Raw genomic sequence first — 57,671 nt, 5'->3', positions numbered from 1 at the left:
TGCTGGTCGATGATGCCATGATCGTCGTGGAACTCATGGAGCGGAAGCTCGATGAGGGGCTCGAGAAACTTGACGCGGCGACCTTCGCATACTCGTCGACCGCGTTTCCTATGCTGACGGGCACCCTGATCACCGTCGCCGGCTTCATTCCGGTGGGCTTCGCGGCTTCGACCGCAGGCGAATATGTCCGATCTCTCTTCTACGTGGTCGGCATCGCGCTGGTGACGTCGTGGTTCGTCGCCGTCTATTTTACCCCGTGGCTCGGCCACATGATCCTCAAACAGCGGGCACACGCCGGCCAGGGGCACCACGATGTCTTCGACACAGCCTTCTACCGGCGGCTGCACGGCGCGGTCGGCTGGGCCGTCCGGCACCGCGTCATCGTCCTGATGCTCACGCTTGTAGTTTTTGTGGCGAGCCTCTTCTCATTCACCTTCATCACCCAGAGCTTCTTTCCGAGGTCCTCTCGTCCGGAAATTCTCGTCGACATGTGGCTGCCCGAGGGAACCAGCATTCTCGAAGTCGAACGGCAGGCGAAGGCACTCGAGAGGCGGGTTCTCGACGATCCGGACAAGACCTTCGTCGCAACCTACATCGGCGAGGGTATTCCACGCTTCTTCCTGCCGCTCGACCAGCAACTCACCAATCCCAATTTCGCGCAGTTGCTGGTGATGGCCAAGGACGAGGACGCCCGCGAGCGAATGATTGCCAAGCTGCGCGGCATACTTGCCGAGGATTTCCCGTCCGTCCGCTCGAAGGTCGATCGCCTCTTCCTCGGCCCGCCGGTCGGGTGGCCGGTACAGATCCGCGTCGTTGGACCGGAACGCGGCGAGGTTCGAGCAATCGCGGACAAGGTGAAGGACTACTTTTCGCAGGATCCGCTGATCGGGACCATTCACGACGACTGGCTGGAGCCGGTGACGACGATGAAACTCGTCATCGACCAGGACAGGGCGCGGGCGCTTGGCGTCACGTCGCAGCGCGTCAGGCAGATGGTCCAGGCTGTGGTTTCCGGCGTTCCGCTCGATACCTTCCGCGACGGCGAGGAGACGGTCTCGATCGTTGCCCGGGAGCCGGATGCTTCGCGCAACCTCCTCTCAGCGGTCCAGTCCGTCTACATCCCGACCGATTACGGCGGCTTCGTCCCGGTATCGCAGATTGCAAAGGTAGAGCCGGTGCTGGAGCAGGGAATAGAATGGCGCCGCAACCGTCTGCCGGCAATCACGGTGCGGGGCACGATCCCGGACGGCGCGGAAGGCAGCGAGGTCGGCCTCAAGCTCTTCGAACGCATGAAGGATCTGCGCGACAGCCTGCCGGCTGGCTATGCGATCGAGATTCAGGGCGGCGCGGAGGAATCGGCCGAGAGCCAGGCGTCCATCGCCGCCAAGGTGCCGATCATGCTGCTGGTCACTCTGGTTCTCCTGATGGTGCAATTGCAGCATTTCGGCAAGGCACTGCTGGTCCTCTCAACGGGACCGCTTGGCATCATCGGCGCGGCTGCCGCGCTGTTGATCACCGGGGCACCCTTCGGCTTCGTTGCCATTCTCGGGGTGATCGCGCTCCTCGGCATCATCATCCGCAACTCGATCATCCTGATCGACCAGATCGATCAGGATATTGCCGCCGGGGTCTCACGGCAGGATGCGATCATCGGTGCGGCCGTGCGGCGTTTCCGGCCGATCGCGCTCACGGCGATGACTGCGGTGCTTGCGCTCATTCCGATTTCGCGGGGCGTATTCTGGGGACCGCTCGCCTATGCGATGATGGGCGGCATCCTCGTTGCAACGCTGCTGACGGTCTTTGCTCTTCCCGCAGGCTACGCCCTGTTCTTCGGTCGCGAACCGAAGAGGACACATGCGCCGGAGGAGAAGCGGCAGCCCGAACCTCGACAGGAGGAACTTCCGCTCGCCGCAGAGTGAGCCCGGCATTGGCCGATGTGGAACATTTTCGCCCTTCTCCGGTTGCAGTCCTGACGGTTGTCACATGGTTGCGACCGAAAAAGGGAGGCACAGATGCCAGCGAAATCGAAAGCACAGCAGAAGGCGGCAGGCGCTGCCTTGGCGGCGAAGCGTGGCGAGGCCAAGAAGAGCGATCTGAAGGGGGCGTCCAAGGGGATGCTGAAGTCCATGACGGAGAAAGAACTGGAGGATCTGGCGTCGACGAAGCGGAAGGGAAAGCCGGAGCACGCCTCCAACTAAGACCGAGCGTGATCGATGCGGTCAGCCTTTGTCCCGGAGCTTCAATCGAATCTCCAGGATGTGCAGCAACCACAGAACGATCAGCGCCAGGGCGGTGGCGAGCAGTGCGAGCCGCAGAAGGCCGAGACCGCAGGCCAGTCCTGTCGCGCTGGAAAGCCATAAACCGGCTCCGGTCGTGAGCCCTTTCACCTCGCCCTTGGTGAAGACGATCAGCTCGGCGGCGAGAAAGGCGACGCCTGACGTGACCGCCTCGATCAGCCGGATCGGGTCGACGCGGATGGATTGCTCGGCAAAATCCTTGTGGTGGGTGCGCAATCCTGCTGCCCGGCTCCGGCGCTCACGTTCGTACCTCACTGCAGCGCCGCAAAGCAGGGCGGCGAAGAGACGGACCGCAACCAGTGAATCCGGAAGCCACGTCTTGGCGCCGAGATCGGTCAGCAGGTTTTCCATCCACGAATCCTAACGATCCCCGTCGCCCGGTGCCAGGAGGTTCCGTCATTCTCTCGGCGGCTTCGCCGCGCCCGGCGTCGACGAATAGGCCGCCGAGACGGGATCGCTTGCAGGAAAGGTATTCTCCAGCCCCTCCTGCAATTCCTCCTCGAGTTCGGCGGTGTCACCCTTCCTGCGAGCGCTTGGCGTCCACTTCTCGGCGCTTTCCCTCGTTGTCATCCCGCCCTCGTCTCCCTCCGGCATGCCTCCGACCTGCAGAAGAAGCACCTTCGCCTTTTCGATGGCATTCAGGCGATTCAACTGCCCGGTTTCGGATGGGCGCATCAGGACGGAAATGACTTCTCCGCCATCGCCGACGAACTCGACGGTATAGCCGCGCTTGCCGCCCATCTCTTCGTGGACCTGAATTCCGACAACCTGCATCGCCTTTTCTCCCCTGCTGTGCGTTCCTTGGGGAACGCGATCGGGTAGCGGAAGTTCCCCGTCGGGGGCGCCGTATTGTTTTGCGGCGTCGGCGCATCGACGGCGTTCCAATCCGATACAACACTTTGTTTACCATATATCCAATCCGTTAATCAGCAAATGCTGAACAAAGAGAGGTGCGCTGCGTTCTGCGTTCAAAAGGAGCTGACCGATGCCCAGGAAACAAGCCCTCGTACTGATTGTCGAAGACGATGCCTTCGTTGCCATGGACGCCGCCGATAGCGTGAGCTGCGCCGGCGCAGAGGCCGTCACCGCCGAAAGCGTCACCGACGCGATCGGCATCCTCGAGCGTGAGGACGTGTCCGCCGCCATCCTTGATTTTCATGTCCGCGACGGAACCGTGACGCCGGTGATCGAAAGGTTGCGTGAACGGCATATTCCCTACCGGGTTGTCAGTGGATCGCCCGTCGCGGAACTCGCGGCCAAGGGCGTCCCCTTGGACCTCTGTGCCCGAAAACCTGCGGATTACCTTGCCATTGTCGGGAGCTTGGTCGGGATCGGCTCGGGACGTTCTCTTCCGCCTCTCGGATAGCATGCGCGAAGGTCGTGACCGTTGTCTGCTATTTGCGTTTACCGGTTGGGCAGCGAAGCATGCTAAGAAGCGAGGTGTGTCCGGGCGGTCGCCAACGGTATGGAACCGCTCCGACGCTATCTCCCTCGTGGCGGCGGGAACTGTTTCCGTATCCGCCGCCGACACACAGGAACGCTGACAACCGGCATGGCAAAGATACTCTCGATCGCACTCAATCCTGCCATCGACATCGCGAGCGAAGCGGAGCAGATACGGCACACGCACAAGACGAGGACCCATAACCAGCAACAATTCCCCGGCGGGGGCGGGATCAATGTCGCCCGCGTGATCGCCGAACTCGGCGGCGAATGTGATCTCGTCTACCTATCAGGTGGGGCGACGGGTGAACTGCTGGAAAGCATGTTGAAGCGTGTCCGCGTGCGGCACGTCCCGATCCACATCAAGGATACGGTGCGCATCGCGTATATGGTGCATGAGGCGTCGACGGGACTCGAGTACCGCTTCGTGCCGGAGGGGCCGATTGTGAGCGAGGAAGAAGTAAAGCCGCTTTTCGACGTTCTGGAGAAGAGCGACGCCGACTATTTCATCGCGAGCGGCAGTCTGCCGCGCGGGGTAGAGACCGACATCTACTCACGCATGGCCGACATCGCGTCACGCAAGGGCGCACGGTTCGTCCTGGACACCTCCGGCGATGCGCTGAAGGTAACCTTGTCGAGGTCACGCGTCTTTCTGGTGAAACCGAGCGTCGGGGAACTCGAAGGGCTGGTCGGGCGCCGGCTGAACCACAGCACGGCCGGCGAGGCCGCACGTGAGATCGTCCAGAGCGGTGCGGCGCAATACGTCGCCCTCACGATGGGCAAGGACGGAGCGTTGCTGGCGACCGGCGACGATGTCATGCGTTTGCCGGCAATCAAGGTTCCGGTCCAGTCCGCGGTTGGGGCCGGAGACAGCTTTGTTGCCGCCATGACCTGGTCGTTGGCGGAGGGGCACAATATCAGGGAGGCGTTCCGCTTCGGGCTGGCCGCAGGTGCCGCCGCGGTGATGACACCCGGAACACAGCTCTGCCGCAGACAGGACGTGCTCGACCTCTACGAAGCCCATGCAGCACGTGCCAAGGCGATGCACTGATCTGCAGCGGGTGGAGCCGATCGACCTAAAGGCGGTTACCATTCTCGGCGTCAAACAGCTTCGCCTTCGCCATGTTGACTTCGAACGAGAAGAATTCGCCCGGCTTCACCTTTTCTTCCGGCCTCACCCTTGCAATCGCCTCCATGCCGCCGAGCGTGAAGACGAGCATGGTGTCCGGACCTGTCGGTTCCACGACGTCGACCTTCCGTTCGAAAACGAAGGTTTCTCCATCGTCAGTTCCATGGGCGCCCCGGTGGGTGATCGTTTCGGGACGCATGCCGAGATAGACCTCTTCGCCGATCCGGTTCGCGACCTTTTCCGTCTGGCTCGCCGAAAGCGGGAATCGCACGGTTCCTTCCTCGTCAGTCACCTCGATGACCGTGCCGCCGTTTCTCACCACTCGCCCACGCATGATGTTCATCGACGGCGAGCCCATGAAGCCGGCGACGAAAAGATCGACGGGGTTCTCGTAGATTTCTTCGGGCGTGCCGAACTGGCGGATGTGACCGTTGTCCATCACGGCGATGCGCGATGCGAGCGTCATCGCTTCGATCTGGTCATGGGTGACGTAAATGATCGTTTTGCCAAGCCTCAGGTGTAGCTTCTTGACCTCGGTGCGCATCTCGATGCGGAGCTTGGCATCGAGGTTCGAAAGCGGCTCGTCGAAGAGGAAGACATCCGGATTGCGCACCAGCGCCCGCCCCATCGCCACGCGCTGGCGCTGGCCGCCGGAAAGCTGGCCCGGCTTTCGGTCGAGGAGCTGGTCTATGTGCAGCAGTTGCGACACGTCTGCGAGGGCACGCTCTTGAAGATCGTGCGCGGTACCACGGGTCTGCATGCCGAAGGTGATATTGTCCCGCACGGACTTGGTCGGATAGAGCGCATAGGACTGGAATACCATCGCGATGTTGCGGTCCTTGGGAGGAACATCGTTGACGACATCGTCGCCGATGCGGATGTCGCCGCTGGTCAGTGTCTCGAGACCGGCCACGAGGTTGAGCAGGGTGGACTTGCCGCATCCGGACGGACCGACGAGGACGATGAATTCGCCGTCCTCGATGTCGATGTCCACGCCCTTGATAACCTCGACGGAGCCGAACTTCTTCCACACGTTGCGCAGTTCCACACGAGCCATTCCATCAACCTTTCACGGCGCCGGCAGAGAGCCCGCGGACGAAGTACTTGCCGGCGACAATGTAGACAAGGAGGGTCGGCAGCGCCGCGATGATCGCGGCCGCCATGTCGACGTTGTATTCCTTCACGCCAGTGCTGGTCGCCACGATGTTGTTGAGGGCGACTGTCACCGGATTGCTGTCGCCGACGGTGAACGCGATCCCGAACAGGAAATCGTTCCAGATCTGGGTGAACTGCCAGATGACCGTCACGACGATGGTCGGAAGCGACATCGGCAGGAGGACGCTGAAGAAGATCGTGAAGAAGCCAGCCCCATCGATCTTGGCAGCGTTCACGATGCCGTCGGAGACGCCGACGAAGAAGTTGCGGAAGAAAAGCGTGGTGAAGGCAAGTCCGTAGACGGTGTGGACGAGGATGAGGCCGTAGACGCTGCCCGCCAGTCCGAAGTAGCCGAGCATGCGGGCCATCGGCAATAGCACCACCTGGAAGGGAATGAACGAGCCGAAAAGCATGAGGGCGAAGATGATATCCGCTCCGCGGAAGCGCCATTTGGTCAGGGCATAGCCGTTGAGAGCGCCGAGCATGGTGGAGATGATGACGGACGGCACGACCATCAACACGGAGTTCATGAAATAGGGTTCGAGCCCTGTGCAGCGCACGCCGACGCAGGCCGATGACCAGGCCTTCGCCCAGGCGTCGAAGGTGACCGCCTGCGGCAGGCTGATGAGCGAGGACGTGCGGATCTCGTCCAGCGACTTGAGCGAGGTCGAAACCATCACGATGAGCGGCATGAGGTAGTAAAGACAGAAGAGAATGAGCACAGCGAAGAGCAGGCCGCGCAACACGGCCTGCCTCAGGCCCTTGGGACGGACGATACCGGACTCCTGACGGCTCATTTCGCAGGCCTCCTCAGTTCCGAATAGAGGTAGGGCACATAGATCGCCGTGATTGTGACCAGCATCATGACGGCGCTCGCCGCCGCCGTGCCGAGTTCACTTCTCTGGAAGGCGAAGGAGTACATGAAGGTCGCCGGTACGTCGGTCGCATAGCCCGGTCCGCCGCCCGTCAGCGCCATGACGAGGTCGAAACTCTTGATCGCCAGGTGCGACAGGATCACGAAGGCGGAAAAGAAGACCGGCCGCACGATGGGCAGGATGATGGAGGCATAGATGCGTACCGGCCCGGCGCCGTCGATCGCCGCGGCCTTGATGATCTCGTCGTCGACCGAACGCAGCCCGGCGAGGAAGAGCGCCATCACGTAGCCCGAGGACTGCCATATCCCGGCGATGACGACGGTGTAGATCGCCATCTTCGGGTCGACCAGCCAGTCGAAATTGAAGCTCTCGAAGCCGAGCCCCTGGATGATTTTCTCGATGCCGAGCGTCGGGTTCAGGATCCATTTCCACGCCGTGCCGGTCACGATGAAGGAGAGCGCCATCGGATAGAGATAGATGGTGCGGATCAGGCCTTCGGAACGAATGCGCTGGTCGAGCAGGATGGCGAGCAGCAGCCCGATCACCATACAGCCGACGATGAACAGGCTCGTGAAGATGAAGAGGTTCTCCAGCGCCACGAGCCAGCGGGGCGTGGTCCACAGCCGGATGTATTGCGAGAGCCCGGAGAAGGTGTAGTTCGGCATCACGCCGGACTTTGTGAAGGAAATGTAGACGGTCCAGGCGATGAAGCCGTAGACGAAGAGCAGGCTCGTCGCGAACAGTGGCGAAACGACGATTTGAGGGAGCCATCGCTCGAGGAAGCGGTCGAACACAACCCGCCCGGTCTTCGAACTTGCCATGGCCTACGCTCCTCCCTTCGCCTGTGATCCCACGCATGTGCCGCCTGTCGGAGCGGTCTTCTTACGAGCCGGGCTCCGTGCAGAGCCCGGCCCGGTCGCTGCGCGGGGTTACTGCGCCCGCTTGACCGCGTCCGCCAACGCCTTGGCGGCGTCGGCCGAGCTCATGTCGGAGTTGAAGAAGTTCGTCACGACGTCGAGGAACTCGCCGCGAACCGTCCGCGGGACCGCCATTTCATGCGCCATCGAGGGTACGAAGGCGTCGTTCTTGACGGACGCCGTCAGATCCTCGTGCGATTTCAGCGCGCAGGAGTCGAACTTGTCGAGGCTGACGTCGGTGCGTGCCGGGATCGAGCCCTTGGCAAGGTTGAACGTCTCCTGGAACTCGGGCGACATGATCAGGCTCGCCAGCACCTTCTGTCCTTCGATCCGGTCCTGGCCGGAGACCTTGAAGAAGGCGAAGCTGTCCGCGTTGAAGATGTAGCCGTTGCCCGGCGTCGGCGCGCAGAGGAAGTCCTTGCCCGGCACCTTGCCCGCGGCCAGGAACTCGCCCTTCGCCCAGTCGCCCATGATCTGGAATGCCGCCTCACCGTTCATGACCATGGCGGTGGCAAGGTTCCAGTCCCGTCCGGAGAAGCCCGGGTCGACGTAGCCGCGCAGTTTGCGAAGCTGGTCGAAGACCTTGACCATCGTTTCGCCGGAAAGCGCGTCCTGGTCCAGATCGATGAGCGCCTTGCGGTAGAAATCGGCTCCCTGGCTGAGGACGATCGTCTCGAACACCGTCGCATCCTGCCACGGCTGGCCGCCATGGGCGAGCGGCGTGATGCCGGCGGCCTTCAACTTGTCGGCGACGGCATTGAACTCTTCCCAGGTGGTCGGAACCTCGGCGCCGACCTTGGCCAGCACGGTCGGGTTGACCCACATCCAGTCGACGCGGTGGATGTTGACCGGCGCAGCGACGTATTTGTCCTTGTATTTCATGATCGAAGCGAGGCTCGGCGGCAGGACGGAATCCCAGTTCTCGGCCTTGGCGACATCCTCGACGTCGTTCAGACTTCCCTGGTCGGCCCACTCCTGAATGCCGGGACCTTTCAGCTGCACCGCAGCCGGCGGATTACCTGCCATGACCCTGGCGCGCAGCGCCGTCATCGCCGCATCACCACCGCCGCCGGCGATGGGAGAGTCGATCCAGGTGCCGCCCTTCTTTTCGAAGGCTTCCTTCAGGGTGCCGACGGCCTTCGCCTCGCCTCCCGACGTCCACCAGTGAAGCACTTCCACAGTTCCGCCGGCAAAAGAAGGTGCCGGCAACATAAATGCGGTAACGGCTGCTGCCGCCATAAGCGATCTTACCGAAAGCATGGTGACCTCCCGAAGCTTTCACCGATTGCCGGAGAGATTCCGCAATCGCCTGTTGATAATCTGCCTGAATTTCGACGTTGCTTCGTTCATCCGGTCCCGCTTGCGGAAAACGGGTGAGCGCTATCGAAATTATAGCTGATTTTCGAACTTGCTTTGATAAGGATCAAGTGAAATAAACTTTCCGAACGCGCCGGAAGGTTTTCATCTCGATGAACTCCCCTCGATTACTTTCGGCTTTTTCGCGCCTCCGCCTCGGCAACCTTCCGCTTTACGGCGATGAAGCTGTCGGGGCTTACCGACATCGAATTGATGCCGCACTCGACGAGGAATTCGGCGAACTCCGGATGGTCACTCGGGGCCTGTCCGCAGAGGCCGATCTTGGCACCCGCCTTGCGCGCTTCGGTGATCACCTTCTCGATCATCCATTTCACCGCCTCGTCCTGTTCGTCGAAGAGGTCGGCGAGTTCGCCGGAATCGCGATCGACACCGAGCGTCAGCTGCGTCAGGTCGTTCGAGCCGATCGAGAAGCCGTCGAAGCGGTCGGCGAACTTGGCGGCGAGGATCACGTTCGACGGGATCTCGCACATGACGTAGACCTGAAGCCCGTTCTCACCGCGTTTGAGGCCGTTCTCCGCCATGACGCCGAGGACCTTGTCGGCCTCTCCCACCGAGCGGCAAAAGGGGATCATCACGACGACGTTGGTGAAGCCCATCTCGTCGCGCAGGCGCCGTATCGCCCGGCATTCGAGCGCGAAGCCTTCGCGGTAGCGGGGCGAGTAGTAGCGGGAAGCGCCACGGAAGCCGATCATCGGATTCTCTTCGTCCGGCTCGAATTCGGCGCCACCGACGAGGCCGGCATATTCGTTGGTCTTGAAGTCACTCATGCGGACGATCACCGGTTTCGGGAAGACCGCTGCGGCCAGACGTGCCAGTCCGCGGGAGAGCTTGTCGACGAAGTAGTCCGGCTTGTGGTCGTAGCCGGTGGTCAACGCTGCGATCTCGGCTTTCGCAGCTTCGTCTTTCAGCTGGTCGAAGTGCACCAGCGCCATCGGATGAACGCGGATGGCGTTGCTGACGACGAATTCCATGCGGGCGAGACCGATGCCGTCGGACGGCATTCGCCACCAGCGGAAGGCGGAGCCGGGGTTGGCGAGGTTGAGCATCACGTCGGTTGCCGTTGCGGGCAGGTTGCTGACGTCGAGGTCGTTGACGGTCACGTCGGCGATCCCCTCGTAGATGAAGCCCTCGTCCCCTTCTGCACAGGAGATCGTCACCTCCTGCCCGGAGTGGAGGAATTCGGTCGCGTTGCCGGTGCCGACGACGGCGGGCAATCCAAGTTCGCGGCTGACGATCGCGGCGTGGGAGGTACGCCCACCATGATCGGTGACGATCGCTGCGGCCCGCTTCATGATTGGAACCCAGTCCGGGTCGGTCGTTTGGGTGACGAGAATGGAGCCGTCGACGAACTTGCCGATGTCCTTGGCCGTTTCGATCAGGCACACCTGTCCGGTTGCCACTGCGTCACCGATCGAGAGACCGCTTGCCAGAACCTTTCCCTTGTTCTTGATTTCGTAGGTCTTGAAGACGCCGGCGCCGCGCCGTGCCTGGACCGTTTCGGGCCGTGCCTGAACGATGTACATGGCGCCGGTCTTGCCGTCGCGCGCCCATTCCATGTCCATTGGGCAGCCGTAGTGCGCCTCGATGGTGGTCGCCCATTCGGCAAGCGTCAGGATCTCCCGGTCGCTCAGGACATAGGCGGCGCGCTCCGCCTTTGAGGTCGGGACGTTGCGCGTCGGCGTCTCGCCGGTCCCGTAGATCATCTTGATGTCCTTGGCGCCGCGCTTCTTTTCGATGATCGGCGTGAGCGAGGGCTTTCCGAGCAGAGGCTTGAAGACCTGGTACTCGTCGGGATCGACGGTCCCCTGGACCACGTTCTCCCCGAGCCCCCAGGCAGCGTTGATCAGAACCACCTTGTCGAAACCGGTCTCGGTATCGATCGAGAACATGACCCCCGATCCGCCGAGGTCGGAGCGTACCATCTGCTGTACGCCGATCGACAGCGCGACCTTCATGTGGTCGAAGCCCTTGGCCTTTCGGTAGCTGATCGCCCGATCGGTAAAGAGAGAGGCGTAGCAACGCCGGCAAGCATCGATCAGAGCCTTTTCGCCCTTGATGTTCAGGAAGGTTTCCTGCTGTCCGGCAAAACTGGCGTCCGGCAGGTCCTCCGCCGTGGCACTTGAGCGGACGGCAACCTCGACGTCCGACACTCCGGCACGCCGCGAGAGTTCGCGGTAGGCTTCCAGGATTGCCTTTTCCGTATCCACCGGCCAGTCCCCCCGCAGGAAGATCGCGCGGATCGCCTGACCCGTTTCGGCAAGCGTCGCCTTGCCCGCTTCCCAGTCGGCGAGCAGGCCCGTCATACGGTCTTCCAGCTTGTTGGCCGTGACATAGTTCCAGTAAGCGTCCGCCGTCGTGGCAAAACCCGGTGGCACGTCGATGCCTTTCGACGAGAGCGTCTGCACCATCTCACCGAGAGAGGCGTTCTTCCCGCCCACGCGCGGGACGTCGCGGCGGCCAAGGGTTTCGAACCATGCAATGGACTGAGCGACTGCGGACATGGATAGCCTCCCGAACAGATGAGGATGTGGCGGAATATGATCAGTGACGTCTCGACCATAGGCGTTACGTGTGCCGGTCTCTTTGACAAAAATCAACATGTGGAGCCGCCGGATGACGACCGGCAACCGTTGAGTGTCCACTCGTTGGAAAGAATCGTACTTTTATGAGCACTTTATCGATTTCAGCCCGGTCTGACCGAATAATACCCCTTGAATTGTATGGTGGTTCTGCGCTTATTCGATGCCTAGTCTGGCGCAAGGGGTGGGCCTTACGCGGATCGACATCGACGAAGCGGAATCCGCGGGGATCGGCGTACATTATGTCCGCTGCCAGGATGAAGGACCGCTTGTCGGTAACCGCGAGGATACTGATCTGGCCTTCGGCTGAAGGCATCGCGCCGACTGCATGGCTCTTCGTCGGTCGTGCGGACAAAAAAGAGGAATTGGACTTGCCTTCCTGGAAGCAGCGGGGCGCATGCCGGACGGACGACCTCACCATCGTCCTCTCCGGCCCGAGGGGAATATAATGAAGATCGCGTTGGTGGGCTTCGGGGACGTGGGGCAGGCGTTCGCCACCGAATTGTTGAAGTGGAACCATGTGTCGGTCGCCGCTTTCGATACCCAGTTTCTGGCCAAGGGCGGCTGGCTCTGGGATCACGCCTGTGCCATGGGCGTTCAGGCGGTCGATTGCCCCTCGCTCGGTGCATGCCATGCCGACGTCGTGATTTCGGCAGTCACTGCCGACGAGTGCGAGGAAGCCGCGATGGCGGCGGCGGACTGCATCAGCCCGGGGCAGTATTACTTCGATCTCAACTCCTCTTCGCCGAGGACGAAGCAGCGGGCGGCATCGCACATCGAGTGTGCCGGCGGTCTTTACGTCGAAGGCGCCATCATGGCCCCGGTCGCCGAGCGCGGCCTACATGTGCCCATTCTTTCGGGCGGTGCTCACGCGATGGTTCTCGCAACCCGTCTCAATCCTCTCGGCATGAGCATCACGCCGTTCTCGGCCGATCTCGGACGTGTTTCGGCGGCCGCTCTTTGCCGCAATCTCCTGGTTGAGGGCCTTGAAGCCCTGCTTGACGACTGCCTGGCCATCGTGCGTCATGCCGGCGTCGAGAAGGCCGTATACCAGAGCCTCGCGGATGACTTTCCGTCCGTCGATTGGGCTGGTCTCGTCCAAGTGATGTGCCCCGACAGTGCCGAGCATCAGCCGGCGAGCACGGCGGAAATGCTGGAAGCCGCCGACATGATGGACGAGTTCGGCTATGACGGCCGTCTGGAGCGGGCGCTCGCCTTCCACAGGAGATGCGGTACGGCAGGCAAGCTCGCGCAATAGAAGGCAGCGGCCGTATCAGCGCTGCTCGGACGTCCCTATAACGCTTACCGCGAACCGTTCCGCCTTCCCGACGAGTTCGTCCAACGCCGTGTTGCTGCTCAGCCGGTTCCAGCCGATCGTTCCTGGATCTCTTGCCATTTGTCGCTCGAGGACGTCGATGGTCGCGTCTGAGGTTCCCTCCGGACGTGTCTTGATCCGTTCTTTCAGAACCTCGGGGTTGGCATCGAGCCAGAGCCCGGCGAAGGGAACTCCCAGCCTCATCGCCACTGCTTCGATCGCATTGCGGTGCTCCTCCGTGTCATAGACGGCATCGACCACGACCTGTCCGCCACCGGTCAGAATGGCGCCCGCCTTTTCGCACAGTGCATCGTAGACCCTGGCCGAAACCTCGGGCCGATAGGCCTCGGGCGGCAGTCGTTCTTTCGGTCGACGTCCGAACATCGCCTTGCGCAGCCGGTCGCTTTCCAGAATCCGCGCACCCGGTGCGCTGCCGAGCCGAGGCGCGAGGGCGTCAGCGAGCGTCGACTTTCCCGATCCGCTCAGTCCGCCGATGACGACGAGCCGCGGTGAACGGGGGCGCAGAAGCTCGCGCGCGAAATCGAAATAGCCCCTGGCGGACCGGGTCAGCGCGCCGCCCGGATCGGCATCCTCTTCGATCAGCGTGCCGGTGACATGGGCGCGGACGGCCGCCCGTACCGCCATGAAGAACGGCAGGAGCCGGAAACCTGCATCCTCACCGGTCAAGTCGAAATAGCGGTTCATGACGACGTTGGCGAAGGTATGGAAGCCGCGATGCCACAGGTCCATCAGCAGGAAAGCGAGGTCGTAGAGTACGTCGACGGTCGCGATCCGGTCGTTGAAATCGATGCAGTCGAACATGCGCGGGCCGTCGTCGCCCATGAAGATGTTTCGCAGGTGAAGATCGCCGTGGCAGAGCTTCACCTTTCCCGCCGTTTCACGCTCGTCCATCTGCGGAGCAACGCCGAACCAGGCTTTCCGGAACGCCGCGGCAAGCGGCCGGACTTCAGTTTCCGCAAAGACGTGGCTGGTTGCGAAACCGGCTTCGTTGATGTCGAGTACAGCGGCCATGTTGGCCGAGCCGCTGGTTTCATGGGCCACCGACGCCTTCGCGTGGAAGGCTGCGACGATCTCCGCCGTCTCTTCCATCATGGCGGTCGTGAGCTTGCCCTCTGCGGCCATGCGCTCGAACAGCGAATGCTGGGCGAAGCGCTGCATCTCGACCACGGCGTCGATCATCTCGCCCTGTCCGTCAAACACGAGGCTTCCATCGGCCTCCCGGGTGATCCGCCGGACGCCGAGATAGAGTTCAGGCGTCGCGCGGCGATTGAGTTCCACCTCGCGATGGCAAAAGGCGAGCCGGAGCTCCGGTGCGGAGAAGTCGACATAGGGGAGTTTTACCGCGCGCTTGAGCTTGAAGGCGCGCCCGTCGATCAGGAAGACGATCGAGATATGCGTTTCGATGATTTTGACGGGACCGGCAAAGCCGTAGCTTTCACCCCGTGTGAGAAAATCGATCGTCGAGGACTGGTCTTGAATGTCCATTCGCTCTCCATGCGGCGCGACAGTCTGCTGTCACCTTGTCCGATTCCGGTAGTGATGGCCATACGCTATTGCGCGCCTGCGACGATCGGCGGACAAGCCCTGCAGCGGTACAAGAAAAGGCCGCACGACGGGGGCGTCGCGCGGCCTTGTAAATGGCCTGACAATCGGTCGGGATCAGCCGACGTCGAACTTCACGCCCTGTGCCAGCGGCAACGTCTTGCCGTAATTCACGGTGTTGGTGGCGCGGCGCATATAGGCTTTCCAGGCGTCCGAGCCGGATNATGGCCTGACAATCGGTCGGGATCAGCCGACGTCGAACTTCACGCCCTGTGCCAGCGGCAACGTCTTGCCGTAATTCACGGTGTTGGTGGCGCGGCGCATATAGGCTTTCCAGGCGTCCGAGCCGGATTCGCGACCGCCGCCGGTCTCCTTCTCGCCGCCGAACGCGCCGCCGATCTCGGCACCCGACGGGCCGATATTGACGTTGGCGATGCCGCAGTCGGAACCACGGGCGGAGACGAACGTCTCGGCTTCCTGCATGTTGTTGGTGAAGATGGACGAGGAGAGGCCCTGCGGCACGTCGTTGTTGAGTGCGAGCGCCTCATCGAAGTCGCTGTACTTCATGACATAGAGGATCGGCGCGAAGGTTTCTTCCTTCACCGGTCCCGTCTGGGACGGCATCTCGACGATCGCCGGCCGGACGTAGAAGGCGTCCGCGGCTTCGTTCTGCAGCACGCGGTCTCCGCCGGAAACCTTGCCACCGGCGGCCTTTGCCTCTGCTAGCGCCTTCTGCATGCGTTCGTAGGAGCCGCCGTCGATCAGCGGACCGACCAGCGTCGACGACTGGAGCGGATTGCCGATCGTGACCGAACTGTAGGCCTGGATCAGGCGCGGAACCAGCTTGTCGTAGACGCTCTCGTGCACGAACAGGCGGCGAAGCGTCGTGCAGCGCTGGCCGGCCGTGCCCATCGCTGCGAATGCGACGCCGCGCAACGTCAGGTCGAGATCGGCTGTCGGGCAGACGATTGCGGCGTTGTTGCCGCCGAGCTCGAGGATCGAACGGGCGAAGCGCCTGGCGAGCCGCGGTCCGACGGCGCGGCCCATGGCCGTCGAGCCGGTTGCCGATACGAGCGGCACGCGCGGGTGGTCGACCAGCACTTCGCCGACCTCGCGGCCACCGATCAGCAGGGTGGACAGGTTGGCGGGTGCCTTGCCGCCTTCGGCGACAAAGCGGGCAAGCGCCTTTTCGAAGATCGCCTGGGTGGCGAGAGCCGTGAGCGGAGTCTTCTCGGACGGCTTCCAGACGGTCGAGTTGCCGCACACGAGGGCAAGTGCCGCGTTCCACGACCAGACGGCGACGGGGAAGTTGAAAGCGGAGATGATGCCGGTGACGCCGAGGGGATGCCACGTTTCCATCATGCGGTGATCGGCACGCTCGGTGGCGATCGTCAGACCGTAGAGCTGGCGGGACAGCCCGACCGCAAAGTCGCAGATGTCGATCATCTCCTGAACCTCACCGAGGCCTTCGGAGAGGATCTTGCCGACTTCGATCGAAACCAGGCGGCCGAGGTCGGCCTTGGCCGTGCGCAATTCCTCGCCGAGCAGGCGAATGAGTTCGCCGCGCTTCGGCGCCGGAACCAGCCGCCATTCCAGGAACGCCTCGTGCGCGGCAGCGATCGCCTTGACCGCCTCGGCCGCGCTGATCTCGGCGAGCTTCGCCAGCTGTTCGCCGTTGACCGGGGAACGGACGGCAAGCGTGCCGCCGGAGAGCTCTGCCTGTGGGACGCCGAGGCGGGTGAGGATGGCGCTGACTTCGGCCGAAAGGCCAAGATTGGCGAGGGTCATTGGGGTCCTTCCAGTTCTTTCGTTTTGTTATGGCTCGGGGGCGGTGCCTTTGTTTAGAAGCGGGCACCCGCGAAATGGGCGATCTGCGCACCAGCTTCGTAGTAGGCGCCCTTCAAGGTGCGTAGCGATGCCTTCTCGACCGCCGTCACCGGCAGCGGCAGATCGGTCTCGGAGAGCTCGCCGAGAACGTGGCGTGCAATCGTCTTACCGAAAACCGTGCCCGGTGCAATGCCGCGGCCGTTGTAGCCAGAGAAGCCGACGACCTTGGGCGCGAAGACGTGGAAGCGCGGCAGTGCGTCGCTCGTCATGCCGATGCGGCCGTGCCATTCGGCCTCGAATTCGATACCGGCGAGCGTGGGGAAGAGCTTCTTGAGCGCCCGCTTCGCCCACGCCCGGTGGACGCTGAGCCCGGTGTTGCGCAGCGCACCGACACTCCCGAAAACCAGGCGGCCGGCCCGGTCCATGCGGAAAGAGGAGAGCACTTCATTGGTGTCCCAGCAGCCCTCGCGCCCGGGCAGGATCGTCTTCAGCACCTCTTTCGGCAGGGGAACCGTGGCGAAGTTGAAATAAGGCAGCAGTACCTGCTCGTTGCGGACGGCTTCCCAGGGGCCGGTCGAATAGAACTCCGAGGCGACGATAATCCAGTCGGCGGAAACCGAACCGCCTTTCGTGCGAACGATCCAGCGGTCGCCGGCGCGTTCCGTCGAGACGGCGGCGCTCCCCGTATGAATGGTGGCGCCCGCCGCAATCGCCGCTTTCGCGAGGCCACGGACATAGGCGAGCGGCTGCAGCGTCCCGGCCCGCATGTCGAGCAGCGAGCCCGCATAGGCGGTCGTGCCGATGCGCTTCGCCGTTTCTTCCGCCGAAAGGATGCGGACATCGGCACCCCGTTCCGCCCACTGGCGGCAGCGCTCCTTGATCTCGTCGAGCCCGGATTTCCCGACCGCGCAGTGCAGCGTTCCGTTCTTCTCGATTTCGCAGTCGATGCCGTGCTTCTCGACCAGTTCACGCACGAGCAGGGGCGCATTTCCGAGGAGGTCGAGCAGGCGCTCGCCGTAGACCGGTCCGAGCACCCCCGGGATTTCCGAAGGCATGACCCACATGCCGCCGTTGATCAGTCCGACGTTGCGTCCGGCGCCGCCGAAGCCGACTTCCGTCGCTTCGAGCAGAACGACCTTTACGCCCTTCTCGGCGAGATGCAGCGCCGCCGAGATGCCGGTATAGCCGCCGCCGACAATGGCGACGTCCGCCGTTAGGTCACCAGAGAGAGGAGATGTGCGAGGAGCCGCGGGAGCGGTCTTTTCCCACAGACCGTGGGAGCGTGGATCATTCAACATGAGTGTTGTCCGTGTGATGCCTGCCGGCAGCTTCGCTCCGGCGCAGCGGGTAAATCGTTCGGCCCGACATCGGGATGCGGCAAGGTCGATTTTGGTCCGGGTCCGCTGCCGGGCCAAAGCGGCCGTTCATTCCGTGCGTGCTGTCTTGCGGAAATTAGAAGAGGATTTTATCCAGCAGTACCGTTAAATTCTCAAGAGTTCATTCCCAAGGGGTATAACATGCTGCCCGCCCGGCGCTTCCTGCCTTCGCTCTCTCTGCTGGCCGCCTTCGAGGCGGCGGCGCGGACGGGAAGCATCACCGCGGCTGCCAGGGAACTCGATCTCACCCAGAGTGCCGTGAGCCGTCAGATCAAGGCACTGGAGAACCAGATCGGGGTCGATCTCTTTGTGCGCGAGCGGCAGACCATCCGTCTCACGGTCGCCGGAGAAAGCTACGCCCACGAGATCCGCGAAGCCTTGCGCCGCATTTCCAGCGCCTCGCTGAACCTCAGGGCCAACCCGCGTGGCGGCACGCTGAATCTCGCCATCCTCCCGACCTTCGGCGCGCGCTGGCTGGCGCCCCGGCTCGGCCGCTTTCTCGATGCCAATCCGGGGATCACCATCAATCTCGTCACCCGGCTGTCGCCCTTCGATTTCCGCCTCGACGCCATCGATGCCGCCATCCATTTCGGCCAACCTGTCTGGCCGGGGGCGGAACTGACGTTGCTGATGAAGGAGACGACGATCCCCGCCTGCAGCCCCGCCTTCAAGGCCGCCCACAAGATCGAAGAGCCGGCAGACCTCCTGAATGTGCCGCTGCTGCATCTCACTACCCGGCCGGACGCCTGGGAGAAGTGGTTCGCCCGCTCGGGCGTGCATGCGGAAGGCGTCCACGGCATGCTCTTCGACCAGTTCGCGACCGCCTCGCAGGCCGCCATGGGCGGGCTCGGCGTGGCTCTCCTGCCGGTTTTCCTCATCCGCGAGGAACTGCGGCGCGGAGAGCTGGTGCCGGCGATCGACAAGGAGGTCGAGAGCAGCGAACGCTATTATCTCGCCTACAGCCGCGAGCGCGCGAACTATCCGCCGCTCGTCGCCTTCCGCAACTGGATCGTCGAGGAAGCCGAGCGGGAACCGCAGGGGCAGGTGCGGGAACCGTCACCAGCCCTCTGACAGCACCTTTTCCAGCATGTCGGCGAAAAAATCGGCGCTCTCGCGGGAGAGGCAGAGCGGCGGCTTGATCTTCAGAACGTTGAGATGGTCCCCGGTCGGCTGCATGATGACGCCGAGATCGAGCAGGCGGTCGCAGATGCCTGCCGTTTCTTCCGTCGCCGGTTCCAGCGTCTCGCGGTCGCGGACGAATTCCAGCCCGAGGTAAAGCCCCATGCCGTGAACTGCGCCGACGAGCGGGAAGCGCTGGCCGAGCGCTTCGAGCCGTGCCTTCAGGTGGTCGCCGGTATCGCGGGCGTTTTCCTGCAGGCGCTCGTCACGCATGATGTCGAGCACGGTCATGCCGACGACGCAACTGACCGGACTGCCGCCGGCGGAGGAGAAGAAGTAGCCTTCCTGCTCCAGCGCATCGGCGATTTCCCGACGGGTGATCACGGCGCCGAGCGGCTGGCCGTTGCCCATGCCTTTGGCGACGGTGATGATGTCCGGCACGACACCCTGTTCCTCGAAGCCCCAGAAGTAGTGGCCGAGACGGCCGTAGCCGACCTGTACCTCGTCGGCGATGCAGACCCCGCCGCGCTCGCGGATCATGCCGTAGACCTGCTGCAGGTAGCCGGGTGGCAGCGGGATGCCGCCGGCATTGCCGTAGACCGTCTCGCAGATGAAGCCGGCGAGACCGCTTCCGCCGTCATCGATGCGCTGCAGAGCCTTTGCCACCGCGCCGACATAGTCTGCGGTCGAATCCTTGCCGTGGAAAGGACCTCGATAGGTGTTCGGCGCAGTGACCGGATGCACCCAGTCCGGCCGGGTTTCGAGCGCTCTCGGGTTGTCGGCGATCGAGGTGGAGACGGCGTCGCTCGCCACCGTCCACCCGTGATAGGCCTCGAGCAGGCTGACGATGTTGCGTGCGCCGGCATAGGCCCAGGCGAGGCGGAGGGCGAGATCGTTCGCCTCGGAACCGCTGTTGACGAGGAAGACCGTGTCCAGTCCCTCCGGTGCTAGTTCCGCCAGCCGGTTGGAAAATTCCGCGACGGCCGCGTAGTGGAAGCGGGAATTGGTATTGAGCAGCGACCACTGCCGGCCGACGGCGCGTGCGAGCCGCGGATGGCCGTGGCCAAGAATGGTGACGTTGTTGACCATGTCGAGGTAGGCGCGGCCGCAGACGTCGAACATATGCTCCTTCCAGCCGCGCTCGATCTGCGGCGGATTGGAATAGTAGTTCTTCTGTGGTCGGGCGAAGCTCCTCTGCCGCATGGCAAGGAGTTCGTCGCTGTGCAGTGCCGGGGCGTCGACACTCACGCCGAGCAGCGGCGATGGAGATGGGCAAAGCGTCGACCATGCGGCCGCTTGCGCCGCCGTCGCAAAGAGCGGCGGCACGATGTCCGCGTCGCGGCAGAGCTGCAGGCGCAGGCCGCCGACCGCGCCGGCGGCACCCGCGACATGGCCGATGGACTGGCCCGCGGTCACAGCCACGCCGGCTTCGTGCGGGCAGTCGAGACCGTCGACGTGAAGGCACAAGTCGTCCGAAACAAGCTCGAGGTGATGGCCGTTGCGCGTGATCGTGGCGTCAAAGGGCGCAATCGCCTCGGCACCCGCCGGCAGGCAGATATCGACGTGCAGTGCGCAGGTCGCCGGCACCTGGTCACTGCGCAGCCGCGTGTAGGAAAGCCGGTATTCGCCGTAGCGGGTCGAGGCGACTTCGGTTTCCGCCGCCGCCTTGGCGAGGAGCTTCCAGTCGATCTCGTGATCCGACCAGTTGTCGTTGACGAAGTCGAGGCTCAGAACCGAGAGATCGGTGAGGCGGACGTCCTCCGGAGCGATACCGGGCAGAAGCCGGCCGATCGCCGGCAGCGGCTTTTCGGCGGTGATCCCGACAGCTTGCAGGATTGCCGCCTCCATCAGCGAGAAGGGCACTGAATTCGCGACCTCGAAGATCTTCCGCTCGTGGTCGATATTGCCGAGCACGTAGGCGTTGTCGGGCTCGATCGTAAGCTGTTGTTCGCTGCTTGCGACGAGGATCACCGCCCGTGCGACAACCAGCGGCCAGAGCGCCCGCAATTCCTCTTCCTTCAGCGGATAAAGCTCGTGAAAGGCGCGGATCGCCGGCAGGATGAAGAAGGGATCGCCGTCGGCATGATGCAGCAGCGAGGCGCAGGTGACCGCGAGGTCGGCGACCAGCCAGCCGGTCATGACATCACCGAAGTCGATGACACCGTCGGGGAGGAAGCGACCATGCCGGTCCCGACGGCTGACGACGTTGTCGTCGGTCACGTCGTGATGGATCGGCTGAGTCCTGAACGCCGCCTGCAGCGGACGGATATGCTTGACGGCGGCGATCATCGCTTTTGCGATGGCGTCGCGTCTCGCGTGGTCGCTCACCGAGCCGAGCAGCTGAAGTGCCACCGGCCCGGCCCGGCGCAGGTCCCATTGCAGGTCACGGTCGAGCCCCGGATGGGAGAAGTCGCGCAGTCCAAGAGCGATCTGTGCCGACAGCGCGCCGAGCGCCGCGACCGCCCGCGTGGGCAGGAAGCGCTGCCGTGTCAGGGGTTCGCCTTCGAGATAGGTGAGCAGACGGACCTGGCAATCCTCTCCACCAACGGAAAGAGGAAGAATGCGCCGCCCGGCGCCGTCGGCGAGGGGGACTGGAACACGCGGCATGTTCTGGAGGCCGGCGAGATGATGCATCGCGGCGTTCTGCGCCTCGAGTTCCACCGTCGCATATTCGGCGCGGGCAATCTTCAAGACGAAGCGTGAGGCGCCGGTATCGATCAGGTAGTTGCGGTCCTGCTGGCTGCCCAGTTCGCGGATCGAGCCTTCCAGTCCGTAGTGCTCGCGCAGGATCGCTGCCGCCTGTTCGGCGCTGACGTTCGGCCGCGGCAGCCGGGCGCGCTGCACAGAAGCATTGTCGGACATGATTGGCCTCCCTCGAGAATCCTTGAACGGAGATTATCAGAGGAAAAGCAGGCGTCTATCCCGGTGGAGCCTTCCTGCCGGGATAGAGCTGTTCTGCGGTCAATGGTCGCTGGGGCTCAGCCCATGCGTTCCGACGCATAGCTGCCCGGGGAGGCCGGGAAAACGACGGTACGGTTGCCGTTGATGAAAGTGCGGTGATGGATATGGGCGTGGATGGCGCGGGCCAGCACCTGGCTCTCGACGTCGCGGCCGATCGAGACGTAGTCCTCGGCGCTCTGGGCGTGGGTGATGCGGGCAACGTCCTGTTCGATGATCGGGCCTTCGTCGAGATCGGCGGTGACATAGTGGGCGGTCGCCCCGATCAGCTTCACGCCGCGCTCGAAGGCCTGCTTATATGGGTTGGCACCCTTGAAGCTCGGCAGGAAGGAGTGATGGATGTTGATGATCCTGCCCGACATGTTCTTGCAGAGACTATCGGAAAGGACCTGCATGTAGCGGGCGAGCACGATGAGCTCGGTGCCGGTCTGCTCGACGAGGTCCAGCAACTGTTTCTCGGCTTGCGGCTTGTTCTCCTTCGTCACCTTGATGTGGTGGAAGGGGATGTCGTGGTTGACGACCACCTTCTGGTAGTCGAAGTGGTTGGAGACGACGCCGACGATGTCGATCGGCAGCGCCCCGATCTTCCAGCGATAGAGCAGGTCGTTGAGGCAGTGGCCGAAGCGCGAGACCATCAGCAGCACTTTCATGCGCTCGCTGGCGTCGTGCATGTCCCAGTCCATGCCGAAGGTTTCGGCGATCGGCCCGAAATCCTTGACGAGCGCTTCGCGCGTGGCACCTTCCTCGGAGATGAAGGAGACGCGCATGAAGAACTTGCCGGTGTCGAGATCGTCGAACTGCGACGAGTCGACGATGTTGCAGCCCTTCCCGGCAAGGTAGCCCGATATCGCCGCGACAATGCCGCGGGTCGACTTGCACGAAACCGTCAATACGTAGCTCTTCATGTTCTTTCACCCTTTTCCCGTCGCGAGCGGATTGTTGACTGCTCTAGCGCACTCGCCGTGCCGCGCAAAGCCGCTGGCCTTCGTTTCTGACCGAACGGGCATGGTTTCCGGCATCCGGTCACCTCCCGTTCCTTGCCGGTGAGCTTAGGGCGGACGGCGGAAAATTCCGTTCCGGTTGCGTCTTCCGCAAGCGATTTCCCGTCGTCAAGCTGCGAGGCCCTGTTCTGGTGGGCGCCGCGGAGCTTCCTTGACCTTTCGTGGCCGGCGGTCCTAACGTCCGCTTCGTCGTCGTCACGGGTGGGGTTTCATGTTCGTCGCTTCGCGTTTCGGGAACTCTTCCCTCTTTGGCTTCGCCGCGGTGGCGACCACGGCCGTATTTCTCGCCGCGTGGCCGGGGCAGGCGACGGAGGGATGCTTTCGCGGCATCAATCTCTCGGGTGCCGAATTCGGCGAGCCGCCGGGGACGGCGGGCAAGGATTACGTCTACCCCTCGAACGAGACCATCGACTATTTCGCGTCGAAGGGCTTCACCTCGGTGCGCCTTCCCTTCCTCTGGGAGCGCCTGCAGCCTCGGTTGGAAGCGGAGCTCGACGCGGCCGAGCTCGCGCGTCTTGTGGAGACTGTCGAGCGGCTTCGGGACCGGGGAATGCGGATCGTGCTGGATCCGCACAATTACGCCCGCTATCGGGGAGAGCCAATCGGTTCGGCAGCCGTTCCCGTTGCGGCGTTCGCGGACTTCTGGGGCCGGCTTGCGCGCGTCTTCGCGAGCCAGCCGGATGTCTCCTTTGGGCTGATGAACGAACCGCACGACATCTCCGCCGGCCAGTGGCTCGAGGGTGTCAATGCGGCCATCGCCAAAGTGCGGGAGGCTGGTGCCGGCAATCTGGTCCTGGTGCCCGGGACAGCGTGGACCGGCGCCCATAGCTGGCGGACATCCCCTTCGGACCGTGCCAACGGCGAGGTAATGCTCGGTGTGGTCGATCCGTCGAACAACTATGCCTACGAGGTCCACCAGTATTTCGACCTCAACTTCTCCGGCACCAGTTCGAGCTGCGATCGCGGTGCCGACGCCGTCGCGGCCGTCGAGGCCTTCACGCGATGGCTGCGCGATCACGACAAGCGCGGCTATCTCGGCGAGTTCGGCGTGCCGGCCGAGAAGGCCTGTGTCGGAGCTCTCGCCGACATGGTGCGGGTCGTCGAAGGCAATCGTGATCTCTGGGTCGGCTGGGCGTATTGGGTGGCCGGCGACTGGTGGCCGCCGTCCGAGGCGCTGAACATCCAACCGACGATGGAGGGCGACCGTCCGCAGCTCGCGGGGCTTGCCCCGGCGCTCAAGGATTTCTCGTCGTCGGCTGCGGAATGCCCGGCGCTCGATCGCCCCTGACCCGCCCCTGCGCGAGCGTTCTCCAGTCGATGCGGTCGGCGGTTCCTAGGATGAACCACAAAAGCGCGGCCGTCTTGATCGAGTATAGCGAGTTGCTGATGACCATCAGCAACAGGAGATAGATAATCACCATCGAGTGGAAGGACCAAGCCTTGGCATCGCGGATCGGCGCCATCACCATCAAGGCCCAGAGCGCCATGAAGCCGAAGAGGCCGAACTTGGTGAGGGTGTAGGCAAGGCCTGAGTCTGCGGTGAACTGGTCGGTCACGGCAATTCCGAGTACCACCGGAAGATCGAGATGCGTCAGGATGCCCGCGGTGACCTTGAGACGGCCGCCGACATCGTTTGCCCCGCCCTCGGTGCCCGTGGCGAGCCCGTAGACCGCGATCACTGCCAGCATGAGGAAGGGCAGCGCCAGCCATATGGTCTTCGGAATGATGCGGTAGAAGGGCGTCATGATCGTCATCAGGACGCAGGTGAAGAAGCCGAAACGGGCATCGGCCAGGATGACCGTGAGGAGTGCGCCCGCCATGACGATGAAGCGGTAGCGCATGCCGGAGCGAAAGAGCGCCCAGGCGAAGACGATGGCGCCGAAATTGCCCGCCGAAACCGGCTCCAGAAAGACCGACGAGACACGATGCTGGCCGAGGAACGAGAAGAGCGATCGCGGTTCCGGCCGCATGCCGCTGATGAAGAGACCTCTCGTCGCCCCGAAGGCTTCCTCGGGCGTGACCGTGCCGCGGGCGATGAAGTAGCCGAGCACGTTGAAAAAATCGAGATAAAGGTCCGTCAGCAGATATTCGAAGAGCCCAAAGACGACCACGATCGCGATTGATGCGGTGACGAGCCGGTCGGCCAGCCGCAGATCCTGCACGCGCGTTCCCAAGAAATAGAAGGCGATCGGGATCAGAATATCGCGGAGTGCCTTGAGATCCACGGCGCCGCGCAGGGCGAAGAGCAGCACCATGTAGCTGACGTAGAGCGCCAGCACGAGATAGATGTCGAGTTTGCGGGTGAAAGCTGCCAGGAAAGCGCAGCCGATCAGCAGCATCTCGAACAGCATGACGTGACTGTCACGTATGCCCATCACGCGCGTGTTCACGAAGCAGAGGAACAGGTTGAACGTGAGACCGCCCATCACCGTGAAGATGGCAACCTGGTGCCTCGCCCGGCTCACCCAGCCCGCGCCTGTGGTCTCGGGGGGCACAGGTGCCGCGAAAACGTCAGCGGCACGCATGTTGCTTCCGGTCGCCGTTGGTGGCGGGCAGGGGGAGTGTTGCAGCTGACGAGCGAGACGGCACGGCTTACGCCTCCACCACAACGGTGCCGAGGACGATTTCCGGTTTGCCGCCGAGCGCGTCGACAAGTTCTGCCAGATCCTCTTGCGGCGTCTCTCGCACGTCAATGATCGGTACGAGCGCGTCTGCATGGCTCATCAGCGAGGGCAGGAAATCGGCGGCCTGCGTGCCGCAGGCGTTGACGATCACGAAACGATCGCTGCCTTCTTCCGGTACTGCCCGGCCGGGTCCACGGCGGGCGCGGAAGAGATCATATCTCAGGAGATCGCCGAAGGGGCCCGTGTCCCCCCGGTCGCGCTCCAAGGCGCCGCGCAGGCTCGGACGACCGAACCGCGTCGGCCGCTGCGAGCGTTCGGCGAGATCGCCCGGCGCATAGAGTACGTCATAGCCGAGATCGAGAAGCGCCTGAACCGTGTCGGCGACGATTCCGGTCGCCTCCGGCATCGGTTTCGGGGCCGAAAAGAGTACCATCGCCGGCGCACCGAGCTTTTCGACGAACTGGCCAGCGAGCGCGCGGATTGCCGGGTGGTTCTCGCCGAGCGGCAGCGGTGGCTCTTCGGCCGCGCCGCCCACAAACGGCAGGCGGCGGAGCAGGGACGTTTTTGCGTGCGGACGCGGCATCCTGATCCGAGCCAGTACGGGAAATCCAGTCTGCCCGTTCAGGGGGGCGGTGGAAGAGGCCTGCTGTGCCAGCAGTTCGCGCAGGATGGCCAGGGCACTTCCCAGCACGACGCCGAAGAGGCCGGCTGCGGCAAGAATGACCAGTTTGAGTACTGTGGACGACTTCGGCATCGGCACGGCGGCAGTGATCACCCGCGAATTGTCGGTGTTGACCGATTGCTGCTGCCCGAGTTCCTCGGCGCGGCTGAGGAACGCCTTGTAGAGGGTACGGACCGCGTCCGCCTCGCTCTCGAGCTGGCGCATCTTGATCTGCGCCGCACTGCTGTCGAAGCTCGTGGCGCTCATTTTTTCGAGCTGCGCGGTGAGCGCCTTGGTGTCTGCGACGGCACGCTCGTAGCTGCTCTTCATCGACTGGCGGACGCGGCCGAGCTCCTGCTCGATCGCGCTCTGCATGTTGGCGATCTGGGAATTGATCGCCTTGATCTGTGGATGATTGCCGCCGAGGCTGGTCGCAAGCTGGGAGCGGCGGTCGAGGAGGTTGACGTAACGGTCGCGCAGGAGGCCGATCGAGGTCGACTGCAGGACCTCGGGAATGGCGCCGGACTCGATCGCGTCGATCGTGAGCTTTTTCGCCTGTTCGTAGATGGTCCGCTGCCGCTCCTCGGTCGCGCGGGCAGCGATGAGTTGCTGATTGAGCCCGGCAACCTGCTGGTCGATGACCAGGCCCTGCTGCCCGGTGCTTACCAGCCCGTTCTCCGCCTTGAACTTCTCGACCGCGAGTTCGGCCTTGAGGACGCGGTCACGCAGTTCGCTCGCCTGCAGCTGGAAGGAACTGCTGGCGCGTCGCGTCGCACTTGCCCGGGCCTCGTCGAGCTGGCGCAGGTAGACGGCGGCGATCGAGTTTGCGATGTCGGCCGCGGTCGCGGCATTCGGATGTTCGGCGCTGATCGAGAAAACGAGCGACTGGCCGGCGCGCTCGATCGTCACATGCGCCTTGAGAACCGTGACGACCGCCATCAGCCGATCACGATCGTTCTTCGCCTTCTTCACCGCCGCAGCGAAGAAGGGGTCCTTGACCAGGTCGAGCTTGCTCACGACCTCCTCGAGCGTCGCGCGCGACTGCATCACGTAGATCTGGCTGTCGACGGCGGACTGGTCCTGCGGAGCCGGCGCCGTCACGTTGACCGGGTCAGCACCGCCGGTGACCAGCCCCTTCGGGTCCAGGAGAAGCTCGGTGGAGGAGGTGTAGAGCGGGGTGAGACGCAGGACGTAGACGAAGGCAAGCACCAGGCAGACGACCACGGTGAGGATCACGTAGTGCAGGCGGCGTCTCAGGATTCCCGGTAATTGAAAAATGTCGATGTCCATTTTCCTGCCCAAGACCGTGTCCGGTCAGAGATTGTCGTTTTCGCAGTCTCCGGATGGCACCTCCGGTGCGGGTTTGCGATCCCGCAGGACACAACGAGCGGCCGGTATCGGGAATCGGGCCTATGGACGAGGGCTTCCGGCAACCGCAGTGGTCGAGACAATCTTCGCAGATCATGGTTAACGGTTTCTGAAGGGCGCGGGGCAGGGGTCGGGTGCTGGTGGCGGCGAGATGCCGGACATACGCGATCTTAAGATTTTCACGCTTTCTATTCGGCTCGAACGCAGAGGCGCGAGAGATCGGTTTTCGCAGTGCCGGAAGGATCGCCTATGGGCCCCAGAAACGAAACGACGTCCGCTTCTGTGCCGCGCAGCGGGCATGCGCCGCTGATCGTTCAGGTCGTCCGGCAATACGCGCCCGGCCGCGGTGGCCTCGAGGACGTCGTCGGTAATCTCAGCCGCCTTCTGCTTGCGCGTGGCTATCGCGTTCGCGTCGTCACTTGCAACAGCCTCTTTACCGACCGCGAGCGGCTGTTGCCCGCCTCGGAGGTGATTGACGGCGTCGAGGTTGTCCGCATCCCATGGTCCGGCAGTACCCGCTATCCCGTCGCCCCGCGGGTGCTGCGGCACATCCGTGACGCCGATCTGGTGCACGTCCATGCCGTCGACTTCTTCTTCGACTTTCTCGCCGTCACGCGTCCTTTCCACGGCAGACCCATGGTCACCACCACCCATGGCGGCTTCTTCCACACAAAGAAGTATGCGGCGATCAAGCGGCTCTGGTTCCGCTCGCTGACGCGGCTTTCCTGTCTCGCCTATCGCGCAGTCGTCTGCTGCAGCCGTTCGGACCTCGATCTTTTCGACACGATCGCGGCCGGTCGCACGGTGCTCGTCGAGAACGGCGTGGACACGGGGAAATTCGCCGGTCTCGCCGCCTCGCTTCCTGCACGACGGATGATCACCATTGGCCGGTTCTCCGTGAACAAGCGGCTGGAGCGGCTCCTCGACGTCACGGTGCGTCTGGTTGAGAAGAACCCGCGCTGGCACCTCGACATCGTAGGTTCTCCATCGGACCTGACGGAAGCCGATCTGCGCCGGGAGATCGCCGCCCGCGGACTGATGGAGCACGTTGGTGTCCACGTGGCGGTGCCGAACGAGACCGTCCGACGGCTGATTTCCGATGCGTCGATCTTCGTCTCCGCTTCCGACTATGAAGGTTTTGGCCTTGTCGCGGTCGAGGCGATGAGTGCCGGCCTGCTGCCGGTTCTCAATTCAAACGACGCCTATCGCAGCCTCGCCGGGCAGCACTCGATCGTCCGTCTCACGGATTTCGAGGACGCAACGAGGGCCGCCGAGGCAGTGGAGGCGGCGTTTGCCGGGCTGGCATCCGATCCTGAGATGATGCGACGCGCGCTTATGGAAGTGGCGAGCGGCTATTCCTGGGATACGGTGGTCGACCAGTATATCGCAGTCTATCGCGCCGCCCTTGCGGAGTGACCGGCACATCCGCTGACGGCGGTCACCGCACAGTCTGTCGGTAGATGCGGAGGTGTTCGCCGGCGATGGCGTGCCAGTCGCGTGCCACCATCTCCCTTTCGAGGAGTTGCGGCGAGCGCACACGGGGGGCCTCGCCATGCGTGATCCTTCCGATCATGGTGGCGGCGTCGTCCGGGGTGGTCACAGGATACGTGACCTCGGCAAGCCATTCGGGTGTCCGCTCGGTGTGAGTGGTGAGCACGCACACGCCGTGGTCCAGGCAGGCGAGCGCCGACCCGCGCTTGTTCGACACTCCGTCGGGAAAAGGCAGAAGGGCGATGGTCGCCTCGCTCAGCGCTTCGGAGACCGCTTCGGGCGGCAGGTTCAGCTTGAGTTCGATGCCGAGGCGCGTTGCTGAGTCCCTTACGTAGTCGACGAAGCCGGCGTCGGTTTCAACGAGCGCACCGATCATCTGGGTCTCGGCGACCGAACCTCTTTCACGCAGCCGCTCGATCGTCTCGATGAAGAACTCGATCCCCTTGTTGCGCGAGATCTGTCCGAAGTAGACGATGCGCTCGTTGCCGCCGGATGGCTTCCTCGTCGCAAGTCGCGGGATGTTGTTGCCGATCGGAACGACTGCGAGGCGCTCATGTGACCACGGGAAATAGTGCGCGAAGAGCGTTTTCTCCTCGTCGTTGGAGAAGATCACCGCCTTGGCGAAGAGACTTGGAAGCAGGAACACCATCTTGCGCAGGATATGGAAGATCCGGAATTCGTGCAGGGTGACGAATATGTTCGGCAGCGCGAGCGGCAAGAACCCGGGCGACACCGATTTGCCGATGCTGAGCGACGGGTATTGCAGGTGAAATACCACGTCCTTCCTTCCGGCGTAGCGACGCCGTATCTCCATTATGTGCCGGAGAGACCAGCAGTCGAGATATTCGACCTTTACCGAGGCACCGGCGTCCCGAAGTGCCGTGGCGAGCCTGCCCGTGTAGTCGGCAACGCCGCACATCTTGTCTTGCGCCGAGGCTACGAGAAAAACGATCTGCAAATGACACCGTTGCTGGTTGGCGGGAACACGCGGCAGGGATATCGAATCCCGCTTAAATCTCCGTAAAGCAACCGATCGGCGGTCGCTGCGGGTGGAGGGTTCCTTAAACTTTTTCTGCCTAGAAGCAGAGGAAGCCATTGCAGTCTCGTGGCGGTGTCCGGCGGATAGAAACTACCTCATGGCCAAAAGTATCGTTGCGAATTCGGCATTGAATGCAGCCGCCGGACTGTCCCTTCTTCTCATCGGCTTTGCCTGTTCCATCATCACCGCGCGTCTTCTCGGCCCGGAGGCGAACGGCATCATCGCCTTTTCGCTCTGGCTTGCCGTCACCGCGTCGCTCGTGGCCGAGCTCGGAACCGGGGTAATGCTGCTTCGCCTGCTTCCCCAGTTGAAGAGCCAGGGTTATTCGACCGCCGACCGGCGCGGCTTCGCCGCCTATCTGCTTCGCCCCGTCATCGGATCCACCCTCCTGCTGACCGCGCTTTACGCAGCGATATTCGCGCTGGCGGAGCGTGAGCACTGGGCAACGAGCGCCCCCGTCGTCGTGGTCATTACCGGAGCGCTCTTCTTCATTCAGTCGATCGGGTCGTCTGCCAAGAATTACCTGCTCGGCGAACAGCAAGTCGGAACCTTCTTCCGGCTTTCGGCGATCTCGGGCATCCTCCAACTGGTCGGTGTGGCGGTCGGGGCGGTGTTCTTCGGCATTCCGGGCGCGCTCATCGGCTACACGCTCGGTTTCACGGTTCAGTTCACCTACGCCGCGGGTATCCTCTCTGTGCGGGCGAATAACTGCGGTATTTCGCCCCGCTACCTTCTCGGCTCATCCATCCTGCTCTCGGTGCAGTTCATCGTCGACTCGATCTTCCTGAATCGGGTCGAATTCTTCTTCCTGGAGCGCTATTCGGGGGTCGCCACCGTCGGCTTCTATGCCGCAGCGATGTCGCTTGCAAACCTCGCGCTCCAGCTGCCGGTGCAGCTCACCGGCAGTCTCGTCCCCTATTATTCGCAGAAGCTGCAGGACCACGGCGGCACGACGCTTCCGGCTGCGGTCTTCGAAGCCGTCGTCCGCAATCTCTCCTACATTACCCTGCCGCTGAGCTTCGGACTGGCGGTGATCTCGCCGCGGCTGATCTCAACGATTTTTGGCGAGGCATTTGCGCCGGCCGGTCCGGCGCTTGCCGTCCTGGCGCTGGTCACGCCGGTCAACGTGCTCGGCCTCATCTGTACGCAGTATCTCTTTTCTCTGGATCGCGTGCGCGAGCGTCTGGTCGTCAGCATCATCGGCGCCGTCACCATGGTTGGCGGGGCCTTCCTCGTTGTTCCCGCTTACGGTGCGGAAGGTGCGGCTGCGGTGCGTTTCATCGTGTTTGCACTCATGAGCGCATTGATGATGCGCCGACTGACGTTCGAGCGTTCGCTGGCGGGGCTCTACTGGAACCTGCTGCGGATCGCTTTGGCGGCGACGGCGTGCGCCGCGGCGGCCTGGCTTGTGCTGGCGCTCGTTCCCGGGCTGGTAGGTCTCGTGCTCGCAATCGCTGCTGGGGCACTTTGCTATATCGTAGCACTTCGCGTTTTTTGCGCCGTCGCCGCCGAGGACCGGGCGATGGCCGAAGGCATCGCATCGCGGCTGCCGGGGGCGGTGGGAACCGCGGCGCGCCGCACCGTGAATCTGGCATTCGGCAGGCATGGCGCTTGTCGGGGCGAGTCTTGATGCAGGGAGAACCATTGGGGGTAACTCGATCATGAGACAGCAAGCGAGCCCGTCCGGCGAACTCGGCGTTGTGGCGTTGGCTGCGAGGCCGGTTGCCTTTTCCGAGACGATCGGGCTGTTCATGCCGGCGGAGGGGCAGGCCGTTGCGGATGTGGGTGTCCTGTTCGTCAGCCCATGGGGTCTCGAAGAGATGTGCCTGCGCAAGTTCTGGCGCATCATCGCCGACGATCTGTCCATCCGCGGGATCGCGAGCCTGCGTTTCGACTATCCGGGAACGGGCGACGCCCTCGACCGAAGCGATTTCTCGGGCGGTCTGGCCATATGGGACGATGCCGTGGTGGCCGCAGCGGAAAGGCTTGCCGCGCTGTCCGGCTGTTCGCGTGTCGTGGTCGTGGCACAGGGCCTCGGGACGGTCGTCGCGCTTCGGACAATCCGGCGCATCGATGGCGTGGCCGGCTTTGTCGCCCTTGCGCCGGTTGCGTCCGGCCGTGCCTACCTCCGCGAAATGCAGATATGGGCTAAAATGGTGGAGGAGGGGCTCGGGATCGCCAAGGAGCACCGCGCCGCCGAGGGTGTCGTCATCGCCGGTCTTCCGATGCCGGAGGAGATTGCCGCCGACATACGCAAGTTCGGTCTTGCATCCTTGGAGGAGAAGCCTGCGCCGCAGTGCCTCGTGATGAAGCGCCCTGACCGGCCGAGTGACACCGAGTTCGCCGCGAAGCTTGTTGCACTGGGCGCGGCGGTCGCCGAGGCCGACTATCAGGGCTATGACGATCTCGTCTCAAATCCGGCGACGGCCGTGATGCCGCAAGCGGTGCGGCTGGCTTTGGTCGACTGGATCACCAAGCTGGCTTCGGCCTTTCCGCAAAAGCGTGACAAGCCGGTGCCGGAGACTGCCGCAGCCGTTCTCCACGGGCCCGGCTTTCGCGAGGAGGCCCTCACTTTCGGAGAGGGCGGAAGACTCTACGGAGTGCTGTGTGAACCGCTCGGCGATCGGAAGGGGGCGACCGTCCTGCTCGTCGGCACGGCCTATGACCGAGCCGCCGGTTGGGCGCGTTCCGGCGTCCGGCTAGCGCGCGATCTCGCTGCGCAGGGCATTCCGTCACTGCGCTTCGACACGGCCAATGTCGCCGACAGTCCGCCGGTCCCTGGCCTGCCGGACCAGGTTCTCTACCACGAGGCGCAATCCAATGACGTCCGTGCGGCAGTCGACGTGATCGAAGAACGCCATCTGCTGCCCGTCGTCACGAGCGGACGCTGCAGCGGTGCCTATCTCGCCTTCCGCAGCGCCCTGCAGGATGCCCGTATCCGGGGTGTCGTCGCCGTAAACCCCTTCGTCTTCTATTGGGACTCGAAGCGGGACATCGACGAATCCCTACGCTTCGTTCCGCGCACGCTCGGAGACTACAAGGGACGCCTGCTACAGGCGGAGACCTTCCAGCGACTGCTGCAAGGCCGGATCGACGTCGCCCGCGCAGCGACCAATATCGGGCGGGCTCTCGGGCGCCGGCTGGCACGGCATGCGATGCCGCTCATCCATATGCTGCCCCAGAACCGGGTCATGCGGCGGGAGGTGGTCGGTGCGTTCCATAAGCTGTCCGACAGGGGCGTGCCCGTCGCGCTTCTCTACAGTGAGAACGACGTCGGCCTCGATCATTTCGCGGAGCAGTTCGGGAGTTCGGCGAAGGGATTGCGGCGCTACAAGAACGTGAACTTCACCATTCTGCAAGGCGCGGATCACAACCTGACGCCGGAGCCCGCCCGGCTCTCCTATTTTGACACGTTGAGCGCTGTCGCGACCGCCCTTGATCCGCAGCCGTGACGTTTCCCGGTCGCGTTTTGCTCAGAAATGGAGGGTGGCCGATGTCCCGACCTGACTGATACTGCCGGTCGGTTTCTGGTCGCGGGTCGTGCCCGCGCGCGGCACCAACCGTATACGTTTTGCATGGCCCGGCGCCAGATGGAACCAGTCGTCATCGACTCTGTACCCATCGACCGAGATGTGGACGGACTGGGCGAGGCGATCTGTCCGCAGTTCCAGCAGCCAGTCTCCATCTTCATCGCGAAGAGCGGCCGAGATTTGCGCCTCGTGCCATGCCGCCGCGCGACCGAGCGGAAAATGAAAGGCTTCCGCGAGCAGTCTCCCCGAGGCTTCGTCTACGAGGTGCGCCACGGTGACGTCGTGCGACGGAGGGCCGAAACGGAAGGCGTAGGTTGTGTCGAAGAAGGCGCCGAAGAGATCGGTACACGGTATCGAGACCGTTCCTCTCGCGGGCAGAGTCAGGTTTCGCTCGCCGGCGACAACCTTCTGGCGTCCGTCACGCAGGCATGAAACGGACAGGCGTGCGGTGAGCGGCTGCGGGGCCTCGTTCACAACATGAACGTCGAGACCGTTTGTCCCTTCGTCCGTAAACGCGACATTGACGGGACGGAAGGCGCGTTTCAGCGCATACCACACCGGTTTCGGCTCTCCGGTCGAATCGATCACACCCCATCCAGGACCGGGAAGAAGGTCCTGAAAGGTCCAGACAAGCGCGCCATTACAGGGCGAGCCCGGGCGGCGCCATTCGGCGAACGTCTCGGTGACGACCTCCGCCGTTACCGCCCGTGAGAGGGCGAGATAGGAGGCAGGGTTCTCGCGGCGAAGGCGAGCGGGATCCTGCCCGTAGAGTTCGTGCAAATAGTGGTCGCGAATGTCTTCGAAATCCCAGGATGCGCCGCGGTCGCGCGGCACGCGCGCCTTCCAGCGGGGATCGTGAACCGGCGCGACCGGCAGATGGCGGTCGAGGGTTTCTTGCTGCGGCACATGGGCAAAGGCAAGGCATTCGGCGGCGAAGCGTACATTGGCCCGCCGCGCGTCTTCGAGCGGCCGGCAATAGGCGCCGACGCCGTAGTAATGGGTCACTCCCACATTGGGAGAGAAGGGCATGGCGCCTCCGCTCGGAGAATTCGCGACATAGGGGACATCGGGGCGAAGGGTGGCGGACACCCGCGGCAGGATCTCCTCGGTCAGCGGACCTTGCCATGTGCCGGCAGGTTGTCCCATCATCGCGGCCTGCTGATGGATCTCGCTACCGCCGCAGAGTACCGCAAGCGACGGAGAGCCCTGGACGGAGGCGAGTAACTGTCGCGTCTCGCGCTCTACATGGGCGACGCAGGCGGGATCGCCCACCGGATAGTCGTAATTGGCGAACATGAAGTCCTGCCAGACCATCAGGCCGAGCCGGTCGCAGAGACGGAAGAAATCCGCCGTCTCGTAGGCCATGGTGCCGCCGATGCGGATCATGTTCATGTTCGCTTCTGCGGCCTTGGCAAGCCACGGCGCATAGCTTTCCGCCGAGCCCGGCAGGCTGACGATGTCGGCACTGGTCCAGACGGCACCGCGACAGAAGACGGATTCGCCGTTGACCCTGAGTGCAAAATCCTTGCCGTCGGAACCACGTTCCACGGTGATCCGCCGAAAGCCGACCGGGCCGATCGAGAGGCGATGTGAGCCGCTCAGGATTTCGGCCTCGTGCAGCGCCGGCTTGCCATGCGTGCGCGGCCACCAGGCGGCGATGCCGGGAATTTCCAGCCGACCGCGCCAGATTTCGTCGGCGTCCCGGCGAAGCGGAGCCTCGTGCCCGCCGCAGGCGATCCGGGCATCGGCACCGAGATCGTCGCTCGCGTAGGAGACATCCAGAATGCCGGTGCCGCCGTCTTCGAGATCGGCGGTGATCCGCAAATCGGAGAGGGTAATGTCGGCGGGATGGATCAGCTTAACGGGTCGCCACGGACCGACCGGGTGTATGTCGGGGCACCAGCCGGGCATATGGCCGAGCAGGGTGGTGCGGATGAGCCGCAGGCCCTGATGGTCCATCATCTGCGGGCGCCAGCGGGCACGGGGACCGCGCTTGTCGAGATGCGGCTGCAGGGTGCGGAAACAGATCGCCAGTTCGTCGTTGCCGGTGACGTCAATCGGCAGGTCGTTCGCCTCGAACATGCTCTCCGAGGTGAACACCAGTACGCCGTTGATGAAGACCTCGGCGATTGTTGCGAGACCCTCGAAGCGCAGGATCGCCGGGCCGGGCGCCTCGCCCGCGAGCGAACGGAAATACCAGGCATCCTTGCCGTGCAACGGTTGCGGGGCCGAAGGATCGAAGAGACCAGCGGCCATCAGCGTCTGTGCGACGGTTCCGGGAACGGGCGCCGAAATACGTGACGCTTTGCCGTCGATCTCAGAGGGATGCGAATAGCGTCCGCTCTCCGTCAGGAGCAGGGTCCAGCCGCCCTCCAGCGAACGTTCATCCGCGCCGGGATAGATGCGATCCGCCATCGTTCGGCTCCCTCAGGCAAGCTGCTTGCCCAGTCCTTCCATCAGGTCGTCCCAGGCTTCCACAGCCGGCGCAAGCGCGCCGGCGAGCGGCTCGAACTTGCGCCGGGCGATCGCCCGGGCAAGCTGGAACTGCACGGATTTCGCCGTCTCGGAGATCTTCAGCGCCTGCTGGCGTTCGTCTTCGGTCGCGTTCGGGAGCAGCCATTCGAGATGGCTTGCGAGAAGCTCGAAATTGGCGCCGACCTGCCGCAGCGTGTTGAAGGCGTACTTATGAAAGAAGCCAAAGGGGCGTTCCGCGATGGCTTCGACCTGCTTGGGGAATACCTCGGCGAAGGCCGCGATCGGGTTTGCCGTCGGCCGCCGCGCGAAATGACGCCGGATCAGCGCGGTCGCGACCTCGCGCGTGGTGCGCTCGTCCGTCGGCTTCTCCGGGAATTTGGCGAACTCCGTATAGGGCAGGAACGGCAGTTCCTCATGCGATGCTTGGCGGTGGAAGAGACCGTCGAAGTCGTCGCCCTCGACATGGAAGAAACCGCCGTTGTGGAAATAGTCCATGCTGCGGTTCGTCGGGTCGAGACGGTTGATGGCAACCGTCGTCTTCCCGTGTTCCTGACCATAGCCGACGCCACGGGTGTCGGGCATGAAGAAGCTGTCCATCTCGACCAGGCAGAGCCGCCCACGGGCGATCTGCTCGGCGACATGGGCCTCGACCGTGTCGAAGATCGCGAGTTCCGTGCAGCGGATACCGTAGAGGCCTTCGAGATCCTCCAGCGGCACCTTGAAGAAGGTGAACTGGTCGCCCTCGAAGTCCTGGGTCAAGGTGAAGCCCAGCATCGCTTCGGGCGCGAGCCCGAGCGAGGCCAGTACCTCGATCCAGAGATCGACGTAACAGTTGGTCTCCGGCCAGATCCGCTCGCTTGCGTGAAGGGCATGCGGCTTGTAGCCGGCGGGGTCCAGCTCGGGAAAGACGGCAGCCATCGGCAGGTCAGCCCCAGAGTGCCTGGCGTACCGACGCCGGCCACTTTTCGGTATCGAGGCCGTGGTGGTGGAAGAGCGCCAATGCTATGCGCTCCAGCCCGAAGCCGACGCAGGCCGTGTGGGCGACCGAGCCGTCTTCGAGGTTCAGGCCCCATTTGGTTCCGAACGCGTCCTGATGGTAGTTGAAGCTCATGCAAGCGGTCGGGCTGGTCGTCGAGGTGATCGGGATCAACAGCTCGAACTTGAGGTTCTGGTCGCGCTGGTTGTTGGCGAGCATCTTGCCCGCACGCCCGAAGAAGGGATCGTTGGCGACGTCGATCTCGACCGGCAGCCCGACCTGCTTCATCATTTCGACGCCGCGATCCATCCAGGTCTGGCGGAAGTCGGTGACGTCCGCCTGGGTCCCCATGCGGACGTATTCGCGCATGCGGAACAGTTGCTGGCGTGCCGGGTCGTTGGAGGGTTCATGACGGAAGCAGTAGGACTGCAGGTCATAGAGACCGCCGCCAGGCGGCAGGTTGCCGCGCTTGGCGACCGTCGGATAGAGCGGGTAGCAGGCGGCCGGCGTCAGTACGATGTCGGTCGCCTTTTGCTCGGCGGTCCAGTCCTCGTCGGCATCCATGCATTTCAGCAGGCTGACATGATCGAGCTCGCCGCCGCAGAAGCTGTGCACCGTGCCGGCGAGCTGCGGGAAGCTCCGCATGTAGCCGCTCTTCTCGAAATAGGCGCGGTTCATGCCGGGCGGGAAGCGGATCGCTTCAGCACCGTCGGCGCCGCCGAAGCGGTCGATCAGCCGCTCGAACGCAGCGATCACGTCTTCGAAGCGGCCGCCGCGGCCGTAAAGTCCGTCGACGCCGGTCTCGATGAGGAGGCCGGAATCGAACAGGCGGTCGAGGAAACTTCTCTGCATGTCCATCAGTCTCACCCCAGCAAGCTTGTTTCTTGTTTGTGCACCAGAAGCATGTTCGACGTATTTCCGAGGATGCGGTCGTTGGAAATCATCAGCTGTGCCGAATGGGCGTCGCGCAGGTGGCGTCCGAGGCTGTAGGGCGTGCCGTTCTTGTAGCCCATGATGCCGCAGATACGCATGGCCTGGTTGATGATCGGCAGGATCATCTCGGAGGAGGCGATCTTGACGTTGTTCATTGCAACGGCAAAGCCCATCGAGGACAGCCGGTCCTGGTCCCTGCAGGCGTCTTCATAGGACCGCAGCCCACCGACGATGTTGGACCTGACGGCCTGAAGCTGGCTCGAAAGCTCCGCAAGCTGGACGAGGCCGGGAGGCTGCGTTCCGGGCGCCTTGCGAGCGGCCGCACGAACGAAGTTCTGGGCGCGTGTGAAAGCGTCGAGCGCGATGCCGTACCAGACGGAGCTCCAGAGGAGATGTGCGGCCGCGAGCATCGACTGCGCCGCGATCTCCGCGAATGGATGGGGCAGGATCTGTTCGGCAGGCGCCTCGCCGCGGAACATGAACCCGTCGGAGCAGGTGCCGCGCATGCCGAGCGTGTCCCAGACATGGGTCCTGTCGATCTTGTACTGGTCTTTCAGGAAGACGGTCATGACTTGGTCGGAGGAGGCGGCGTCCTTGTGGCTGCGCGAGGTAATCAGGATCGCGTCGGCTTCGATGCCGTAGGAGATGACCGTCGCATCCTTTTCGAGGAAGCAGCGGCCATCCTTCACCTCGATGGCGCAGATGCTGTTTCTCAGGTTTCCGCCGATGCCGGCTTCGGTCGTGGCGGAGCCGAGCAGCAGCTGTTCGGCGGCGACGCGGCGCATGAAGTTCCGGTGCCAGTCGGCGTCGTTGCCGTGGGTGACGAGGCTCGAGGTCTTGATCTGGTGCATCGCGAAGATCATTGCGCTCGAGGCGCATGCCTGACCGAGCGTCGAGCAAAGTTCGGCGATTTCCGTGATGGAAAGACCTTCGCCCCCGAGTTCCTCGGGGATCATGATGCCAAGCAGACGCTCGGCCTTCATTGCATCGATCGCTTCTCTCGGGAAACGGCTGTCGCGGTCGACCTCGTCGGCATAGGCGGCGGCGACGGTGGCCACATGATTGACGCGGCTCTTCAGGTTCTTCTCGGAAGAGGGGGCTGAGAGGTCCATCACGCGACCTTTCTGTCGGCCAGGATCGTCTTCACCGTGTTCTCGATGGCGGCGATGCTGGCGAAAGATTTGCGATTCAGCAAATGGTCTGGAAACTCGATATCGAAAGCTTCTTCAAGTCCGAGCATAAGCTGGACGGAAGCGAAAGAAGAAAGTCCGGCGGCGTAGAGATCGCCGTTGTCGTCGATCGTATCGACCGAGACAGGCAATCCGCCAAGTCTTGCGAGCAGAGCCCGAATTTCTCCGTTCATGTTATCCCCTTTCCCGAGATATACTTCTGATCACAGTGGTTTTGCGTTCTACGGGTGAAAGCATAAGATTCCGCTAAACGCCGTAGTTAAACAAAAATGACCACAAGAATGGTCGTCGGCGGGCGATGGAAAACTGCAAACTGTCCCCGCGTGCCGGCGGCGAGAGCCTCAGGCCGGACCGAAGGAAAAGCCGGCTATTCCCTTACAGGATAGTGGTGGGTCCTGCCTTGTGGGTCAGTGACGCAGTAGCCCCCGTCCGGATCGCCGGTCAGCGCCCGCTCGCTGATCTCGACCTTGCCGTGGCCACCGGGAATGTCGAGGATGTAGGCGGGAATGCAGAGGCCGGAAATCCGTGCCCTGAGGGCGCGCACGAGCGCCTGGCCTTCCTTGATCGACAGCCGGAAATGGCCGGTGCCGGGCGCGAGGTCCGGATGGTGGAGGTAATAGGGCTTGATGCGGTTCTCGACGAAGGCGCGCATCAGCTCTTCGAGCACCCTCACGTCGTCGTTGACGCCCTTCAGGAGCACGGTCTGGCTCACCATTACGATGCCGGCGTCGACCAGACGGGCGCAGGCTTTCCGGGCGGCCTCCGAGAGTTCGCGCGGATGGTTCGCATGTAGGGCGACGTAAACCGTCTTGCCGCTCTGTCTCAGAGCGTCGATCATCGCGTCATCGATCTTTTCCGGGTCGATGACAGGCACGCGGCTATGGAGGCGGACGATCTTCACATGCGGGATCGTCGCCAGCTGCCGCATGATCTCGGCGAGGCGCCGTGGCGAGAGGACGAGCGGATCGCCGCCGGTCAGGATGACCTCCCAGATCTCGGCGTTTGCCCGGATGTAGTCGAGGGCGGCGGACAGTTGCTCGGGCGTCAGCGTGCCGTCCCCCTGCGGGCCGACCATCTCGCGACGGAAGCAGAAGCGACAGTAAACCGGGCAGACGTGAACGACCTTCAGCAGCACCCGGTCGGGGTAGCGATGGACGATGCCAGGCAGCGGTGTGAACGGCCGGTCGCCGATCGGGTCGTCCCGTTCTTCCTCGGTCCGGACGAGCTCGGCGGCGGTCGGGACGAACTGTGCTGCAATCGGGTCGCGCGGATCGGACGGGTCGATGAGGCTCGTCATCGCCGGGGTGAGGGCGATCGCGTAGTGCTCGGCGACCGCGATTGCTGCCGCTTCTTCATCGGCAGTGATCAGGCCCGTCGCGACGAGTTCGTCGACGGTCGTGATGCTGCGGGCCACCATCATCCGATCTCCGCGACCGGTGCCCACAGGACATGCTCGATCCGTGGTGCGCCGGTTGCCAGCATCGCCAGCCGGTCGAAGCCGAGCGCGATGCCGCTTGCTTCCGGCATGATGTCGAGGGCGGCAAGGAAATCCTCGTCCAGGGGATAGGTCTCGCCGTAAACACGCTGTTTTTCGGTCATCTCGGCCTCGAACCGCCGGCGCTGCTCGGCCGCATTCGTCAGTTCGCCAAAGGCATTGGCGAGTTCCACGCCACAGGCATAGACCTCGAAGCGCTCGGCGACCCGGCGATCCCGTCCGGACGGGCGGGCAAGTGCCGCCTCGCACACCGGATACTCGTCGAGGATCGTCGCCCGTCCGTTGCCGAGGTTCGGCTCGATCTTCTCGACCAGCACGCGGCTGAAGAGATCGGCCCAGGTATCGTCCTCGGCGAAGCGGATGCCGGCCTGGCGCAGGCCGGCGGCCAGACGATCGCGGTCTGTCGCACCGCTCTCTTCGACGGAGCCGAGCAGGTCGATCCCCGCGAAACGGTCGAAGGCTTCGGCGACGCTCAGCCGTTCCGGTTCCACGAACGGGTCGACAGTGCGCCCCCGCCAGGTGAACGCACGCGTCTTCGTCGTCTCGGCTGCGAGCGCCAGAACGTCGGCGCAGTCGGACATCAGGTGCTCGTAGGATTCGCCGGCACGGTACCATTCCAGCATCGTGAACTCGGGATGATGCAGCGGACCGCGCTCGCGGTTGCGATAGACATGGGCAAAGCAGGCGATGCGCTTCTCGCCGGCGGCGAGCAGCTTCTTGCAGGCGAACTCCGGCGAGGTGTGCAGGAAGAGCGGTGCTGTCCGTCCGTCGGGGCCGGTCGCGGCGGTCGCGAACGCATGAAGATGCGCTTCGTTGCCCGGCGAAACCTGCAGAGTCGCGGTGTCGACCTCGACGAAGTCGCGCTCGGCGAAAAAGGTCCGCAGCTTCGCCTGGATCGCATTGCGTCCGAGGAGAAACGGGCGGCGATCGGCGTGGGTCGACGGCGTCCACCAGGGCGGCGTGGCGGTGCTTCGGCCGATCATTGCGTCTTTCTCGAAGGTTGTTGCATCGTGGGCTGGCAATTTCGCGGATTTTGGGTTAGTTGCGCCCAGGAAAAGTTTCGAAGATGTCCCGGGGCGGATGGGCGTCCTTTACGACGGGTCTTTCGCAGATACAAGGAATTCCAATGGTCAAGATTATCGCTTCCTCCGTCCGCAAGGGCAATGTTCTCGAAGTCGACGGCAAGCTCTACGTCGTGCTCACAGCCGAAAACTTCCATCCGGGCAAGGGCACCCCGGTCACGCAGGTGAACATGCGCCGCATCGTCGACGGCGTGAAGGTGTCCGAGCGCTGGCGCACCACCGAGCAGGTCGAGCGCGCCTTCGTCGAGGACCTGAACTTCCAGTTCCTTTATGAGGACGGCGAAGGCTTCCACTTCATGAACCCGGAAACCTATGACCAGGTTGTCGTCGACGTGGAAACCATGGGCGACCAGAAGGCCTATCTGCAGGAAGGCATGACCTGCGTTCTGTCGATCCACGAAGGCGTACCGCTCGCCGTCGAGCTGCCGCGTCACGTCACGCTCGAAATCGTCGAGACCGAGCCGGTCGTGAAGGGTCAGACGGCCTCCTCGTCCTACAAGCCGGCGATGCTGTCGAACGGCATTCGTACCATGGTGCCGCCGCACATCGACGCCGGCACCCGCGTCGTCATTGCGACCGAAGACAATTCCTACGTCGAGCGCGCGAAGAACTAAGGCTCGCATCTGCCACAATACAGAAAGCCCCGGAATGGTGACGCCATTCCGGGGCTTTCCTGTCTGCGTATGCCTCAGATTTCTATGCCGAGGCACATATACTTGATCTCGGTGTAGTCATCGATCCCGTACTTCGAGCCTTCGCGGCCGAGACCGGACTGCTTGATCCCGCCGAAGGGAGCGACCTCCGTGGAGATCAGGCCGGTATTGACGCCGACCATGCCGTATTCGAGAGCCTCCGCGACACGGAAGATCTTCGAGACGTCCTTCGAGTAGAAGTAGGAGGCCAGCCCGAACTCGGTGGCGTTGGCGAGCTCGATCACTTCCTCTTCGGTCTCAAACTTGAAGAGCGGCGCCACCGGGCCGAAGGTTTCCTCGACCGCAACCTTCATCTCGGAGGTCACGCCCGTCAGGATGGTCGGCTGGAAGAACAGGCCGCCTTGTTCGGCCGCCTCGCCGCCGATCGCGACCTTGGCGCCCTTCGAAACGGCGTCGGAGACGTGCTCCCTGACCTTCTTCAGCGCGTTCTCATCGATCAGCGGGCCGGTGGTCACGCCTTCCGCGAAACCGTCACCGACCTTCATCTTCGATACCCGCTCGGCAAGCTTGGCCGCGAAGGCGTCATAGACGCCCGCCTGCACGTAGAGCCGGTTGGCGCAGACGCAGGTCTGGCCGGCATTGCGGTACTTCGAGACCATGGCACCTTCGACGGCGGCGTCGAGGTCCGCGTCGTCGAAGACGATGAAGGGCGCATTGCCGCCGAGCTCGAGGCCGAGCTTCTTGATCTGGTCGGCGCCCTGACGCATCAGGATCCGACCGACGTTTGTGGAGCCGGTGAAGGTGAGCTTGCGAACCTTGTCGTTGTCGCAGAGTTCCTTGCCGACCATGGCGGCGTCGGTTGCCGTCACGACGGAGAAGACGCCGGCCGGGAGGCCGGCCCGCTCGGCGAGGATGGCGAGCGCCAGCGCTGAAAGCGGCGTCTGCGCGGCCGGCTTCGACACCATGGCGCAGCCGACAGCGACGGCCGGCGCCATCTTGCGGGCCAGCATGGCGTTCGGGAAGTTCCACGGCGTGATTGCGCCGACGACACCGACCGGCTGTTTGATCACGAGGATCCGCTTGTCCGGCTGGTGGCCGGGGATCGTGTCGCCGTAGACGCGCTTGGCTTCCTCGCCGAACCACTCGACATAGGAGGCGCCGTAGAGGATCTCGCCGCGGGCCTCGGGCCAGGGCTTGCCCATCTCCGTTGTCAGAATGGTCGCAAGGTCGTCGGCATTCGCGACCATCAGGTCGTAGAGCTTGCGAAGCACCGCCGCACGCTCCTTGCCGGTCTTGCGGGCCCATGCCTTCTGCGCCTTGTGGGCCGCGTCGATTGCGCGGGCCACTTCAGCCTTGCCGAGGTCGGGCAGGGTGGCAATGACTTCGCCGTTCGCCGGGTTCATCACATCGAAGGTCTTGCCGCTTTCGCTCTGCGAAACCCAGTCGGCGCCGACCAGGGCCCGATCCGTCGCAAGCGACGGATCCTTGAGCCTGGATGCCAGGCTGTTCGAAATGGCCATTACTTCGCCTCCTGCGCGCATTCGCGGATCGAGCTCTCGATCACGTCGAGCGCTTCGTTGAAGACCTCGTCCTGGATAGTGATCGGGGCGAGGAAGCGGATGACGTTGGAGTAGACGCCGCAGGTCAGCAGGATGACACCCTTTTCCAGCGCCCTCAAGCGGACCGCATTGGTGAAGTCCGCATTCGGCTTGGTCGAACCCGGCACGGCAAACTCGACGGCGACCATGAAGCCGGGGCCGCGGATATCGGAGATCTGGGCGACGTCGGAGCGCAAGGCCTGAAGGCGCTGCTTCAGGCGGGCGCCGAGCTGGTTGGCACGATCGCAGAGCTTTTCTTCCTCGATCACGTCGAGCACGGCGTGGGCTGCGGCGATCGCAAGCGGGTTGCCGGCATAGGTGCCGCCGAGACCGCCGGGGCCGGGCGCATCCATGAGGTCCGCGCGACCTGTCACTGCCGACAGCGGGAAGCCGCCTGCCAGGCTCTTGGCCATCGTTACCAGGTCGGCCGCGACGTCGTGGTGCTGCATCGCGAAGAGCTTGCCGGTGCGGGCAAAGCCGGTCTGCACCTCGTCGGCGATCAGCAGGATGCCGTGTTCGTCGCAGATCTGGCGCAGCGCCTTCATCAGAGCGCGGGGCACTTCATAGAAGCCGCCTTCGCCTTGAACCGGTTCGACGATGATGGCTGCCACGCGCTTCGGATCGACATCGGCCTTGAAGAGCTTGTCGAGAACGTCGAGCGAGGTCTCGACACTGATGCCGTGCATCTCGATCGGGAAGGGGACGTGGAAGACGTCGCCCATCATCGGACCGAAGCCGACCTTGTACGGGACGACCTTGCCGGTCAGCGCCATGCCCATGAAAGTGCGGCCGTGGAAGCCGCCGGTGAAGGCGATCACCGCGGAGCGGCCGGTGGCGCAGCGGGCGATCTTGATGGCATTCTCGACGGCTTCGGCGCCGGTGGTCGCAAAGATCGTCTTCTTCGGGAAGTCGCCGGGAAGGAGATTGTTGAGCCGCTCGGCAAGCGCCACGTAGTTCTCGTAGGGCATGACCTGGTGGCAGGTGTGGGTGAAGCAGTCGAGCTGCTTCTTGACCGCGTCGATCACCTTCGGATGGCGGTGGCCGGTGTTGAGCACGGCGATGCCGGCGGCGAAGTCGATATAGCGGCGTCCTTCGACGTCCCAGACTTCGGCATTTTCGGCCTTTGCCGCATAGACCTGTGTCGTCATGCCGACGCCGCGGGAGATGGCCTCGTTCTTGCGGGCTGAGATTTCGGAGTTTTTCATCGTCAAAAATTCCTCTGGTGAGCGTGTTGGCCTTCGACGCGGCCTTTGGGTGATCGCAAGGCTGCAATATTTCCTACATTTTTTCTGTAGACTTGCAATATGCTCTATCGCAATTATCACACATGGAAGCGACACCGGGAACTGGAGCCCGACCCCCCATGGACGATATCCGCTTCAGGATTGCCGAGGCCGCCCGGATGGCGGGGGTCTCCCCATCCACCCTGCGGCTTTGGGAGACACAGGAGCTCATACGCCCGATCCGTACACCGTCGGGGCAGCGGCTCTATGACCATGACCTGATCGAACGGCTGAAGACCATCGCCTGGCTCCGCAGCGAGAAAGGCCTCAATCCGGCGGCGATCCGCGAGACGTTGCCGGAGGAGGGGATGGCCGAAGAGGAAGAAAGCGACAGAGGTCCTTCCGGCGAGCCTGCAGAGGACGGGGGGGAGGTGCCGATCGGCCTCAAGGTCCGGCATCTGCGCCGGCAGGCGGGCAAGACGCTCGAGGCGGTCGCTCAGGCGACCGAGGTCTCCATTTCCCAGCTTTCGACCTTCGAGCGGACCTCACAGGGGCTTTCCTTCACTGCCCTGCATGCGGTCGCCACCTGCCTCGGCACGACGATCGCTTCGCTCGGCGGTCGGGAGAAGCGGGACGCGCGCGAGTCGCTGATCCGCGAAGGCAAATGGCCGAGTTGGCCGACGACCGCCTCCGGCGTCACCATCCAGACGCTAGCCGAGGGCAACAATATGATGGAATGCCATCGCTTCCAGCTGGCACCCGGCGCGTCGAGCGAAGGCGCCTATCAGCATGAGGGAGAGGAATTCATCCACGTCCTAGCCGGCAGTCTCGCCATCGTCCTCGACGGCGACCAGTTCTTCGATCTCCATGCTGGCGACAGCTTCTATTTCGAAAGCCGCAGACCGCATTCCTGGCGAAACAGCTTCGACGGCGAAACGGTGCTCATCTGGATCAACACGCCGGCGACCTTCTGACCATCTCGGCGGAAGACAGAAACACCCGGCAACCGCTTGGGGCTGCCGGGTGTCGAAACGTGTTTCCGTGTGGTGCTGCGGCTTACTTCTTGGCCGCAACCTTCACCGGCTTGTCGAAGGCGTAGCCGCCACCGATCGCGACATTGAGCGCAACATAGTCGGCGGCCATCTGCTGCACCGCCTGGGCGAGGTTCGCCTGGGCGGTGGCGACCGAACGCTGTGCGTCGAGAACGTCGAGCAGCGAGGACGCACCGTCCTTGTAGCTCGCCGTCGAGAGCGATAGCGCTTCTTCGTAAGAGCGGACGGTTGCCGTCAGCGCGCTCACCGTCCGGCTGTCGCGGTTGACGGCAGCGAGCGCATTCTCGACCTCTTCGACCGCGTTCAGCACTGTCGCCTTCCAGGCGAGATACTGTTCGCGCGCGCTGGAATTGGCGATGTCGACATTGGCCCGCAGGCGTCCGCCGTCGAGGATCGGCAGCGTGAGGCTCGGGCCGAACGCCCAGGAGGTGAGGCTGCCGCTCAGCGACTTGGTCGACAGGAACGACGGGCTGATTGTGCCGCCGAGTGTAATCGTCGGGTAGAGCTGGGCCTCCGCAACGCCGATCTCGGCGACGGCGGCGGCGAGCTGGCGCTCCGCCTGGCGTATATCCGGACGATTGCGGATCAGGTCGGCGGGAACGCCGGCATTCACGCTGCGGCGGGCGACCGGCTGCGGCGCGCCCTTCTGAAGGTCGGAAACGAGCGCAGAGGCCGGCAGCCCGAGCAGCGTCGCCATGTGGTGTGCCGCCTTTCGGAAGTTGGTCTCGTAGCCCGGCAGTTCGGAAAGCGTGGAGTTGACCAGGCCTTCGGCCTGGACCACGTCGAGGCGCGAGGCGGCGCCGGCTTCGAGCTGCAGCTTGGTGAGCTCAAGGGTTTCCCGGCGCGAGGCGATGTTCTTGCGGGCGATCGCCAGCCGTTCCTGGTAGTAGCGGGCGTTGATGTAGGAGGTGACCAGATCCGAAAGGTAGGCGAGCCTTGCCACGTCGGCGCTGGCGTAGGCCGCGTCCACGGACGCCTCGGCGCTCTCCTTGGCGCGCTTGTACTGGCCGAACAGGTCGAGAAGCCAGGAGATGTTGAGCCCGCCGCTCGCCGCCGACGTCGTGTCGGTGGTGCGGTCGGCGTAATCGTCTGTGCCCTTCGTTCGGCTCACCGTTTCGTCGGCGGAGCCGGTAAGGTTCGGCAGGGCGCCGGAGCCGGCGACGACCACGTTCGCTTCGGCCGCCGTGATGCGTTCCATCGCCTGCAGGATGTCGAGGTTCTGGGAGAGCCCCTGCTGGACGAGGCCGTCGAGGCGGCGGTCGTTGAAGGCGGTCCACCAGGACGTCATTGTGACGTCACCGGCGCTCTTGGTGCTGCCTTCGCCAAACTTCTGCGGCAATGGCGTTTCAGGCGGCGTATGCTCGGGGCCGGAGACACATCCGGCTAGGAAAAGCATGGCAAGTGGCGCGGCTACGCGAATGGACTTCATTGTGTGATCCTGTGAATACACTCGTGTTGTCGGCGCGGGGGAAGTCGGGAACGACCGCCATCCCCCGCCGCCAATGCTTGTTCATTTCCGGTGGAATCGGCCCCGGTGATTTGGCGACATTAGCAAGTCCGCGCTTATCATGACAGGGCCTCTTGTCCTTTTGCACGGATGACGAGCCGGCGGACGATGACAAAGAAAGACGGCACGAAGAAGATGCCGAGTCCCGTCGCCGCGAGCATGCCGCCGAGAACGCCGATCCCGATCGAGTTCTGAGCGGCGGAACCGGCACCGGTCGCGACCGCCAGGGGGACGACGCCGAGGATGAAGGCGAGCGACGTCATGATGATCGGGCGAAGGCGCAGTCGGGCCGCTTCGAGCGTGGCGTCGATGAGCGACACGCCGTGCGCCTGCCGTTCTCTGGCAAACTCCACGATCAGGATCGCGTTCTTCGCGGCGAGGCCGATGGTCGTCAGCAATCCCACCTTGAAGTAGACGTCGTTCGCCTGGTTGAAGAAATAGGCCGCGGCGAGTGCGCCGAGCACGCCGACCGGCACCGCCATGATGACGGAGAACGGGATCGACCAGCTTTCGTAGAGGGCAGCCAGGCAGAGAAAGACGATCAGCACAGAGAGGCCGTAGAGCAAGGGAGCCTGGGAACCGGACAGGCGTTCCTGATAGGAGATGCCCTGCCAGGCGACGGAGTAACCACCGTCGAGGCTAGCCGTCAGCCGTTCCATTTCGTCCATTGCGTCGCCGGAGCTAACCCCCGGGCCCGCCGCGCCGTCCAGCGAGATGGCACTGGTGCCGTTGAAGCGCGCCAGAGTGGGCGGACCGCCAACCCAGGAAACCTGGCTGAACGCGGAGAAGGGCACCATTTCGCCGGCCGTGTTGCGAGCATACCAGTGACCGAGGTCGTCCGGCTGCATGCGATACGGAGCGTCGCCCTGCACGTAGACAGGTTTCAGTTCGTTGTTGAGCGTGAAGTCGTTGACGTCGCGGCCGGCGAAAATCGTCGACAGCATGGAATTGACCGATGCGAGGTCGAGCCCCATGGCGCCCATTTTTTCCTGATCGAGCAGGATCTTCAGCTGGCTTTCGGCATCCGGGCTATTGGACCGGAGCGAGCTGACCTTAGCGTTTGCGCTGCCCAGCCCGAGGAGCTTCTTCGATGCGGCGGTCAATGCCTCCGTACCTGTATTGCCGTTGTCGACGAGATACATGGAGAAGCCGCTGGACGTGCCGAGACCGGGAATCGCCGGCGGCTGGAGAGGAAAGGCCATGGCGTCGCGCAGGGTGAAGAAGTAGCCCATGGCGCGCTGGACCACGGCAGAGGCGGCCAGTTCCGGAGTCGTGCGCTCCTCGAACTCCTTGAGCTTGGCGAAGACCAGCGCATAATTCTGGCCCTGGCCGACGAAGCTGAAGCCGGACACGGCGAAGACGTCCTGAACCGCACCCTTTTCTTTTTCGAGATAATAATCCTCGATCTTCTTGATGACTTCTTCTGTGCGCGCCGTCGTCGCGCCATTCGGCAGCTGGACGATCGTCATCAGTACGCCCTGGTCTTCCTGTGGCAGGAAGGAGCTCGGCATGCGTATGAAGATCCAGGCGCAACCGCCGATGACGACGGCGAACATCAGCATGACGCGCAGCGGGCGCTTGAGAAGATAGCCAATGCTCGAGACATAGCCGCCCGTCGTCCGGTCGAAGTTGCGGTTGAACCAGGCGCCCGGTCCGCGACGCTCCTTGGTGTGGTCGATCGGCTTCAGCATCGTGGCGCAGAGCGCCGGCGTCAGCACGATGGCCACGACTGCGGAGAGCAGCATGGCCGAGACGATGGTCACCGAGAACTGGCGGTAGATGATACCGGTGGAGCCGCCGAAGAAGGCCATCGGAATGAACACGGCGGTAAGGACGAGAGCGATGCCGACGATCGCGCCGGTGATTTCGCCCATTGACTTTTCCGTCGCCTCGACCGGCGACAGGCGCTCTTCGGACATGATGCGTTCGACGTTCTCGACGACCACGATGGCGTCGTCGACGAGCAGGCCGATCGCCAGCACCATGGCAAACATGGTGAGCGTGTTGATCGAATAACCGGTCAACGCCAGAATCCCGAAGGTACCGAGCAGAACGACGGGCACGGCGATCATCGGAATGATCGTGGCGCGCAGGTTCTGCAGGAAGATCAAGAGAACGAAGAAGACGAGGACGATCGCCTCGATCAGCGTGTGAACCACCTTCTCGATCGAGAGCTGGACAAAGGGCGAAGTATCGTAGGGATAGGTGATGACGACATTTTCGGGCAGATTCGGAGCGATCGCGGCCAGCGCGGTCTTTACGCGAGCCGCCGTGTCGAGGGCGTTGGCGCCGGTTGCCAGGTTCACCGCGAAGCCGGTTGCTGGATTGCGGTTGGCCCGCGTATTCGTCGAATAGCTCTCTTGCCCGATCTCGATGCGGGCGACGTCGCTGAGGCGAACGGTGGCGCCGTCGGTCTCGACCTTCAGAATGATCGATTCGAAGTCCGAAACGTTCTGTAGCTGGCTCTGAGCAGTCACCGTCACATTTAGCTGCTGGCCGGCCGCGACAGGCTGGCCGCCGAGCGATCCTACAGAGACCTGCGTGTTCTGCGCCTGAATGGCGGTGGTGATATCGGTCGGGGTCAGCTGGAACTTGTTCAGCTTGAACGGGTCGAGCCAGACGCGCATGGCGTAGCCCGTACCGAACACCTGAATGCTGCCGACGCCTTCGAGACGCTTGATCTGGTCTTCGATCTGGGTGGAGAAGATATCCCCGAGTTCGACCGGCTTGCGCTTTGCGTCAGTGGAGACCAGTGCGCCGACCAGAAGAATACTCGATGTCGAACGGGTCACCTCGATGCCGGCAGTCTGCACGACGTCGGGGAGCTGCGACTGTACGAGCTGCAGCTTGTTCTGCACCTGGACCTGGGCGATATCGGGCTCGATGCTGTTGCCGAAGGTCAGCGTGACCGTCGCCCGGCCAGTGCTGGACGACGAGGTCATGTAGGTCAGGTCGTCAAGGCCGGTCATGCCGTCCTCGATGATCGACGTCACCGATTTTTCGACAGTCTCGGCGCTGGCGCCATTATAGGTCGCGGAAATGCGCACGGTGGTCGGTGCGATCTCCGGATACTGAGAAATCGACAGGGTCGAGATTGCCAGAGCGCCGCCCAGCATGATCACGATCGCGATCACCCAGGCAAAGATCGGGCGGTGGATAAAAAATTTGGCCATTGGTTACCCCTTAGCGCCTGTATACTGTCCGCTGAGCCGCAAAATCACGGCTTTGCGGCCGGGGTTGCTTCCGTTGCCTTGGGTGCTTCGACAACGAAGCCCTTTGCATCGACAGTCGCTTCCACCGGAGCTACCGGCGCGCCGTCGCCGATCCATTGGAAGCCGTCGACGATCAGCTTGTCGCCGTCGGTGATGCCTTCCGTGACCAGCCAGTTGTTGCCAGAAACATTGCTCTCGGAGAAGGTGCGTGTCTCCACCGTGTTCTGCGCATTTACGAACTTGGCGATCAACTGGCCCCGGGCATCGCGCATGGCGGCCCGCTGCGGGATCAGATAGCCGTTTTCCTTGCCGACCGTGACGCTGGCGCGGACATACATGCCCGGCAGGATCATGTTGTCCGGGTTGTCGAACACGGCGCGGATCGAATAGGTGCCGGTCGTCTGGCTGACGGCCATGTCCGACATGTCGAGCTTGCCGACATGCGGATACTCAATGCCGTCCTCGAGCGTCAGGTGGATGTCGGCCGTGTCGTTGCCGCTGCCCTCGTTCAACCGTCCGGCGGCGATCGATTGCTTCAGACGCAGCAGGTTTGCGCTCGATTCCGTCAGTTCGATGTAGATCGGGTCGAGGCGACGCAGTGTCGTCAGCGCATCCGTCTGGTTGGCGGTCACGACGTTGCCAATCGAGAAATTCGAGGCGCTCGTAACGCCCTCGAAGGGCGCACGGATTTCGGTGAGGTTGAGGTTGATCTGCGCGGAGTTCAATGCCGCCTTGGCCTCGGCCACATCTGCCTTTGCCTGCAGCAGGGTGACCTTGGCGTTTTCGAATTCGATTTGTGTCGCGCCGCTGCCGACCAGCCGCTCGTAACGGGCGAGATTGGCTTCCGCACTCGGAACGCTGGCCTCGGCCTTGGAAAGGCTGGCTTCCGCCTGAGCGACCTGGGCGCGATAAGTATCGTCCTCGATCTTGTAGAGGAGTTCGCCCTCCTTCACTTCGCCGCCTTCTTTGAAGGCGATTTCCTTGATGATGCCACTGACGCGCGGCCGAATTTCGGCGACCTGGAAGGCGGCGGCACGTCCCGGAAGCAAGGTGGTCAGCGGTTGTTCGGCCTTCTTCATGATGACGACGCTGACTGGCGACGGCGGCCGCTCCGCCCCCGCGCCAGCGCCGGCCTTTTGATCGCCGGAATCATTGCAGCCCGCCAGTGCGGCGGTCACGAGCAGGAACAGAGAAGGCAGCAGAAAACGTCTGGACATCAGTTCTTTCCGAAAAGAGGCGTGCACGAGAGGATCGGCAGGGCCGACGAAATAGCAGGCGTCAATTTTTATAGGCCATGTCCATCCCGGACAAGGGACGGCGACGGCATAATTCCGCGTCGTCCTAGCGTCGCTGGACGGGAGGCGATGCAAAGTGACGTAATAATGGTATCGTCACTTTGCAAGCGGATTTTGCAGTGCGGTATCGATCAGAGCGACAACTTCACGGCAACGTGTTGCCAATATGTCTGCCTTTTCCCGGGCGATCAATACCGGGTGGAGCACGCAGGCCAGTGCCAGAGTCGCAATTTCGGCGGCCTTGCGGCTGTCCTTGACGTGGTAGACGCCGCTTTCGACGCCCGCCTCGATGATTAGGGCAATGTCGTCGATAAGCATCTCGCGGTACTGCTCGGCGCAGGGCAGTTCCTGACCGGCCGAGAAAACGATCATCTCGAAGAGGTGCGGGCTCTTCTGCAGATCCCGCAGATGGCTTTCCATCAACTGTTCGACGAAGTGGAGGAGGCGCTCCGGAGGAGCCTTGTGGTCGTCCGGCCGGGCGAGCCGTTCGATCATCGATTCGAGATGGCGAACCGAAATGGCATCGACGAGATGCGTCTTCGAATGGAAGTGCTTGAACACATTGGCCGGCGACATGCCAAGTACTGCGGCGACGTCCGCCACCGCAACGTTCGTGAAGCCCTTGGTGCGGAACAGTTCCTCGGCCGTGTTGAGGATGTCCTCGCGCGTCTCCGCCGCCGGGCGACGCGGCTTGCGTGGGCTTCGCGCGGTGCGCGCGCCGGTCCGTCCTTTGCTCGACGGGAACGCTTCCTCTTTCGGCGCGATCGCCAACGTTTCACTCAGCTCCTTGGAAAGTAGCGATCGAGATTTGCGCGAACCCTTGCCAGCGGCGTTTCCCCGCTGTCGTCCGGCACGAACGTCTCGCCGGTGATTGCCTCATATGCTTTTATATAGACCTTCGAGGTGTCCTCGACCAGTTTCGCCGGAATTTCCGGAACTTCGTCCTTGTAAGGATCGCAGCGCTCGGCGACCCACGACCGGACGAAGTCCTTGTCGAAGCTCGCCGGGCGTTCGCCCTTCTCGAAGTGCTCGGGATAACTGTCGGCGATCCAGTAGCGGCTGCTGTCCGGCGTGTGGATCTCGTCGGCGAGGATGATGGTGCCGTCCTTGTCGGTGCCGAACTCGTATTTGGTGTCGACGAGGATGAGCCCGCGCTGGGCGGCGAGCTTCTGGCCGCGAGCGAAGAGCGCCAGCGCGTAATCCGAAAGCGTGTCCCACTGCTTCTGCGTCAGAAGCCCGGTCGAGACGATCTGTTCCGGCGTCAGCGGCTCGTCGTGGCCGCCATCGAAAGCCTTGCTGGTCGGGGTGATGATCGCCTGCGGCAGGACCTGGTTATCGCGCATGCCGTCCGGCAGCCGGATTCCGTACATTTCCCGCTGACCGGCCTTGTAGAGCGTGAGGATGGAGGTGCCCGTCGTTCCCGCGAGGTATCCCCGCACGACGATTTCGACCGGAAGGATGTCGAGCTTCTTGCCGACGACGACGTTCGGGTCAGGATAGTCCAGCACGTGGTTCGGACAGATGTCCTTCGTCTGTTCGAACCAGTACCGGGCCGTCTGGGTCAGCACCTGTCCCTTGTAGGGAATGCAGGTCAGAATGCGGTCGAAGGCACTCAGTCGGTCGGTGGAGATGATGATGCGCCGGCCGTCCGGAAGATCGTAGTTTTCACGAACCTTGCCACGATAGTAGTTCGGCAGTTCGGGGAAGTAGGCTTCGGAGAGAATGCGCAATGGCCTCGCCCTTCTGATGTCATGGAACGGACGCCGGTCGTCCTCGCCGGACCCTTAGTTTTCCGCCCGGTTTTGTCAAGCGAGGCCTTCGGCGGAAGGAAAGCCAAGGCGCTTTGGCCGGCGCTTATCAAAAGAAAAAAGCGCATGGCCCGACGTCCATGCGCTTTCCTGGTTTTGTGACAGGCGGCAACCGCCAGCCGGACTCAGGCGAAGGTCAGACGATCGACCTCGGTCATGCGGTAGACCAGCCCGTTCGCGCGGAAGCCCTTAATCACCGACACGGCGGTGAAGGTGATGAACGCTTCGACGACGAAGACCGGGAAATAGGCGGCGACCCAGGCGGCCCAGTCGGTGAGGGCGACCGCATCGTTGGAGATCATCAGCCAGAAGCCGACCATCGCCGAGACGCCCGCATAGTAGACGGCGTCGATGCGCAGGACCTTGCCGAGATTGAAGCGGTCGCGCAGCTTCGCATCGAAGAGCCGGCGGCCGAAGCTGTAGTGGACAGCGATCATCGGCACCATCAGGGAAAGCGCGTTGACGCCGAGATGCGGGATGTCGCCCGGCTCGAACAGGAAAGCCTGCAGGACGAGACCGAGCGCGAAGCCGAGCATGGCCGGCGCAAAACCGAAGAGCATGTAGATGGTCGTCGCGCCGATCAGGTGCAGTTCGGACGGGCCGACCGGCAGGTGCCAGGCCTGCATCAGGGCGGAAAACACCACCGCGGAGACGAGGGCCTTCGGCACGACCAGCGGATTGCGCACGACGGCCGGCAGCTGGGATGCGACGACGCCGAGGGCGGCCGCGTTCGCAAGGGCGATACGAACCGGATCGATAATTCCAACTTCAATATGCATTCTATTGCCTTTCCTCCGCGCCCACCGCGCGGAATTGCTTGAGACGCCACGGAAATCGTGGCCGAAGCGATGGCAGGTCTCCTGGCTCGCGGGTCTCGGCTCGGTCCGCCTTATCAACCGTTTCCGGCCAATGGCATGCTGGACGTCGCTCTCCGCTCACAGTTGCGGGGGCAGCTACGGTCTCGGCCCCTGATGGGTAATCCTCACCGTATTCCCTTTTCATCCACCACTTCGCTTTCGTCGGGTGGAACCATCGCTGGTTTTGAATAAGCCTGCAGTTCGATTGGCGACGCGGGATGGGCTGTTGCGGCCGGGACCACGAGCTTTCTTGATGCAGACCGTGTCGTGATAGTCGATCACGTGGACGCGGGCAATCCGCCATGAACGGATACGGGCCAAAATGCCGCATTGCAGCGCCTCTTCACGGCGTCTAGTGGGTTGACGAAAGTCAAGGCTGCCGGTGAAGAAAGGAAATCCGATATGCTCGCAAGAATGGTTTACAGTGTTCCGGTCTTCGGATGGATGCTCAGGGAAGCCTTTACCGGACCGACTACGGCCAAGCTTCTCTTTATCCTCAACCTGGTCCTGGTCTGGCTTCTCGCTATTGCGTACTTCGGCTACCCGGCAATCATCCTGCCGGCCCTGACCGCCGTGCCGGTGATCTTTACGACCCTGATCGTGATCACCAAGGGCTGACATCGCCTCAATTGTCCCATGCAGACGGCCGGGGGAGGTTCCCCCGGCCGTACCGTGTCAGGCGAGCGTATACTGTGTCTTCACGACCGTGAAGAATTCGGCCGCGTAACGGCCCTGCTCGCGGGAGCCGAAGGACGACGCCTTTCGACCGCCGAAGGGAACGTGAAAGTCGACGCCCGCCGTCGGCAGGTTCACCATCACCATGCCGGCTTCGGCGTTGCGGCGGAAATGGGTCGCCTGCTTCAGGCTCGTCGTCGCGATGCCAGAGGACAGGCCGAAGGGCGTGTCGTTGGCGACGCTCAGCGCCTCTTCATAGTCCTTTACGCGAATGACGGTGGCGACCGGCCCGAAGATTTCTTCCCGTGCGATCCGCATCTGGTTGTCGACCTCGGTGAACAAGGCCGGCTGAAGATAGAAGCCCGGTGTTTCCCGGTTGAGGCGCTCGCCGCCGAAAGCGAGGTTCGCGCCTTCCTTGCGTCCGATCTCTATATAGTCCATGTCCTGTGCCAGTTGCCGCTCGTCGACGACCGGGCCGATGTCCGTGCCGGTCTTCAGCGCGTTGTCGACTTTCAGCGCATGGAGCCGTTCGGTGACGGCACTGACGAAGCGATCGTGGATGCCCTCGGTGACGATCAGCCGCGAAGACGCGGTGCAGCGCTGGCCTGTCGAGAAGAAGGAGGAGTTTACCGCCGCATTCACCGCGACGTCGAGATCGGCGTCGTCAAGGACGACGAACGGATTCTTGCCGCCCATCTCGAGCTGGTACTTGCGGCCGTGTTCGACGGACGCGACGGCGATCCGCTTGCCGGTTCCGACCGACCCGGTGAAGCTGATGCCGGCGAGATCGGGGCTGTCGAGCATCGCCTGGCCGATGACCGAGCCCTTGCCCATCACGAGGTTGATGACGCCCTTGGGCAGACCGGCACGATCGAGAATGTCGACGATCGCCCAGGCACAGCCCGGCACGAGCTCGGCCGGCTTGAAGACGACCGTGTTGCCGTAGCAGAGCGCTGGGGCGATCTTCCAGGCTGGAATGGCGATCGGAAAGTTCCAGGGTGTAATGAGGCCGACCGGACCGATCGGCTCGCGGGTGATCTCCACGCCGATGTTCGGCCGCGCCGAGGGCAAGACCTCTCCCGCGAGCCGCAGGCATTCGCCAGCGAAGAAATCGAAGATCTGGCCGGCCCGGACCGTCTCTCCGAGCGCTTCGGGCAGAACCTTGCCCTCTTCGCGCGCGAGCAGCGCGGCGAGCTCGTCCTTGCGGGCCATGATCTCGTCGCTCGCCTTTCGCAGGATCGCGTGGCGCTCCAGGATGCCCGAGCGCGACCAGGCGGGAAAGGCCGCCTTGGCGGCGGCAATCGCCGCTTTCATGTCCTCGGGAGTGCCACGAGCATAGAGCCCGACGACATCATTGGTGTCGGAGGGGTTTCGGTTCTCGATCGCGTCAGCGCCGGTCCATTCGCCGGCAATGAAGTTCTTGTGCATGGTCATTGATCGTACTCCGCTTCTCTCGGCTCGGCGGCAACGGCTTGTGCAACCGGCTCCTATGGGGCGGCTGAAAACTGTCAGGCCCACGGAAGAATGGCAAGTCTGATATATCTGGTTGCGATCATGACTCTCTCATGCGCGAGCCGGTCACGGCCAGCCGGCTTAGCCCGCCGGCTCTCCTGTCCCGTCCTGCCGTTGCCTGCGACAATGCTCTGCCGGTGCGCGGCGGGGAGACAGGCCGGCTTTTCGCTTGAAAAGCTGACTGAAGTAGGTCGCATCGTGAAAGCCGAGGCTCTCGTGATCCCGGGAATGGTTCGTGGACGTGCCGCAGACATATTGACCCCGTGGGCAGACGATTTTGCGGCTGCGATGACGGCGGTCACCAAACGCACCATTGGACCGGGCGCTCCCCTTGTGAGCGAGGGTCCGGACAACCTTCTTCGGCCGATTCCCGGCGAATTCAAATAATATGTTTAATATCAATATATTACGCGAAAATGTCAGTTTTCTGACAAAAGGTTGTTGACTTGTTTGAGGGGGTAGGATTATACATCCGCTCACTGAC

Annotated in this window: 44 protein-coding genes and 1 riboswitch (1 of these 45 running past the window's edge); of the genes, 13 read left to right on the top strand and 31 right to left on the bottom strand. The window is 63.2% G+C overall.

Annotated elements, in window-relative coordinates:
• Together ACM6UT_RS16565 and ACM6UT_RS16560 are read left to right on the top strand one after the other, a co-directional pair.
• On the top strand, positions 1-1,919 hold the 3' portion of the coding sequence (locus ACM6UT_RS16565) for an efflux RND transporter permease subunit (RefSeq protein WP_416798450.1). Its footprint begins 1,219 nt before the window's first position; only the last 1,919 of its 3,138 coding nucleotides appear in the window; its start codon lies beyond the left edge, outside the window; the stop codon is at positions 1,917-1,919.
• Positions 1,920-2,012: 93 nt separating this feature from the next.
• Positions 2,013-2,198 carry a DUF3008 family protein gene (locus ACM6UT_RS16560; protein WP_416798449.1) on the top strand — a complete coding sequence of 62 codons (186 nt, stop codon included), beginning with the start codon at positions 2,013-2,015 and terminating at the stop codon, positions 2,196-2,198.
• A gap of 21 nt (positions 2,199-2,219) precedes the next feature.
• On the opposite strand, the gene ACM6UT_RS16555 is transcribed toward ACM6UT_RS16560, so the two are convergent.
• Both ACM6UT_RS16555 and ACM6UT_RS16550 read right to left on the bottom strand, forming a co-directional pair.
• Positions 2,220-2,648, bottom strand: a complete 429-nt coding sequence (locus tag ACM6UT_RS16555) for an MgtC/SapB family protein (RefSeq protein ID WP_416798448.1) — start codon at positions 2,646-2,648, stop codon at positions 2,220-2,222.
• A 45-nt stretch (positions 2,649-2,693) separates the two neighbouring features.
• Positions 2,694-3,071: a hypothetical protein gene (locus tag ACM6UT_RS16550; RefSeq protein ID WP_416798447.1), complete on the bottom strand. Its 378-nt coding sequence runs from the start codon at positions 3,069-3,071 to the stop codon at positions 2,694-2,696.
• A gap of 211 nt (positions 3,072-3,282) precedes the next feature.
• Here ACM6UT_RS16550 and ACM6UT_RS16545 point away from each other — a divergent pair, with 211 nt between their 5' ends.
• Together ACM6UT_RS16545 and ACM6UT_RS16540 are read left to right on the top strand one after the other, a co-directional pair.
• Positions 3,283-3,663 carry a response regulator gene (locus ACM6UT_RS16545; RefSeq protein ID WP_416798446.1) on the top strand — a complete coding sequence of 127 codons (381 nt, stop codon included), beginning with the start codon at positions 3,283-3,285 and terminating at the stop codon, positions 3,661-3,663.
• A gap of 186 nt (positions 3,664-3,849) precedes the next feature.
• Complete coding sequence (locus ACM6UT_RS16540) at positions 3,850-4,791, top strand: 1-phosphofructokinase family hexose kinase (protein ID WP_416798445.1); 942 nt, start codon at positions 3,850-3,852, stop codon at positions 4,789-4,791.
• A gap of 25 nt (positions 4,792-4,816) precedes the next feature.
• Here ACM6UT_RS16540 and ACM6UT_RS16535 read toward each other — a convergent pair whose 3' ends face one another.
• The 5 genes from ACM6UT_RS16535 to ppsA form a co-directional block, all read right to left on the bottom strand.
• Positions 4,817-5,926: an ABC transporter ATP-binding protein gene (locus tag ACM6UT_RS16535; protein WP_416798444.1), complete on the bottom strand. Its 1,110-nt coding sequence runs from the start codon at positions 5,924-5,926 to the stop codon at positions 4,817-4,819.
• 4 nt (positions 5,927-5,930) lie between these two features.
• Positions 5,931-6,821 (bottom strand): carbohydrate ABC transporter permease, encoded by an 891-nt coding sequence (locus ACM6UT_RS16530; RefSeq protein ID WP_416798443.1) that lies wholly within the window; start codon positions 6,819-6,821, stop codon positions 5,931-5,933.
• Positions 6,818-7,720: a carbohydrate ABC transporter permease gene (locus tag ACM6UT_RS16525; RefSeq protein ID WP_416798442.1), complete on the bottom strand. Its 903-nt coding sequence runs from the start codon at positions 7,718-7,720 to the stop codon at positions 6,818-6,820. Before ACM6UT_RS16525 ends, ACM6UT_RS16530 begins: the two co-directional genes overlap by 4 nt.
• A 108-nt stretch (positions 7,721-7,828) precedes the next feature.
• A complete protein-coding gene (locus tag ACM6UT_RS16520; protein ID WP_416798441.1) occupies positions 7,829-9,076 on the bottom strand; it encodes an ABC transporter substrate-binding protein in 1,248 nt (415 codons plus the stop codon).
• 224 nt (positions 9,077-9,300) lie between these two features.
• A complete protein-coding gene (gene ppsA, locus ACM6UT_RS16515) occupies positions 9,301-11,694 on the bottom strand; it encodes a phosphoenolpyruvate synthase (protein WP_416798440.1) in 2,394 nt (797 codons plus the stop codon).
• A 526-nt stretch (positions 11,695-12,220) separates the two neighbouring features.
• Between ppsA and ACM6UT_RS16510 the strand changes: the two genes are divergently transcribed.
• Entirely contained in the window at positions 12,221-13,030 is an 810-nt protein-coding gene (locus ACM6UT_RS16510; protein WP_416798439.1) for an NAD(P)-dependent oxidoreductase, read from the top strand.
• A gap of 15 nt (positions 13,031-13,045) precedes the next feature.
• Here the strand turns inward: ACM6UT_RS16510 and ACM6UT_RS16505 are convergent, their stop codons facing one another.
• The 3 genes from ACM6UT_RS16505 to ACM6UT_RS16495 all read right to left on the bottom strand — a co-directional run bounded on the left by ACM6UT_RS16505 (position 13,046) and on the right by ACM6UT_RS16495 (position 17,775).
• Positions 13,046-14,593 carry a bifunctional aminoglycoside phosphotransferase/ATP-binding protein gene (locus tag ACM6UT_RS16505; RefSeq protein WP_416798438.1) on the bottom strand — a complete coding sequence of 516 codons (1,548 nt, stop codon included), beginning with the start codon at positions 14,591-14,593 and terminating at the stop codon, positions 13,046-13,048.
• 303 nt (positions 14,594-14,896) lie between these two features.
• Positions 14,897-16,438 carry an L-piperidine-6-carboxylate dehydrogenase gene (gene amaB, locus ACM6UT_RS16500; protein WP_416798437.1) on the bottom strand — a complete coding sequence of 514 codons (1,542 nt, stop codon included), beginning with the start codon at positions 16,436-16,438 and terminating at the stop codon, positions 14,897-14,899.
• Positions 16,439-16,491: 53 nt separating this feature from the next.
• Positions 16,492-17,775 carry an NAD(P)/FAD-dependent oxidoreductase gene (locus ACM6UT_RS16495; RefSeq protein ID WP_416798436.1) on the bottom strand — a complete coding sequence of 428 codons (1,284 nt, stop codon included), beginning with the start codon at positions 17,773-17,775 and terminating at the stop codon, positions 16,492-16,494.
• Between the two features lie 219 nt (positions 17,776-17,994).
• Between ACM6UT_RS16495 and ACM6UT_RS16490 the strand changes: the two genes are divergently transcribed.
• Complete coding sequence (locus tag ACM6UT_RS16490; protein WP_416798435.1) at positions 17,995-18,924, top strand: LysR family transcriptional regulator; 930 nt, start codon at positions 17,995-17,997, stop codon at positions 18,922-18,924.
• Here the strand turns inward: ACM6UT_RS16490 and ACM6UT_RS16485 are convergent.
• Together ACM6UT_RS16485 and purU are read right to left on the bottom strand one after the other, a co-directional pair.
• On the bottom strand, positions 18,910-21,834 hold the full coding sequence (locus tag ACM6UT_RS16485) for an aminotransferase (protein ID WP_416798434.1): 2,925 nt from the start codon (positions 21,832-21,834) through the stop codon (positions 18,910-18,912). The genes ACM6UT_RS16490 and ACM6UT_RS16485 overlap by 15 nt on opposite strands.
• Positions 21,835-21,950: 116 nt before the next feature.
• Positions 21,951-22,835 (bottom strand): formyltetrahydrofolate deformylase, encoded by an 885-nt coding sequence (gene purU, locus ACM6UT_RS16480; RefSeq protein ID WP_416798433.1) that lies wholly within the window; start codon positions 22,833-22,835, stop codon positions 21,951-21,953.
• 307 nt (positions 22,836-23,142) lie between these two features.
• Here purU and ACM6UT_RS16475 point away from each other — a divergent pair, with 307 nt between their 5' ends.
• On the top strand, positions 23,143-24,219 hold the full coding sequence (locus ACM6UT_RS16475; RefSeq protein ID WP_416798432.1) for a glycoside hydrolase family 5 protein: 1,077 nt from the start codon (positions 23,143-23,145) through the stop codon (positions 24,217-24,219).
• On the opposite strand, the gene ACM6UT_RS16470 is transcribed toward ACM6UT_RS16475, so the two are convergent.
• On the bottom strand, positions 24,167-25,456 hold the full coding sequence (locus tag ACM6UT_RS16470) for a UDP-phosphate alpha N-acetylglucosaminyltransferase (protein WP_416798431.1): 1,290 nt from the start codon (positions 25,454-25,456) through the stop codon (positions 24,167-24,169). The two genes, ACM6UT_RS16475 and ACM6UT_RS16470, sit on opposite strands and share 53 nt — an antisense overlap.
• 67 nt (positions 25,457-25,523) lie before the next feature.
• The gene (locus ACM6UT_RS16465; RefSeq protein ID WP_416798430.1) at positions 25,524-27,506 is read right to left on the bottom strand and encodes a GumC family protein; all 1,983 of its coding nucleotides are present in this window, start codon (positions 27,504-27,506) and stop codon (positions 25,524-25,526) included.
• 327 nt (positions 27,507-27,833) lie between these two features.
• Here ACM6UT_RS16465 and ACM6UT_RS16460 point away from each other — a divergent pair, with 327 nt between their 5' ends.
• Positions 27,834-29,000, top strand: a complete 1,167-nt coding sequence (locus tag ACM6UT_RS16460) for a glycosyltransferase family 4 protein (RefSeq protein WP_416798429.1) — start codon at positions 27,834-27,836, stop codon at positions 28,998-29,000.
• Between the two features lie 22 nt (positions 29,001-29,022).
• Here the strand turns inward: ACM6UT_RS16460 and ACM6UT_RS16455 are convergent, their stop codons facing one another.
• Positions 29,023-29,994 (bottom strand): glycosyltransferase, encoded by a 972-nt coding sequence (locus ACM6UT_RS16455; protein ID WP_416798428.1) that lies wholly within the window; start codon positions 29,992-29,994, stop codon positions 29,023-29,025.
• A gap of 217 nt (positions 29,995-30,211) precedes the next feature.
• Here ACM6UT_RS16455 and ACM6UT_RS16450 point away from each other — a divergent pair, with 217 nt between their 5' ends.
• Together ACM6UT_RS16450 and ACM6UT_RS16445 are read left to right on the top strand one after the other, a co-directional pair.
• Positions 30,212-31,744 (top strand): oligosaccharide flippase family protein, encoded by a 1,533-nt coding sequence (locus ACM6UT_RS16450; protein WP_416798427.1) that lies wholly within the window; start codon positions 30,212-30,214, stop codon positions 31,742-31,744.
• Between the two features lie 31 nt (positions 31,745-31,775).
• Positions 31,776-33,566, top strand: coding sequence for an alpha/beta fold hydrolase (locus ACM6UT_RS16445; RefSeq protein WP_416798426.1), 1,791 nt, complete (start codon positions 31,776-31,778; stop codon positions 33,564-33,566).
• 21 nt (positions 33,567-33,587) lie between these two features.
• On the opposite strand, the gene ACM6UT_RS16440 is transcribed toward ACM6UT_RS16445, so the two are convergent.
• The 7 genes from ACM6UT_RS16440 to epmA all read right to left on the bottom strand — a co-directional run bounded on the left by ACM6UT_RS16440 (position 33,588) and on the right by epmA (position 41,696).
• A complete protein-coding gene (locus ACM6UT_RS16440) occupies positions 33,588-36,059 on the bottom strand; it encodes a glycosyl hydrolase 2 galactose-binding domain-containing protein (RefSeq protein ID WP_416798425.1) in 2,472 nt (823 codons plus the stop codon).
• Between the two features lie 12 nt (positions 36,060-36,071).
• Complete coding sequence (locus ACM6UT_RS16435) at positions 36,072-37,037, bottom strand: DUF1839 family protein (protein ID WP_416798424.1); 966 nt, start codon at positions 37,035-37,037, stop codon at positions 36,072-36,074.
• A 7-nt stretch (positions 37,038-37,044) separates the two neighbouring features.
• A complete protein-coding gene (locus tag ACM6UT_RS16430; protein WP_416798423.1) occupies positions 37,045-37,953 on the bottom strand; it encodes an amino acid--[acyl-carrier-protein] ligase in 909 nt (302 codons plus the stop codon).
• A gap of 5 nt (positions 37,954-37,958) precedes the next feature.
• The gene (locus ACM6UT_RS16425) at positions 37,959-39,140 is read right to left on the bottom strand and encodes an acyl-CoA dehydrogenase family protein (protein WP_416798422.1); all 1,182 of its coding nucleotides are present in this window, start codon (positions 39,138-39,140) and stop codon (positions 37,959-37,961) included.
• Positions 39,140-39,391: an acyl carrier protein gene (locus tag ACM6UT_RS16420; protein WP_416798421.1), complete on the bottom strand. Its 252-nt coding sequence runs from the start codon at positions 39,389-39,391 to the stop codon at positions 39,140-39,142. Before ACM6UT_RS16420 ends, ACM6UT_RS16425 begins: the two co-directional genes overlap by 1 nt.
• A gap of 194 nt (positions 39,392-39,585) precedes the next feature.
• Positions 39,586-40,638 carry a lysine-2,3-aminomutase-like protein gene (locus ACM6UT_RS16415; protein WP_416798420.1) on the bottom strand — a complete coding sequence of 351 codons (1,053 nt, stop codon included), beginning with the start codon at positions 40,636-40,638 and terminating at the stop codon, positions 39,586-39,588.
• Positions 40,635-41,696 carry an EF-P lysine aminoacylase EpmA gene (epmA, locus tag ACM6UT_RS16410; protein ID WP_416798419.1) on the bottom strand — a complete coding sequence of 354 codons (1,062 nt, stop codon included), beginning with the start codon at positions 41,694-41,696 and terminating at the stop codon, positions 40,635-40,637. Before epmA ends, ACM6UT_RS16415 begins: the two co-directional genes overlap by 4 nt.
• A 143-nt stretch (positions 41,697-41,839) precedes the next feature.
• On the opposite strand from epmA, the gene efp reads away from it, so the two are divergent.
• Complete coding sequence (efp, locus tag ACM6UT_RS16405; RefSeq protein WP_416798418.1) at positions 41,840-42,409, top strand: elongation factor P; 570 nt, start codon at positions 41,840-41,842, stop codon at positions 42,407-42,409.
• A 74-nt stretch (positions 42,410-42,483) separates the two neighbouring features.
• On the opposite strand, the gene ACM6UT_RS16400 is transcribed toward efp, so the two are convergent.
• Complete coding sequence (locus tag ACM6UT_RS16400) at positions 42,484-43,968, bottom strand: NAD-dependent succinate-semialdehyde dehydrogenase (RefSeq protein WP_416798417.1); 1,485 nt, start codon at positions 43,966-43,968, stop codon at positions 42,484-42,486.
• A complete protein-coding gene (locus tag ACM6UT_RS16395; RefSeq protein ID WP_416798416.1) occupies positions 43,968-45,251 on the bottom strand; it encodes a 4-aminobutyrate--2-oxoglutarate transaminase in 1,284 nt (427 codons plus the stop codon). Before ACM6UT_RS16395 ends, ACM6UT_RS16400 begins: the two co-directional genes overlap by 1 nt.
• Positions 45,252-45,409: 158 nt before the next feature.
• Between ACM6UT_RS16395 and ACM6UT_RS16390 the strand changes: the two genes are divergently transcribed.
• Positions 45,410-46,243, top strand: coding sequence for a MerR family transcriptional regulator (locus tag ACM6UT_RS16390; protein WP_416798415.1), 834 nt, complete (start codon positions 45,410-45,412; stop codon positions 46,241-46,243).
• A gap of 82 nt (positions 46,244-46,325) precedes the next feature.
• On the opposite strand, the gene ACM6UT_RS16385 is transcribed toward ACM6UT_RS16390, so the two are convergent.
• The 6 genes from ACM6UT_RS16385 to ACM6UT_RS16360 all read right to left on the bottom strand — a co-directional run bounded on the left by ACM6UT_RS16385 (position 46,326) and on the right by ACM6UT_RS16360 (position 54,922).
• A complete protein-coding gene (locus tag ACM6UT_RS16385) occupies positions 46,326-47,750 on the bottom strand; it encodes an efflux transporter outer membrane subunit (RefSeq protein ID WP_416798414.1) in 1,425 nt (474 codons plus the stop codon).
• A 137-nt stretch (positions 47,751-47,887) separates the two neighbouring features.
• Positions 47,888-51,001, bottom strand: a complete 3,114-nt coding sequence (locus tag ACM6UT_RS16380; protein WP_416798413.1) for an efflux RND transporter permease subunit — start codon at positions 50,999-51,001, stop codon at positions 47,888-47,890.
• Between the two features lie 44 nt (positions 51,002-51,045).
• Positions 51,046-52,257, bottom strand: coding sequence for an efflux RND transporter periplasmic adaptor subunit (locus ACM6UT_RS16375; protein WP_416798412.1), 1,212 nt, complete (start codon positions 52,255-52,257; stop codon positions 51,046-51,048).
• 174 nt (positions 52,258-52,431) lie between these two features.
• Positions 52,432-53,106 carry a TetR family transcriptional regulator gene (locus tag ACM6UT_RS16370; RefSeq protein ID WP_416798411.1) on the bottom strand — a complete coding sequence of 225 codons (675 nt, stop codon included), beginning with the start codon at positions 53,104-53,106 and terminating at the stop codon, positions 52,432-52,434.
• Positions 53,107-53,114: 8 nt separating this feature from the next.
• A complete protein-coding gene (locus ACM6UT_RS16365) occupies positions 53,115-54,065 on the bottom strand; it encodes a phosphoribosylaminoimidazolesuccinocarboxamide synthase (protein ID WP_416798410.1) in 951 nt (316 codons plus the stop codon).
• A 203-nt stretch (positions 54,066-54,268) separates the two neighbouring features.
• The gene (locus tag ACM6UT_RS16360; RefSeq protein WP_416798409.1) at positions 54,269-54,922 is read right to left on the bottom strand and encodes an energy-coupling factor ABC transporter permease; all 654 of its coding nucleotides are present in this window, start codon (positions 54,920-54,922) and stop codon (positions 54,269-54,271) included.
• A 54-nt stretch (positions 54,923-54,976) separates the two neighbouring features.
• Positions 54,977-55,192: riboswitch (cobalamin riboswitch) on the bottom strand.
• 210 nt (positions 55,193-55,402) lie between these two features.
• Between ACM6UT_RS16360 and ACM6UT_RS16355 the strand changes: the two genes are divergently transcribed.
• Entirely contained in the window at positions 55,403-55,618 is a 216-nt protein-coding gene (locus ACM6UT_RS16355) for a hypothetical protein (RefSeq protein ID WP_182306243.1), read from the top strand.
• A gap of 57 nt (positions 55,619-55,675) precedes the next feature.
• Here ACM6UT_RS16355 and ACM6UT_RS16350 read toward each other — a convergent pair whose 3' ends face one another.
• On the bottom strand, positions 55,676-57,109 hold the full coding sequence (locus tag ACM6UT_RS16350) for an aldehyde dehydrogenase family protein (protein ID WP_416798408.1): 1,434 nt from the start codon (positions 57,107-57,109) through the stop codon (positions 55,676-55,678).
• Positions 57,110-57,671 lie beyond the last annotated feature (562 nt).

Origin of the sequence: Ciceribacter azotifigens (genome assembly GCF_048159625.1) — a bacterium.
Lineage (GTDB): Bacteria > Pseudomonadota > Alphaproteobacteria > Rhizobiales > Rhizobiaceae > Allorhizobium > Allorhizobium azotifigens.
This window is presented reverse-complemented; position numbering and strand designations above follow the sequence as displayed.

Bases quoted from the DNA above. Each gene is read 5' to 3' on its own strand.
- ACM6UT_RS16425 (WP_416798422.1), bottom strand. From the start codon at position 39,140: ATGGACCTCTCAGCCCCCTCTTCCGAGAAGAACCTGAAGAGCCGCGTC.
- ACM6UT_RS16530 (WP_416798443.1), bottom strand. From the start codon at position 6,821: ATGAGCCGTCAGGAGTCCGGTATCGTCCGTCCCAAGGGCCTGAGGCAG.
- ACM6UT_RS16355 (WP_182306243.1), top strand. From the start codon at position 55,403: ATGCTCGCAAGAATGGTTTACAGTGTTCCGGTCTTCGGATGGATGCTC.
- ACM6UT_RS16560 (WP_416798449.1), top strand. From the start codon at position 2,013: ATGCCAGCGAAATCGAAAGCACAGCAGAAGGCGGCAGGCGCTGCCTTG.
- ppsA (WP_416798440.1), bottom strand. From the start codon at position 11,694: ATGTCCGCAGTCGCTCAGTCCATTGCATGGTTCGAAACCCTTGGCCGC.
- amaB (WP_416798437.1), bottom strand. From the start codon at position 16,438: ATGACCCTCGCCAATCTTGGCCTTTCGGCCGAAGTCAGCGCCATCCTC.
- ACM6UT_RS16430 (WP_416798423.1), bottom strand. From the start codon at position 37,953: ATGGACATGCAGAGAAGTTTCCTCGACCGCCTGTTCGATTCCGGCCTC.
- ACM6UT_RS16420 (WP_416798421.1), bottom strand. From the start codon at position 39,391: ATGAACGGAGAAATTCGGGCTCTGCTCGCAAGACTTGGCGGATTGCCT.
- ACM6UT_RS16505 (WP_416798438.1), bottom strand. From the start codon at position 14,593: ATGGACATTCAAGACCAGTCCTCGACGATCGATTTTCTCACACGGGGT.
- ACM6UT_RS16470 (WP_416798431.1), bottom strand. From the start codon at position 25,456: ATGCGTGCCGCTGACGTTTTCGCGGCACCTGTGCCCCCCGAGACCACA.
- ACM6UT_RS16440 (WP_416798425.1), bottom strand. From the start codon at position 36,059: ATGGCGGATCGCATCTATCCCGGCGCGGATGAACGTTCGCTGGAGGGC.
- ACM6UT_RS16360 (WP_416798409.1), bottom strand. From the start codon at position 54,922: ATGCATATTGAAGTTGGAATTATCGATCCGGTTCGTATCGCCCTTGCG.
- ACM6UT_RS16520 (WP_416798441.1), bottom strand. From the start codon at position 9,076: ATGCTTTCGGTAAGATCGCTTATGGCGGCAGCAGCCGTTACCGCATTT.
- ACM6UT_RS16490 (WP_416798435.1), top strand. From the start codon at position 17,995: ATGCTGCCCGCCCGGCGCTTCCTGCCTTCGCTCTCTCTGCTGGCCGCC.
- ACM6UT_RS16400 (WP_416798417.1), bottom strand. From the start codon at position 43,968: ATGGCCATTTCGAACAGCCTGGCATCCAGGCTCAAGGATCCGTCGCTT.
- ACM6UT_RS16460 (WP_416798429.1), top strand. From the start codon at position 27,834: ATGGGCCCCAGAAACGAAACGACGTCCGCTTCTGTGCCGCGCAGCGGG.
- ACM6UT_RS16555 (WP_416798448.1), bottom strand. From the start codon at position 2,648: ATGGAAAACCTGCTGACCGATCTCGGCGCCAAGACGTGGCTTCCGGAT.
- ACM6UT_RS16395 (WP_416798416.1), bottom strand. From the start codon at position 45,251: ATGAAAAACTCCGAAATCTCAGCCCGCAAGAACGAGGCCATCTCCCGC.
- ACM6UT_RS16435 (WP_416798424.1), bottom strand. From the start codon at position 37,037: ATGGCTGCCGTCTTTCCCGAGCTGGACCCCGCCGGCTACAAGCCGCAT.
- ACM6UT_RS16485 (WP_416798434.1), bottom strand. From the start codon at position 21,834: ATGTCCGACAATGCTTCTGTGCAGCGCGCCCGGCTGCCGCGGCCGAAC.
- ACM6UT_RS16385 (WP_416798414.1), bottom strand. From the start codon at position 47,750: ATGAAGTCCATTCGCGTAGCCGCGCCACTTGCCATGCTTTTCCTAGCC.
- ACM6UT_RS16550 (WP_416798447.1), bottom strand. From the start codon at position 3,071: ATGCAGGTTGTCGGAATTCAGGTCCACGAAGAGATGGGCGGCAAGCGC.
- ACM6UT_RS16455 (WP_416798428.1), bottom strand. From the start codon at position 29,994: ATGTGCGGCGTTGCCGACTACACGGGCAGGCTCGCCACGGCACTTCGG.
- ACM6UT_RS16475 (WP_416798432.1), top strand. From the start codon at position 23,143: ATGTTCGTCGCTTCGCGTTTCGGGAACTCTTCCCTCTTTGGCTTCGCC.
- ACM6UT_RS16380 (WP_416798413.1), bottom strand. From the start codon at position 51,001: ATGGCCAAATTTTTTATCCACCGCCCGATCTTTGCCTGGGTGATCGCG.
- purU (WP_416798433.1), bottom strand. From the start codon at position 22,835: ATGAAGAGCTACGTATTGACGGTTTCGTGCAAGTCGACCCGCGGCATT.
- ACM6UT_RS16510 (WP_416798439.1), top strand. From the start codon at position 12,221: ATGAAGATCGCGTTGGTGGGCTTCGGGGACGTGGGGCAGGCGTTCGCC.
- ACM6UT_RS16350 (WP_416798408.1), bottom strand. From the start codon at position 57,109: ATGACCATGCACAAGAACTTCATTGCCGGCGAATGGACCGGCGCTGAC.
- ACM6UT_RS16375 (WP_416798412.1), bottom strand. From the start codon at position 52,257: ATGTCCAGACGTTTTCTGCTGCCTTCTCTGTTCCTGCTCGTGACCGCC.
- efp (WP_416798418.1), top strand. From the start codon at position 41,840: ATGGTCAAGATTATCGCTTCCTCCGTCCGCAAGGGCAATGTTCTCGAA.
- ACM6UT_RS16445 (WP_416798426.1), top strand. From the start codon at position 31,776: ATGAGACAGCAAGCGAGCCCGTCCGGCGAACTCGGCGTTGTGGCGTTG.
- ACM6UT_RS16525 (WP_416798442.1), bottom strand. From the start codon at position 7,720: ATGGCAAGTTCGAAGACCGGGCGGGTTGTGTTCGACCGCTTCCTCGAG.
- ACM6UT_RS16415 (WP_416798420.1), bottom strand. From the start codon at position 40,638: ATGATGGTGGCCCGCAGCATCACGACCGTCGACGAACTCGTCGCGACG.
- ACM6UT_RS16465 (WP_416798430.1), bottom strand. From the start codon at position 27,506: ATGGACATCGACATTTTTCAATTACCGGGAATCCTGAGACGCCGCCTG.
- epmA (WP_416798419.1), bottom strand. From the start codon at position 41,696: ATGATCGGCCGAAGCACCGCCACGCCGCCCTGGTGGACGCCGTCGACC.
- ACM6UT_RS16495 (WP_416798436.1), bottom strand. From the start codon at position 17,775: ATGTTGAATGATCCACGCTCCCACGGTCTGTGGGAAAAGACCGCTCCC.
- ACM6UT_RS16545 (WP_416798446.1), top strand. From the start codon at position 3,283: ATGCCCAGGAAACAAGCCCTCGTACTGATTGTCGAAGACGATGCCTTC.
- ACM6UT_RS16390 (WP_416798415.1), top strand. From the start codon at position 45,410: ATGGACGATATCCGCTTCAGGATTGCCGAGGCCGCCCGGATGGCGGGG.
- ACM6UT_RS16535 (WP_416798444.1), bottom strand. From the start codon at position 5,926: ATGGCTCGTGTGGAACTGCGCAACGTGTGGAAGAAGTTCGGCTCCGTC.
- ACM6UT_RS16540 (WP_416798445.1), top strand. From the start codon at position 3,850: ATGGCAAAGATACTCTCGATCGCACTCAATCCTGCCATCGACATCGCG.
- ACM6UT_RS16450 (WP_416798427.1), top strand. From the start codon at position 30,212: ATGGCCAAAAGTATCGTTGCGAATTCGGCATTGAATGCAGCCGCCGGA.